This is a genomic window from Paenibacillus sp. FW101-FHT12H11 (assembly GCF_058790355.1).
In genome coordinates this window covers 98676-156346 of record NZ_JBYTCO010000008.1, presented here as the reverse complement: position 1 = coordinate 156346, position 57671 = coordinate 98676, and the positions used below count along the sequence as shown (strand labels likewise).

The following is a 57671-nucleotide window of genomic DNA, read 5'->3' as shown; positions in this document are numbered from 1 at the left end:
ATTCGGTGTATGTGCCGAATGACGATTCTTACGAAGTTAAGGCCCTTACGGACGTGGAGTTGGCGGTATGCGCCGCTCCCGGCTTTGGCACCTACCCGGCCCGATTGATTGAACCGGCGCAGGTTGGCATCGAGGCTCGCGGATATGGCAATATCGAGCGTCGGATTCATAATATCCTCCCTGAACAGGAGTCGGCAGACAGCTTACTCGTGGTGGAGGTTTTTACCCCGGATGGACATTGGTCCAGCTACCCGCCTCATAAACATGACCGGGATTCGCTGCCCGATGAGTCCTTGCTGGAGGAGACTTATTACTTCCATGTTCAGCCTGAGCAGGGTTTCGCCATTCAACGCGTGTATACGGATGACCGCTCCTTGGATGAGACGCTTGTTGTCCGTGACGGTCAAACGGTGTTGGTGCCGAAAGGGTATCATCCCGTGTGTGCGCCGCCTGGGTACGAAGTGTATTACTTGAACGTCATGGCGGGGCCAACGCGGACGTGGAAGTTCCATAATGATCCCGATCATGCTTGGCTCATGACCAAACCTCGCGAATAGCGGCTGTACGAGCGGGTTGCAACTTGGATGCCTTCTGAGCATAATAGAGACTAATGTGGAAGAAACAACGATGGGAGAAGCAAATGAAGGCAACCATATATGATGTAGCCCGTGAAGCCGGTGTATCGATAGCGGCCGTTTCGCAGGTAATCAACGGAAAAGGTAAAATCAGCGAGGAGCGCCGCAACGAAATTTTTCTCGTGATGGAGCGGTTAAATTATCGACCGAGCGTTATTGCCGCAGCTTTGACCGGCAAAAAGACATACACTCTCGGGCTGCTGGTCCCCGATATTTCAAATCCTTTTTTTGCTGAAATCGCGCATGCGGTTGAAGATCAAGGCCATAAGCTTGGCTATAGCATTGTCATTTGCTCAACGCATAACGAAGACGAGCGAATTGAGCGGTATTTAACGCTGCTGCAGCAAAAAAGCGTGGACGGCATGATCATCGGTACCGGAATGGACAATTTGGAACTTTTATCGCCCTTGGTCGATAAGTCGATTCCCATTGTTTCCATAGCCCGGGAGATGGCAAGTCCCTATGTACAAACCGTGCATGTAGGCGACTTCGAAGGAGGCAAATTAGCTGCTCAGCATTTGCTCGAGCTCGGACATACCCGGATTGCTGTATTGGCCGAGCATCTGAAGGTCAGTTCCTCCCGGGAGCGCATTCGCGGGTTCCGTGAAGCGCTGGCGGGCGCGGGGCTCGAACTGCCGGAAGCCTCGGTGAAATCCGGCGGCTACGATCTGCTTCGCGACGGCAAGCGCCAAACGATGGAGCTGCTCCAGCAGGGGGGGCGTCCTTCGGCGCTCTTCTGCTGTAACGATCTGCTCGCCATTGGCGCGCTGCAAGCGGCCAAAGCTTTGGGTCTGCGCGTGCCGGAGGACGTGTCGATCGTCGGCTTCGACGATACGATTCTAGCCTCGGTCACAGACCCGCCTTTGACCACGATCGCCCAGCCGATCGAGGCGATGGGGAAGCTGGCGGTTGATCTTGTGATCGCGCAGCTCGCGAACAAGGAGGACGCCAAGCCGGAACAAGTGCTTAAACCGGAGCTCGTTGTGCGCAAATCTACCGGAGCGGTAAGCAAGTAAACAGGCAGGGACCAGTCGACGATTGTCGAATGGTCCTTTCTTGTTTACTTGGAAGGTGATATTCTTGTCTTATAACGTTGTTTTGGCATTCATTATAAAATGGGGGGGAGATTTTTATGGAAGCTAATAAGTCCTGTTGTTCAGCAAGTCGAGATTCAGCTACACAAGCTCACTCCGATGCTCCGACACCTGTTCAGGCTCAGGATCAGGCTCAAGCTCAAGCTCAAGCGGTTGAACCTAACGATCGTCAAGTTTCGGACAAGTCGGGCATGATCTATTTGGAGGGGGGAACGTTCCTGATGGGGACGGACGACCAAGAGGGTTTCCCAGCCGATGGTGAAGGACCGGTACGAGAGGTGACCATTAAGCCTTTTTACATAGATCCATGTACGGTTACTAATGCGGAATTCAAGCAATTTGTTGATCAAACAGGGTATCGCACCGAAGCGGAATCGTTTGGTTGGTCGTTTGTTTTTCATCTGTTTGTCTCCGAAGCCACAGCTCAAAAGGTGAAATCCGCTGTGCAGCAAACACCATGGTGGTGGGTTGTCGAGGGAGCCGATTGGCAGCATCCGGAAGGGCCGGACTCCAATGTGGAAGACAGATGGGACCATCCAGTCATCCACGTGTCCTATCAAGATGCGCTGGCTTATTGCAAATGGTCGGGCAAACGCCTTCCTACAGAGGCCGAATGGGAGTATGCCGCTCGAGGCGGTTTGGTGCAAAAACGCTATCCCTGGGGCGATGAACTGAAGCCGGGCGGACAGCATAGATGCAACATTTGGCAGGGGAAATTCCCAATTAAGAATAACGCAAGCGACGGTTATGCAGGCACCGCGCCGGTTCGAGCATTCGAGCCTAATGGCTACGGATTGTATAATGTTTCGGGCAACGTTTGGGAATGGTGCTCGGACTGGTTCAGCCCGGATTATCATGTGAAAGCCAAACGAGAGAACCCGGCAGGACCTCCGTCCGGTCAAGCCCGCGTGATGCGTGGAGGCTCCTATTTGTGCCACAAATCGTATTGCAACCGGTACCGCGTAGCTGCGCGAAGCAAGAACACACCGGACAGCTCGACAGGAAATATTGGATTCCGCTGCGCTTCGGATGCTGAATAGAGACGATGCTTCACGATAGGAGGTTCGGCTTACTGTGATCAAGTGTAGACATTGTTTCAAAATGACAGATCTTCAATTGCAGAAATGTACGCATTGCGGAGTGGTGCTCGGTTACTCCGTTGCCGAGAAATTCGATCTCATGGCTGAATCGGTTGAACATGCACTGAAAAAGGAATTGGAAGCGAGAAGAAAGCTGAAGCATTGAAGCGTTTAAAGGAAATAGCCACATGAAAGGTCGCCTACAGGGCGGCCTTTTTGGCTTAGTCGATCATCACGTTGGAAGTGACCGCTATCCAACCGCAAAATAGTCGTATTTTTGCACAAGATGTGTGCACATTTTGCAGGAGAATATTGGTAAGCTTGAACCAATAAGCTGAAGGAGGAAATAAGCATGCTCAAAGTAGCTATTATTGGTGCAGGAGCTATATCGAACGCACATATCGAAGCCTATTTGAAATTTCCGGAGCGCTGCCAAATTGTGGCGATTAGTGATATCTATGTGGACAAGGCGCAGGAACGTATTGACCAACATGGGCTGAATGCCAAGGCTGTCAAGGATTATAAAGAATTGCTCACGGGGGAAATTGACCTCGTTTCCATTTGTACACCACCGTATACCCATGCTTCATTGGCTGTCGAATTTATGGAGGCTAACACACATGTCATGGTGGAAAAGCCGATGGCGTCTTCGCTTGAAGAGTGCGATACGATGAATGAAGTGTCGCAGCGCACAGGCAAGCTGTTGTCCGTTGTGGCTCAAAATCGTTTCAAAACGCCGATGATGAAAATGAAGTCTGTCCTGGAAAGCGGACTTATGGGGAATATTTTGCACGTGCAGGTTGATTCGTTCTGGTGGCGCGGCCATTCGTATTATGATCTCTGGTGGCGTGGCACATGGGAAAAAGAAGGCGGCGGCCCGACACTGAACCATGCCGTGCATCATATTGATGCGCTGCTGTGGATGATGGGCAGCCCGAGTGAAGTGCAGGCATTCATGAGCAATGTTGCACATGATAACGCCGAAGTGGAGGATCTTTCGATCGGTATGCTGCGCTACGCAAATGGATCGCTCGGTCAATTGACCTCCTCTGTTGTTCATCACGGGGAGGAGCAGCAGTTGATTTTCCAAGGCGCTAAAGCACGCGTCTCCACACCTTGGAAGGTGAAAGCATCCAACTCAAAAACGAACGGTTTCCCTGAGCCGAACCCAGCATTGGAGTCACAGCTGCAGGCTTTCTATGATGCCCTGCCGGACGTTGTGCACGAAGGCCATGCGGGCCAAATCGATAATGTGCTTACCGCCATTGAGACAGGAGCTCCTCTCTTAATTGATGGGAGCAGCGGCAGACAAACACTTGAATTAATTACAGCTATTTATAAATCGGCGAGCACTGGACAATTGGTAAAATTCCCGATCGGCCCTGAGGATGCTTTCTATACCCGTGAAGGTGTTCAGGCGAATGCCACCCATTTCTATGAAAAAAATAAGTCGATCGAGAATTTTGCAACGACCGCCATCTCGACAGGAAGCAGCTACAAGTAAGAATGCTGCTTGCCATGGCTGTCAGCGCTGCTTCTGCCATTGCAGACGAAATTGATGGGGCGTGCTGCCCATACGGCTTTTAAACATTTTACAGAAGTAGGAACTGTTCGTAATCCCGATATTTTCGGCGATTTGTGCGATCGATTGCTCGGTTGAAGTTAACAGCATAACAGCTTGCTGCATTCTACGCGCGGTCACATAATCGGAAATGCTGCTGCCTGTACATTCCTTGAATAGATGAGAGAGATGGTAAGGGGACAGGTGGAGCTCGCTGGCCATGTGCTCAAGTCGAAGCGGTTCCGTGTAATGCCCTTCGAGCCAGCCGAGAATGCGCTCAGCCTGATGCTTATGGCGCGTGTGGCCGGAGTCGAACTGCACATCGCTTCGTTCCCATATTTGACGCAAAGCTCGGAAAAAAGCAACGAGGAATAACGAGAATTCCTCCAGCTCATCTTTTTTCGCTAACGTCGGTATTTTCTCTTCCAGACTTGGAAAAAGGGACAGCAGCGGCTCCGGCTCGCCGATATGGTAAATGCATGGCGCAGGCAGCTTGCTAGTGTGCATTTGTTTGAAAAATGTCAGCAGTTTCGGCCATCTCTCAAAATAAGATTCATAGAGATAGGGCTCGAAGTGCACAATCGAGCGGATGAAAGGCGTGTCGGGACTCACTTGGATATGGTGCAGCTGATAGGGTTGGAAAACGCAGAGCATGCCGGCGGTAACCTCATAGCTTTGTTGATCCACAATCAGCGTGCCTTGCCCTTCGTGTACAAACAAAATCTCTACGCCTTGATGAGCATGAAAAGTGCCATGAAACTGTTCGTTGCCGATCGTTTGACGGCGGTACGCAAAATAAAGCGGACTATCGCTGAAGCTAAGATTCTGAATATACGTCATCTGAAGCACGTCCCTCTGCTGCCGCGGCAGCGTTAAAAGAGCTTAATCCCAGCTTGGAGAAGCTGATGGATTAAGCTTTTTTGGTCATCTTATTCCGCCGCCACTTTTTGCATTTTGGCAGGGTTGTTGATTTTGTAAGGCACAGGATGCTTGCTAAGCTTCTTGGCTACGATTTTGCATTCGAAGGTGACGGTATCTCCGACTTCGAGCTCCAGCTTTTTGAGCGTGTTGCTGTGACTGGACCAAGCTGTGCCGATCTCCATGGCGGGATCCGTGATGGAAACAGCCTCATAAATAATCACTTCATCATCATTATCGGAGAAGTTGTTAGGGACGGTCGTAAATTCCTGCACCGTAGCTATCATTTTAACTTTATCTTCCGGCAGCTCCAGCTTCGGGGCTTTCTCTTTTTTTGCTGCTTTTTCTTTCGGCTGTTTGGTTTTCGGAGCTTTCGCTTGTTCAGCTTCCTGCTCGACAGAAGCGGCGTTGTCTTCTACAGCAGCGGGAGCTTGGGCTTCAGACTCTGCCGCGTCAGTTCCAGTCGTCTCGTCTGCAGCAGTCGTCAGTCTTTGGCTGTAATTGGCCGCCTGCATCTCCTTCAGATAGGAGGGGTGAATGCAGTGCAGCTGCTTATTGTCGAATGCAATGACAGCGGTCATTTTATCTACCAAGCCGACGATGTCGCAAGACAAGTTCATGCCGTTGTTTTTGTAGTAAAAGGTTTTCGTTTTGGCCGCTTTCTCAGAAAGCAAGCCCCATTCTTTACACTGCTCCAATTGTTCGCTTTCATCCTCGAAGGTTGTGTAGGTTTCGGGCTGAATGGTGAATGCATGTACCATGTTCGTGCCGCCTTTCTATGTATTTATGGTAGAAGGTTCTTTTATTGTTCTAATCGGAAGTCATCCGTTTTCTCGCCGTCTTCCCAAATTTCCACAAACAGGGCTTCGCTATTATCGAAATCAGCGGGCGTGAACGACAGCGCTTTCTCCTCGTCTGTGCCTACATAAACATTTTCCATTTCTTCGCCGTCGAAAGAGAGGATGACGTAAATTTTCATGTCAAAATGCCTCCAAATAAGTTGATATGGCTTATTATAACACAATCGTTCAAAAGTTCGCATGAGGTGGTTTTTAGGTTGACATAAAAAACAAGCTGCCTCCAGGCAACTTGTTTTTTGGTCGCATTTTATACACTGAGAAGTTGAGTCTAGCAATGTTAGTAGTGGAGGGACAGACCATATTCCCCTGATGCTGAAGAAGAATTGTTAAGTAGCGCTACAAACCCAATATCGCCGTAAGTTCTTGTAAATGTACTGCCTACAGGCACTGTAAAAGTATCGATAGAAGCTCCGATTGAGTTGCGAATCGTCACATCTACGTTTCCTCCACCGGATGCTTTTACACTAACAGAACCGCTAATTGGCAATGGCGGGATGGCTGGAGCTGAAGTATCAATGGCGTACACCGTTAATGACATGCCGGCAGTTATCATAAACGTACCGCAAATATCGTCATTATAAGGATTTCTGTTGTTGCATAGACAAGGCATACAATCATCTCCTACGGATCTGAGTTTTAAAATATCATTACCTTACTATTAATGCGTCCTGATTATAGTTGGTATAGATACTAACATAGCAGCTCGTCTATATTTATAAATATGTTTAAATACCTAGTAAATCTATGTTTTACAAGCGATTTGTTCCGTTTCTTCCTGTACTAGATAAATTTCTTCTTTAGGCGGGGTATCACAAATGAGCTGCGGCCGAGGCTTAACGACGGTTATTTTCTTCTTAGGACGCTTACGTTTTTTTGTCGTATAAAAATAATGTGCGGTGATGGCGTATTGGCCAACGCTTTTAATCTCTGCTGAACTTGAAGCGCTTATTTCCAAGCCTGCGACGGCTCCTAATGTAATGGATTTCGTTTGATTCAGCTCCGTGAGTGTAAACAAAGTGGTGTCGGAAATCCCGTCCCCTGTTGTATCTGCTTTAACCGTCAACGTGCAATGAGGACTCTGATTCCGTATCGTAATCGTTCCAAATGGCAGACGGCGTCCTGTGTTGGCCGTCCGCCAGTATTGCACGCTTTCGCCGTTGCTTTCTTGTGAAATACTGCCGCAAATTTCATCCGTGACAAGTCGTTTTTGAAGCGGAGATGCTTTCCTCTTTCTACAGATGAATTTTTTGGTTCGGCAAATTTTGCATGATTTTCTAACACGTCTTTTATGACATGGCAAAGAAACCACCTCCTATACACCAATCTATGGATAAAGCCCCGGAGATGGTTGGACGACTTGACTAATGAATACATCCATGTTTGTATCCGGTACCTAACGCACTGGCTTAAAATCGCGTCAAAGTTCATATACATCAATACAAGCTCGAACGCCAGAGTAGAGCAGGGAGTTACTTAGCAAACGGCTGCGGGGAATCGGATTGAGGGGGTTACTAGGATGTTGGTTGCGGTTATTTGCGTAGTCGGGTGTCTCTGCGGGTCCATACTGTTCAGGAAAAATGTGCTTCGGCCAGGTTACGTGCCAGGTGCAGATAAAGTGAAGCTGTCCGTCATTATTCCAGCTAGAAACGAAGCGTGCAATTTACCTCATCTGCTCCATGCGCTCAAAATACAAACCCTGGAACCCTTTGAAATTATTGTCGTAGACGATTTTTCGGAGGATGACACGAGGGAGATCGCGGAAAGCTACGGAGTTACCGTTATCTCCAATCCCAGCCTTCCAGAGGGGTGGACCGGCAAAAATTGGGCCGTATGGAACGGCTACTTACAGTCCTCTGGGGATATGATCGCCTTTCTTGACGCCGACATTCGATTAGTGCCACGCGCACTGGAAATATTAATCATGGCTAGGCAGCAAGCCGGAGGCGTCATCTCGGTCGTGCCATTTCACTACACGGTAAGTTTCGGTGAAAGGCTGGCTCTCATTTTTAACTTCTTAGGGGTGTTTGCTTTCACCTCACCCATCGAGAAAGACAGCCCGAATAAGGGGCTGTACGGTTCCTGTATTTTAACAACTAGAGCAGATTACGAAACCATTAGAGGTCACGAGAGTGTCAAAGGGGAAATGCTGGACGACTTGAACCTCGGAGCCGCCTTTCGCAAAGCCGGTATCCAAGTGACGAATTTCATTGGTTATGGTCTCGTTTCTTTCCGTATGTACGCGCAGGGGATGAGAAGTCGCATTCAAGGCTTCGGCAAAGGAGCCGCTCTCGGAACTTCCAAAATGAAAGGCGGAACGATCGCGCTTATTGCCCTGTGGGTGCTCGGGCTCGTTGCTTCGGAAACGTTCTTTTTATTTTTGAACACGTCCTGGTGGCTCCCTTTGTTTATGGGCTATTTGATCTACATGATGCAGCTGTTTTATTTTGTCAGGTATGTGGGGAAGTTTGGTATCATCATGCCTATTTTGCATATCTTTTCAACGGTGTTTATGATTGTTGTCATGCTGTATTCCGTTTATCAAGTGGTGTTTCTGGGCCATGTAGCGTGGAAAGGAAGGAATGTCAAAGTAGGAAGCAGGCGGGAGCTATGACCATCGTATGGACGGCTTGCGCTTTTTTATCAGGCGCTCTGATGTTTTCTTATTGGCTTGGACTCCTGGCCAGACATAATCTCAAACACGTTGGCGATGGCAATCCAGGGGCGTTGAACTTGTGGAGAGCAGCAGGGTATCGGACCGGGCTTGCGGGCATTATTCTCGACTTTTTAAAAGGGTACCTGGTGCTGGTTTGGATCTTAGGATTTAACTTAGACAATACGCGTGTTCAAGGTTACGCATTGATTCCTGTTGCGCTGGCACCGATCGTAGGGCATGCCTTTTCGCCATTTCTGAAAGGGAAAGGCGGCAAAGCGATTGCCGTTACTTTCGGGGTTTGGAGCGCGCTGACGAAGTTTGAGGCTTCCCTTGCATTAGCGATCATTTTGGCAGTTAGCGTAGCCGTAACGAAACTGGCGACACGAGGAAAGTCCGTTTCCTCCTCGGCGGATGGCTTACAAGTGGTAATAGGCATGCTGCTTTTAGGTGTGTATTTGTATATAGGCGGCTATGTGGAAGCCATCATGTGGGTGTGGCTGGGGAATGTTGCGCTGATTGCATATAAGCATCGGAAGGAGATTGCCTTTTATTTGACAAAAAAGCAGCCCAAGTCAGGAGGTGAATAAATGCTGTCAGCAGGCAGCCGGTAAGGAAAAAGGGGTCACGACGATCTGATTACATACTAGTTCCGACTAAGGGCAAAACTAGGAAACAATCAGAAAGGAGTGACCCCTTCGCATGGATGACAGCTTTCGTTTAAAAGAGGAACGCCTAAACGCTTTAAGCCACGGAATCGGCGCGGCGCTAAGCGCCTTCGGTCTTGTGCTGCTCCTTCAGCGAGCCGCCCTGTTCGAGGATTTTGCATATACAATTAGCAATACGATTTACGGCTTATCCTTTTGCTTGGTGTACCTGTCCTCAACACTCCTGCATTGCTCACGTTCGCGCAAGTGGGGGGAGCGTTTCGAAATGCTGGATCATGCGGCTATTTTCATCGCCATAGCGGGTTCTTACACGCCATTTTTGATGATTACTCTTCAGGGCACATTAGGCTACTCTATGCTGCTGCTGGTCTGGGTCCTTGCTTTGGGAGGCGTTCGCTACATCAAGTTCATCATTCGGCGATTTATCCCCTGGGGTCTGCTTCTTTACTTGCTGCTGGCCGGTTTCATGGCCTCGTTGATTGCACCACTACAGGAAAGGCTTCCTCTAATGGCTATTACTTGGATCGTCACCGGCGTAATTCTATACAGTATCGGATTATTATTTTTTCTATGGCGGAAATTGCGCTATCATCATCTGGTTTGGCATGTGTTCGTTGTCGCTGGAAGCAGCTGCCATTTCATTGCCGTGTACGCGTACGTGATGCCCGCTGTACTTTAATTTACTGATGATGTGCCTTGAGAAATCAAGTAGACAACAGTCTCCTCCGAACTTCTGAAGGCGGATAACTCTTATATGTTTTATAAAGCTTTGTAAAATAGTGCGCGTTCCCACAGCCGTGTTTTCGGCAATCTCGGTTACGTTCCATTCCGTTTCACGCAGCAAACGGTCCGCTTCGTTAATGCGCAGCCAATTGACAAAATCCAGAAATGTTCGTCCGGTCAGCTTTTTAAATGTTTTGCAAAAATGGTACGGATTGAGGTTGACCATCTTCGCAGCCTGTTCAACGGAGAGCGGCTCTGCAATTCAAACTCATAGGTTGATTCACGAAGGAGCCGCCGGAAAGGGGCTCCTTGTTCGTCGTTTGCGCCAATCCTGGCAGGCAGTTGCGAGCGTCCGTCCAAGGCTACGAATTCCACATCTTCATCGGAGGCATTATAGCCGACATGCAGCGCTCCGGCAGGGACGAACAGCAGGTCGCCGGCGCTCGCTTCGTAAGGGCGGCTATCGATATGAAACTGTGCTTTGCCTGCCTGCCTGCATATCAATAATTTCGAAGTGCTCATGCCAATGGAGATATAAAATATTGTCGTCCTTTCTGGCTGCCCGAGATCGATTTCGGTAAAACCGAATCGGATAGTTGCTGTCCCAGAGAGGTGTTTTCTCCCTTAAATCTTGGGGATAAGTCATGCGCAGCCTCGCTTTCTAGTTGTCGGAGAAATAAGGTTACTTGAGCAAGATCAGATAGATTAATAGAATAAATTGCTGATTGTGAGGAGATTGTGCCTTCATTTTAGAGCAAGATCGGTGTGGTTTCAATAGTAGAAAGGATTTGGGTCTATCTGAGAGAATAAGTACTCATCAAGGTACTTAGGAGGTAAATATGACCAATTTATTGGATGTTGAAAAACAGCTAGGGCTTTCTTGGCTGAATAAGCCAGAGCAGTGGGGGTTTACAGATGAAGGCTAAACCCGAGAGCAGATTTGGCCTTAAAGCCATTATTTTTGACTTCGACGGTTTAATTATGGATACAGAAACACCGTGGTACTACGCTTTTAAAGACATTTATCAGGAACACGGAGTCGAACTTTCACTTGAACTTTGGTGTAAAAATGTAGGTACTACTTTTGATGAGTTTAATCCTTATGTTTATCTGGAAACCTCGATCCAAAAGCCTTTGGATCATGGATATATCAAACAGTTGTCTCACGAGAAGTATGCCGTTTATTTAGGAGAAGCGAAGCTGCTCCCCGGTGTGCTTCATTTATTGGAAGCAGCCAAGTCGAGAGGTCTGCGAATCGGATTAGCGTCCAGTTCAACACGTGATTGGGTTCACAAATACTTGAAGCAACAAGGTATTTTCTCTTATTTTGATGTGATTCATACAGCTGATGATGTCAAGCGGGTGAAGCCTGATCCTGAGTTGTATACATTAACGCTGGAAAAGCTTGGCGTAGCAGCCGGGGAGGCTCTAGTCTTTGAAGATTCACCTAATGGGTTGAAAGCCGCCAAGGCAGCCGGTATCCGATGCGTGATCGTGCCGAATGATGTTACGCGGAACTTGGAGTTTATCGCACATGATTTGAGAGTTGCTTCCCTGGATGAAATCGATTTGGGTGCATTTTAAGTGGCTATCTTAGTTTTGTGCTAGCTCTGATTAAGAATGTCTATTAAGTATCTCATTTGATTTTTCTATAATAAGGGTAAGGTTACAGCATTCAAAACACGCCAAGGAGGCAGGAACAATGCAGCAGAAACAACCTTTACTATTGACAGATGAGCAAATGAGAGAGTTTATTACGAATGGGTGTCTAATTCTTAAAACGGATTTTTCCCATGCGTTTCATGACAATCTGCTTGAGCAATTAAATACGGTGTATGCGGAAGAGGGGAATCCTGGCAATAACTTGCTGCCGCGTATCCGAGAGCTGCAAAAAGTATTTGACCACCCCGTTGTTACTGGCGCATTAACAAGTGTGTTAGGTCCAAATTATATGATGCATGCGCACAGACATGGACATTTCAATGCGCTGCCTACGGCAGGCGGCTGGCATAAAGACAGCTATTGGGGTTATGACCGCGTACGCAATCATCACCCGAACTGGGCAATGATTATGTATTTCCCGCAGGATACACCGGTAGATTTGGGGCCGACAGGCATTATGCCAGGTACGCAAAATCACCAGAAGCGGGCATTTGAAGCGAATGAGCATCCGGCTGAAGTTTTGGCAAGCGGCGAGGCAGGCACTTTCGCGTTGATCCATTATGATATCTGGCATCGTTCCACTCCGAACATTCTTGGAAAACCGCGTTATATGTTGAAGTTTGAGTTCATGCGTACCGAGCTGCCTAAACAGCCAAGCTGGAATAATCAAGAACGCGAATGGAAGAAGCCGGCGAACTTGCTTGCACCGCTTGCCGCGCACGACTTGATGTGGGAAGAGACTTGGAACTGGTTATCCGGCGAACTCTGCTCCTTGGCGGGAACGGCTTCGTCCGATCCGCAGGAAGTTCAGGAGTTGGCGGGGAAATTGAGCGGTGATGAGACGATCGCCATCAATGCCTCATATGATCTTGCACGTAGAGGGCAGGCTGGCGTGAATGCTCTGCTGGACGGACTACGCAGCGATGATGTTCATGTATCGCGAATCTCCGCGTATGGTTTAGCGGTTGCTGGAAGCGAAGCGGTTGACGGGTTAATCGCTGCCCTGAACAATGAGAATGTAAATACAGTAACACATGCTGTGTTTGCGCTTGGCGAATTGAGCGGGCTAGCAGCCAAAGCGGTTCCGGCACTTACCGAGCTGCTCGACCACCCGGAGGACAAAATCCGCAGCGCCGTTGTTGATGCGCTTGGTTTTATGAACTCGCCTGTAGAGGTCGTGGTTGCCAGCTTAACCCGCGGGCTTCAAGATCAGAACGCACAAGTGCGCTTCATGTCCAGCTTATCCTTGTCCCGTTTGGGCGCATCGGCAGAACCGGCTGTTCCGCAATTGGAAATTGCGCTGGATGACGAGAACCGATACGTTCGGGCACATGCTGCGGAAACGCTCCATTACATCGGCACAGATCGGGCGAAAAATTCGCTGATCCGCTTCCTGCTGAACAACCGCTGGTGCTCCACGACGACAAAGGCGAATGCTTTTTATCCGTAAGTTGCAAGAAATCGCTAAGGCACGTTGATATACGAAAGAGGCCGTCTCTCAACCAGATTTCATGGTTTGGAGACGGCCTCGTCTTTTTTATTGGTTATTCTCAATGGTTTTTGGTCTCAAATCACGGAAAGCCGTAGGTTTAAAACCGGTCTGCTCACGGAACATACGGGAAAAATACGATAATTCCATCCCTAACGCGTCAGCGATTTGCGAAACGTTCAATTCTGTCGTCATTAACAAATCTTTGGCCTTTTCGGAACGCAGATGATTCATGTATTGGATAGGCGAGTAACCCGTGAATTGCTTGAAAGCATTGATAAAATAATTAGGATGGTAATGCGCAATGCGAGATAGTGTATCTACGGACACATTTTCGGCAATATGCTGTTCCATGTACAGCAAAACTTTGTTCATTTTTTCAAACGTAGGCGTGGAGGTAAGGTTCAGCTTGACGGATTGATTTTGCTCAATAAAATCGGCAATAAACGTCATCAGAATCGAGTACGCTCGAAACTCTGAGGTGATGCTATCGCTCTGGCTGTAAGCAATCAATTGCTCGAAAGCTTTCACGAGTTCTTCCGGATTCTGAACTTTCAAGCAAGGCGAGGTTTGCAAAATTTGAAACAAATCCAAATCTCCGATTTTGGCGGAAAAATGGCACCAATACTTGCCGAACGTATTGTCGCTTATCGTGCCATAGGCTTGGTCGCTTCCGGCTGGCAGCAAATACAGCTCCCCGGGTTTCGGATAGTAAGTCTGACCCCCGATCCTGACATAGCCTTCACCTTCGCGGATAAAATAAAGTCGATTAAACGGACAGGCGGGATTCTCATCTGTCCAGGACTTTTGGACTTTGGTATAGGCCGCGTAGGATAGATCCAGCTTCGCCTTGGCGAGATATTTCTTCCAGAACGTGCGTTCGCTATCATTCATTCCGTTCTTCATAGCCTATATTCCTTTCACGAATATTCGGGCATTTTAAGCATGTGCATAACGGCTATCCGGCTTGCCATGACCCGTCCGAGTCGGCAGAGGGAACTATGATCCGCTATTTCACACATTTTGCGGCATTTGGTAAAGTAAAGGGAACTATAGTCCGCTATTTCGTCAGCTTGATGCCAAACGCTCTTTTTTAATCGGAAATAAGACCCCGTAGTTCCCATTCACGGCTCAAAGCGCCTGATCTCACACAAATAGCAGATTCTAGTTCCCTTAAGAAATTACTCGTTCGTTAATTTTAACTTATCCAGCAGTTTGAAAAACAGGCTAAGCACAATAGCAACAATCGTGGCCAACGCCATGCCCTTCAATTCAAAATTCCCGAGCTTCAACGTTGCACCGCTAAGACCGATAACAAGAACCGTCGTTGTCAAAATCAGATTCATCGGTTTGGAATAATCCACTTTCGTCTCCACGAGCATCCGAATACCGGAAGCGGCGATGATACCGAACAGCAGCAAGGAAACGCCTCCCATGACAGCTGTAGGAATCGTTTGAATCAAGGCCGAGATTTTCCCCACGAAAGAGAGCACGATTGCCAGGATCGCAGCTCCGCCAATGACCCAAACCGAGTACACACGGCTAATCGCCATAACGCCGATGTTTTCACCGTACGTTGTATTTGGCGTGGAACCAACCAAGGAAGACAACATCGTCGAGATCCCGTTTCCGAGTAAAGATTTGCTTAGACCCGGGTCTTTGGATAAATCTTTGCCCACCATATTGCTGGTTACGATTAAGTGTCCGATATGCTCTGCAATGACAACAAGTGCCGCAGGGGCAATAATTAATATACTTGCTACATCAAACGTTGGTGAGTAGAAAGTAGGAAGCTGAAGCCAATGAGCGGCATTTAAAGTTTCTTGAATATGCACTAAACCAAGCAATGCGGCAAGCACGTACCCCAGGATGATAGCTACTAGAATAGGGATAACCTTCAATAGTCCTCGAAATACGATGGAACCAACCACGCCTACTAAAAAAGTGAAAATAGAAACCGTGATCACGGTCATATCAGGAACCCAGGCTTCCTTGGCATCGGCAGGAGCGATAATGCCGGCCATTGACGCTGCTGTAGGAACTAACTCCAGCCCGATAACGGACACGATAGCGCCCATCGCCGCAGGTGGGAAAACAACGTCAATCCAGCGTGTTCCAACGAAGCGAATCAATAAAGCTATAATCGTAAAGATCAGTCCCACAACGAGAAAACCGCCGAGTGCTGCACTATAACCCTTTTGACCTAGGACGACGAAAACAGGCGAAAGGAAAGCGAAGCTGGACCCCAGGAAAGCGGGGATTTTGCCTTTTGTGATAAAAATATAGAGCAGGGTGCCGATCCCATTCATCAACAATATCGTTGCCGGATCGACATGGAATAGAATCGGTACAAGCACGGTGGAGCCAAACATCGCAAATAAATGCTGTAAACTAAGGGGAATGCTTTCGCCTATGGAGGGGCGTTCATCAACTTGAATGATACGAGACACGGTAGTAACTCCCTTTCTGTTTCTTCTCGTTCGATATCTTATCACAAAACGTGCTCGTAGGTAAGCCTTACCAATCTTTTCGCAGCGCAAATAAATCATGCAGCTCTTCATTCGAGAGCTCGGTAATCCAGGCTTCGGAGGTGGAAATCACATTTTCGCTCAAACTCATCTTACTTTCGAGCATCTCGTCGATTTTTTCCTCAAGCGTGCCCAGAGAAATAAACTTATGCACTTGTACATTCCGTTTCTGACCCATCCGATACGCACGGTCTGTCGCTTGGTTTTCTACAGCTGGATTCCACCAGCGGTCAAAATGGAACACGTGGTTGGCAGCGGTCAAGTTGAGACCGACGCCGCCTGCTTTGAGCGACAGAATAAAGATGCCAGGCCCATCCGCAGCTTGGAACTTGTCAATCATTTTGTCGCGTTCCTGCTTCGGCGTGCTGCCGTTCAAGTACAACACGGGTTCGTCCCGTTGTGCCTGCAAAATATCGGCCAGCAGCTTGCCCATGCTAACATACTGTGTGAAGATCAGGCAGGAGTCACCTTCATCCCGCAGCTCGCCAACCATCGCAACGAGGCGTTCCAGCTTGGCCGAACGTAAGACGAAGCCTTCCCGGCTCTCTTCGTTAAGCAGGCTTTCCTCGGAGATGGGAGCCTCCTTAGTCAGCAGAACCGGATGATCGCAAAGCTGCTTAAGCTGTGTTAACGCAGAGAGAATCGCGCCCTTGCGCTCCATGCCTTCCAGCTTTTGCATGCGCTCCATGAGGTTTCTGACCGCTTGCTCGTACAGCGCGCCTTGCTCGGCGGTCAAGTTCAAGTAGACCTTCATCTCCTGCTTATCCGGCAAATCGAGCTGGATGGCGGGATCTTTCTTTTTCCGGCGCAGCATAAAAGGTTTCACGAGCTTCTGGAGCTGCATCGTCCGCTCCTCGTCCTGGTGTTTCTCGATCGGATTCGCGAAACGATGCTGAAAGCCGCGCTGATTTCCCAAATAGCCGGGATTCAGGAAGTCATAGATCGACCACAGCTCGGATAACCGATTTTCGATCGGTGTACCGGTCAGGGCGATGCGATGTTTGGCTTGCAGGGAACGCACGGCAGCGGACTGCTTGTTTTGGGCGTTCTTAATATTTTGCGCTTCGTCCAGACATAGGGAGCTCCAAACCGTCTCCTGCAGCGTTTCTTGCTCCATAAGAGCGGTCGTGTAGGAGGTCAGCACAATATCGGTGTCTTTCAAAGCCTCAGCAAGCGCTTCACCGCTTAGACGGCCTTTGCCGTAATAAAGCAGCACCTTGAGATCCGGGGCAAAACGGATGAGTTCCTTCTGCCAATTGCCGAGTACGGAAGTGGGGCAAATCAGCAGAGCAGGCTGCTCGGATTCATTTTGGTGATGCAACAAATAGGTGATGAATTGAATGGTTTTCCCAAGTCCCATATCATCGGCAAGGCAGGCGCCAAGTCCGAATTTCCTTAAGTAGGTTAACCATGTGAAACCTTCATGCTGATAACTTCTCAATTCAGCACGCAAGCCTGCTGGAATAGGAATCTCCTGCAGTTCCGACGGCTGTGCAAGCTGACGCAAAAGACCCATCAAATGTGCGTTTAGCTCAACTTCCAGTTTGATGCGTTCTTCGTTCTCAGCGTCGTCCTCAGGCGATGAACTTCCCTTAGGCGCGTTCTCTTTGTCAGATTCACTCAGCAGGTGAAGTTGGAAAATATCCAGCAAGGATAGACCTTCTTGCGGGTCAACGCTGGCCATCAGCCTGCGAATTTGCTCCAGCAGCGCCGGGTCCAGGTAGACCCACTGGCCGCGGAAGCGGATGAGGCGCTCATTGCGCGAAAGCAGCGCAGCGAATTCCGCTTCGCTTAGATCCGCTTCGCCAATGGCAATCCGCCAGTCGAAGTCGACCAAGGCGTTCAGCCCGAAGAGCGACTGCCCTTTGCCGCCAGCTTCGGAGGAAACCTTCGCACGCAGCCGCGGCTTTCGCTTGGAGGCAGCTTCCCACCAGCCGGGCAGCATCACATTCCAACCGCCGTCCAGCAGATGCCGGCTGTCTGTCGTTAAAAACGTCCAAGCCGATTCGTCGTTTAACGGCTTGGACAAGAGCGCCAAGCCGCTGCTCCCGCTGGGCAGGCTTTCGGCCAGGCTGGCTGCCCAGCCGGGCGACCGTTCCAGCACGTAGGGACTCCAGCTGCTGTCCCAAGTTCCAGCTGCGGTTCCGTCCGCAGCAAGACGAATCGGCGCGAGCACGGATCGATCCTGCTTGTCCTGCAGGACAAGGCGGAGTCGCCACGTGTCGTCCTCTTCGTCCGGTTCCAGCAGCTGCAGCGCAGGTCGGAACGGAGCCGTATCAGGCCGCCACCCTAAGGAAGCGAGCCATTCTTCTTCCGTCAGGGTGACCGGCGAAGCAGAACGCTGGAACAACGCGGGGTAGTCGCGGCGAAGGTCGGAGATCGCCGCTTCGCTTGCATAATGCTCCGAGGTGACAACGGCGGAGAACGCTGCGCGAAGTCCAGCCAGACCTTGACCAAGGGCATCGAGGTTTTGGGCTGCTGCCCAATTAAACGATTTCAGCGCATCGGATTCGGCATCCCAAGTCCAACCCAGCGTCCCTTTGCGGAAATCGTGCAAGCTTGGTACATAACGGCCAGATTGTGCTTCTTGGTATAGGAGCGGCGCTAGCTCGCGCATGGCCTTCATGCCTTCATTTCCATCCTCAAAGTGTAGGATTTCCATAAAACCTGGTTCCGTGAAGTAGGGCAGCACCATATCCGCAGGGAGCACAACAACCGAGATGTCACCAGCCTGCTGCAGGTCCAACACAGTGCCGTAATAGGAGGATTCGTGCCAAGCGAACATGAGATTTCGCAGCTTCTCGCCAGGCACATCGCGGTCGTCCAGAAATCCCCAGAATAAAGCGTCGCCGCTTTCTGTTAAGGTCATGCTCACTTGTAAATTGTGCAATATTGCGTTCATCCGAGCAGCTTTCCTTTCCTAAGTTCCTCTTGCAGTGCCCGCAGTCTGCTGTGCCGTTCAACGAAACCGGCAAAAAATGCTTCCCAACGACCGGGCTGCTTCATTTTCTTGTACACTTTTTCGAGTCTTTTCAAAAGTCTAACAGCAGCTTTATAGTCGTGGCGGTTTTTTAAAGCAACGTAATGGTTCACGGCTTGATGATAATAGGGTAAAAGCAGCTGTGGCGCTTCTTTTTCGATTGGCTGAAGCACGCTGACTCTGTGAAAAAGCGGGTCATGGCCTTGAAGGATCTGCATTTCGAGCCAAGCCTTCCATTTACCTTGCTCGTAGAGGACATTTTCAATGAGAAAGTAGGAACGCGGCAGAAGACTCTCAAATGCTTGCCACATCAGCTCCTCGGCTTCAGGAAAATGAGCGACGGCTTTTTGCCAATAATTCGCATAGGTATCGAGTTCTCGGGTTCGCGGATTGTTGAAGAAGACGGCGGTTTCGGTCAGCCAGTCTACAAGTTCCTTCCAGTTAGCGTTATCCTGCAGATGGTCGAAGAACGTAACAAAAAGGTAGGGAGGTGTGTCTTTGAAGGTTGACCCCTCTGAGAGTGCTGCCCAAGCAACCTTCGGTTCTGACATCAGCAAGAGCAAGTAAGCTTGCGCGGCTGAAACCGATGGCGCGACGGCAGACTCATCTGCTATTGATGACTTTAGAGCTTCAATTTCCTTTGGGACGTAGGATAAAGCAGCTGTGATTCCTGAAGCCATCCATTCGTTCCAAAGCGTGCAGTAGACGCCAAACTCTTGATAACTGTGCCCTTTCTGATCAGCCATCTGCGTTCTGAGATAAGCGAATGTCGTCTCAAGGCGCTCGCTGGACTCGGCAAGAGCTAGCCGGTTAGCTTGCACTTTTAACCAGCTCAGAATTTCATCGTAAATCTTGTAGATGGCAGATGACGTAAAAAAGCTGGTCCCGCCTTGTGTGTTTTGCACTTTTATTTTCCTTAGAAGGAATAACGCTTGATGCAGCTCGAAAAATCCCCGATCCTGGTCAGAAAAAGGAATGGCAACGTTCATTAAGGTGCTTAAATGGCTGCGCAACTGCTGGGCGTAAATGCCTTGATCGTAGGCCGGTTTTATGGAGACGGTGTATTGATCCAGAAACTGCTGCCAGTCACTAACAGACATTGTAGGCAATTTCATCATGGCGGATTCCGATGTAGCTTGCGAAGCCGCGCGTTTGAGCTGCATTTTTGCATTCATAATCTGGGTCGCCGGGTATCCGAGACGGTCCGCCAGTTCCATCATGACAGCAGCTTGGTGCTTGCAAGCGCCATGAACGGGGCATGTGCAGCTGCCTTCTTTCAGCTTATTTAGGTTAAGCGAAACCCGATAGGCTTCAGATCCATCGACTTTGGCCTGCACTTGGCGAGCGTCGGAGATGCTAAGGGAGATAACTTGTCCTTGCTTAAAATAGGTAAACCCTCTGGAAAGGGTTACGTCCGTATAGGTTTCAGCCACATATTCGAGCAGCTTCAACCACTCTTCATCATTTAAAACAGTAGAAGTGCTCATAGGAAGGCTCCTTGCTAATGAATAGAGTATCTAATAACCTTATTAGTATAAATAGTGCAGCTAATATTGTAAATTTTGTTTCTTAATAAAAATGTTTTTTTGAAATTAAGGAAGGTAGGGTGAATAAATGAGAAAAAGAATAGTCATAATTGGAATAGGACTATTTATTGTTTTTGTTCTATTGTTTTGTACATGGAAATGGATGAATGCTAGAAGTTTCCAAGTTTTCGGCGGGTTAACCAGTCATGTGCAGACGAAAGAAAAAGTTGTGGCATTAACGTTTGATGATGGACCATCGGAACAAACAGCTTCAATTGTTGCCCTATTGGGTAAATATCAAGCAAAGGCTACTTTTTTTCTAATAGGAAACGAGCTTGAGAAAAATAGAGAAGCCGGGCGGTTGATTGCGGAGGCGGGGCATCAGATCGGGAATCATACCTTTTCCCATCAACGAATGGTTTTCAAAAAGCCCTCTTTTATCCGGGAAGAAATTGAAAAAACGAATCAACGGATCCGCGAAACGGGTTATGAAGGTGAAATTGATTTTCGGCCGTCAAACGGTAAAAAGTTGATTGGTTTACCTTATTATTTACATAAGCAGAAGATTCAAACGATCATGTGGAGTTTGGAGCCGGACACGAATTTCCGCACTCCTTCCGACAAGGTAAATGAAGTCGTTCAGCATGTGAAGCCAGGCTCTATCATTTTGCTGCATCCTATGTACGATAAGACGGAGCTTCTTGCGATAGAAGGCATTCTGGATGCTTTGTCGAAAGAGGGCTACACCTTTGTGACTGTCAATGACCTACAAAATAGATAATGTTCATTCAGCATGAGCCACATTGACAAAAGATACTGTAACATTTATAATTACAGTATAGCTAGTGAGTGATAAAAATAACGCTAAAGGCGGTGCTGGATGATGAACTATCAAATCAGTGATTGGGTTACAGCCACTACGAATCAAGATGAAATGTTGCATGGGTATGTAGAATCCATGGATGTGCTTGGAGGTTTGACTCGCATTTACGTGATTGCATCCGACCGTGAATCGACGATTGGGAAAGTCATGGAAGTCAGCAACCAAGACGTTAAAAAATTGCCGCCAAGTTCCTTGGATATAGAAGAGCAAGTGAGAAGCTTGATCGATGTTTCCCTCGCGGTGAGAGACGAAATGTGGTTCCTTGAATTGACAGGCAAACTGCTGGCGATTCAACAAAATGAGTCCAAGCGCAGCGAGCGAGATCAGCTTCCGGCCCTAACTTTCAAAAACCGCTTAGGCGTTGATCAGCTATAATGAAAAGCCAATCCATGACATGTGAAACATGTCGAGTGGATTGGCTTTTTTTGGTGCCTTTGCTTGACCGGTTCCTCCTTGGCAATGGGAACTACAGGGCGCTATTTCTGCGAAATGCGCCTTTTATATAAGGAAGGGGGAACTGCGGTCCGCTATTTCAAGGTATTTGGCGGAAAATCCGCCTAAAACTGTGAAATAGAGTCCTGTAGTTCCCCTACAACTGCTCTATCGCCGCTTTTCTACGGAATAGCGGACTGTAGTTCCTCAAGGGATGGGTTAGGAGTGAGTGAGTGCCTTCGCGCATTACTGCACAGGCGCCTTTTTCACAACCTGCGGACCCTTTACCATTTCCGCTTCAAACAGGGCTTGCAATTCGGTAATTTTCCTTGGATCGGTAAGCGCCATTTTATCTTTAAAATATTGTTCCACAACGAGCTCCCACGTAGGCACGATTTTCTGGGCTGTAATGGAACGGATGGCTGTCTTCAAAAGCCGGCGTTCCTTTGCATTGCTGTAGACATCTACATATTGCTGCGTCCGTTCAAAATCAAGCTCCTGAAAGATCGCTTTGAACACAAGCGATGTCATCCGCGCATCATCCAGCGCTCTGTGGGCGGAGCCTTCCGCCTCGATCTGCAAATCAAGCAGGGCGGCCTCGACGCTGACGTCATTCGTTACATTTTTATATCGGATAAACCCTTTCAATAAGTCAAAATAGTTGGCATTCATCCAGTACGCATCATCCAATTTGTGCATTCTCGTATCGAAGACAATGCGTTTCAAATCTTCTCCGCCCCATGTAACAAGGAGAAAAGCATCACTCCGGTTCAGCCAGCTGATGAAATCCGCAATGACACTGCGAAAGCCGGCGGCGCCGTCAATGTCTTCTTGCGGAATGCCTGTTTTCTTTTTAATAAAACTGTTCAATTTAGAGAAATAAACCGGCTTGATCAGAGAGGAGAACTCATCGACCGGCTGAAGGGAGTCATTAAGGCGCACTGCCCCAATCTCGATGACCTCCATAGGTAAATCGCTCGCAAATTTGCGACCGTTAAATTCGATATCCAAAATAATGTAGTCCATGCTGCTTGCCCCCGTTCTTTCTATTCCTATCATTTTAGCAGAAATTGTTTAGGCTGCCATCTTGGCTTTTCCGTAGATTGCGCTTAGTACTAGGCTGAACAATAGTCCGATAAAGGACATACCGGAAATCCATAAGTAAAGCGATTGACCGCCAAAGCTTTCATAGAACCACCCGCCCAGATAAGAAGCAACAATGCCGGATACGCCGAAGAACAGCAAAGCAAGAACGGTTTGACCGGTCGCTCTCCACTCCTCAGGCACAATACGGTATAAATATTGAATCGCCGCGGAATAAAAGATTGGAAAGGTGAAGGTTTGCAGAAGCTGTAAGTAAACAAGTACATGAGGTTCTGTTATCCACGAGGATAATAGAAAGCGAATGAAGTAAAAGAACGCAGAAAATGCGATGATTTGGAGTTCCTTCCCTTTACGCAGCCACCAGAAACTTAGCGCAAAAACAAGAATTTCACTTCCCGCGGCTAAAAACCATGCTTGTCCGACCAGCTCAGGACTGCCGCCTAATTTTCGTATATATACGCCTAAAAAGGTATCATTAATCCGTTGCGGAACGGCAACAATAAAGATTAACACCATAAACCAAATTGTCTCTTTATTTCCTAGGAAATTACGCAAGCTTTTTAATGTGATGGGTTTGCCAGTCACTGGTGCATCTGGAAGTGCTAGACAAATGATGAAACTGATGACGCCGATCCCTCCGAAAAGGTAACCCAAGCTGTTCAAGCCCAAATATTGAATCGCATATCCAACGGCCAAGGACATAACGGCATAACCAATCGCACCGAAAGTCCGGATGGAGCCATAACTGACGCCGTTCGCTTCCGCTGTTTGAAAGTTCAAGCTTTCCGTCAATGGATCAAGCGGCATAAGGAAAAAGTACAAAAACATCGTAAACAGAAGCAGTACAATGAAACTATTGGAGGTATATAAAAAATATCCAACAATACTTGAACACACTAATAGAAGCAGCATAACTTTTTTAATGGTTCTGGTCCTGTCACTAATCATGCCCCAGAGCGGCTGTGAGAAGATCGTAATAATTCCTCCTGTACCGATGATCAGGCCGATTTTGGTCGCTGGAAGCCCTTGGGCATCCAGATAAACAGGGAGAAATGAAACGAACATGGCAAGCAGGGCAAAGTACAAAAAATTAAATGAACGTAAAAGATTTGAAGAGCTCATTATGACCGTAACCTTCCTAGTTGAAATAACTTATGTTTGTTGTAAAACTACATTCTAACACGATGCACGAAAGATTCCAAAAAGAAAAATGTCTCAATTGCAAATGAGGCGCGAATATGTTACGGACTCAGAAGCCGTTAATTTGCTAAATTCAGTGGAATTTGAGGTGCTAACGGACTGAGGGGACGTTATGTATGGAACTTTTCGCTTTTTGAGGTGTTTCTATGACTAATAGCGACTCTCAAGTCCGTTAGATACAAATCTTATCGCAAAAACAGCAAATAGCTTCATCCCAGTCCGTTCGGCGACGAAATAGGCTTTTTTTGCTGAGTCGGCTTTTTTTATTATCATGAATCGGCGTTTTTTATATAACCATTTGCAAGAATTGAAGATTGCTTAGGAAGATCGGTGTCTTTTATGCTAGAAAAGCTGGTATTAAGCATTCTCCAGAACTTCTTTTCTCGCACGAAAAAAATGTCGATGAGGTGATCGTTTGGGAAAAATGACAAAACTGTTATCGGTCAGTATGGTGTCGAGTCTTCTAGTATCTTTTGTGCCCTTTTATGAAAGCGCTTATCCTAAAGCAGAGGCCGCCGCAGTCAACCTGCTCAGCAACGGCGGCTTCGAACAGACAACAACGACGCTGGATGCGAGCTGGAACGGCGTTACAAGTCCTGCACCGGTCGGTTGGGGCTTATGGATTCCGACAGGGAGCGGCAAAGCACCGAATCAAACGGTGAATGTCTCCCTAGACTCAACTACCTTTCATGAAGGGAGCAAATCGATTTTGTTTGACGCCTTTGCAACCAGCAGAGTTTCTGTCAATCAAAGCGTGTTGACGGTTACGCCAGGCAAATCCTATCGGCTGAAAGTATGGGTGAAAACCGATAATGTCACGGGGACTGGCGCTTATTTTAGAACACAGTACTATAATACAAGCAAAGTAGGTGACGGTCCTGCATCCGCGAAATTGCTCGGAACGAAGGATTGGACGATGCAGCAAGTTTTTATGACAATTCCGGCAAATGTGACGAAGCTGGTCATCGAGCCGTTTCTGGAAACAGGCAAAGGGAAGGTATGGTTTGATGATATGAGTTTGGAGGAATATAACGGAGTTACAGGAATTACCTTGGATCAAAGTGCGTTTTCCATGGCTCAGGGGGCGTCAGTGGCGTTAGCGCCAACGTTTGTTCCAGCGAATGCGGCGGACAAAACGGTAATTTGGAGTTCATCGAACCCCAATGCGGCAGTTGTAGATAATAACGGAAAAGTAACCGCTGTAGGGCTAGGCTCCACGACGATAACGGTGTCGACACCAGATGGCACAATCAAGGCAGAATGTCTCGTAAACGTTGAATCTGCAGAGCTTTTTCAATCCTATGGGCAGATGCGGGCCAAATGGTTCAACAAGCTGACAGGCGGTACAAATTATGATCCCGCTGATCCAGATATTTCAGCTAACTTGGCCAAAATTGCCGATAGTGTTACGAATGCCGATGCGACCGGTATCTGGGATACGCTTAATAAATCCGCAGACCGAACGCTGGTCTGGAATGATCTGGCCAGCACGACAGATTCCGCGCAAGTCACGACTTCGTACAGCAGATTGAGGACGATGGCGCTCGCCTATACGCTCAAGGGATCGAGCTTATATCACAATGAGGCGCTTAAAATAGACATTTTGAACACATTGGACTGGCTGAACGCTAACCGTTACAACGAGTCCAAAACCGAGTACGGCAACTGGTGGGACTGGGAAATCGGCGCTCCGCAAATTATGAATGATATTCTCGTGCTGATGTATGAGCATTTGACACCTGTTCAAATTACGAAACATATGAAAGCGATCGATCGATTTGTCCCTGATCCGAAAAAGCGCACGCTGAATAACGTCGTTGAAACCGGCGCCAATCTGCTGGACAAAGCGCTTGTTGTTACAATGCGAGGCATCATCGGCAATAACAGTGCGAAAATTACGCAAGGCCGCGACCCGATTGGTCCCGAATTTATTTATGCCAATCATGGAGACGGAGTATACCTGGATGGTTCGTTAGTACAGCATACGAATATTGCGTATACAGCAGGGTATGGCGCTGTATGGTTAAGCCGAGCTGCTGATATGACTTACGTCCTTAATGGCTCCCCATGGCCTGTAACGGATCCTAATGTAAACAATGTGTACAAATGGGTTACGGACACCTTTGAACCTGTTATTTATAAAGGACTTTACATGGATATGGTGAATGGCCGAGGTATTTCCAGACAAGCAACAGGCAGCGCTAGAAGTACGATCACCACTTTGCTTCGTTTAGCGGAAGGAGCGCCGGCAGACGTTGCGCTTTCGATTAAGCGGATGGCGAAGGAATGGATTTTGAGCGATACGACCTACGCAAATTATGTGGATGGGCTGCCGATTTACGAGTTGACGTTGATCAAAGAGTTAATGAGCGATTCATCAATTCAGCGCAGAGGAGAATTAGAGCGGAATCAAGTATTTGCCGGCATGGATCGTGTGGTTCATTTGCGTGACGGATATGGCTTTGGATTAAGCCTTTTCTCGAACCGGATTTCTGCATTTGAAAAAGGAAATAACGAAAATCTTAAAGGCTGGTACACGGGAATCGGCATGACGTTCCTGTATGATCAGGATCTTAACCAGTATCGTAACGATTTCTGGCCGACTGTGGATTCCTTCCGTTTGCCAGGCACGACGACGGATCAGTCAGGGAAAGACATGACCCCTGGCGAGTGGACCTCGTATATGAACGCCAAAAATTGGGTGGGCGGTTCCTCCATCGACGGCTTATATGGTGCCGCAGGCATGGACTTTTCAATGGATAAAGTGACGGGCAGCACGCTGCAAGGCAAAAAATCGTGGTTCATGTTCGACGATGAAATCGTCGCTTTAGGAGCAGGAATATCGAAAAGCTCAACAGGGAACGCGCCGGTTGAGACGATCATCGATAACCGGAAACTGAATGACGCGGGAGACAATGCGCTAACGATCAACGGCTCTGCACAACCGAATCAATTGGGCTGGTCAGGAACGCTAAATCAAGTGAACTGGGCTCATATAGCCGGTAATGTGGCGAATTCGGATATCGGTTATTATTTCCCAGGGTCAGCAACCGTCTATGGCTTGCGTGAAGCGAGAACGGGGAGCTGGCAAGAAATTAACAGCGGCCAATCGAATACGCCGATTACGCGTAAATATGTAAGCTTGGCTTTCGAACACGGGCAAAATCCAACGAATGCCTCCTATGCTTATGTCATGCTGCCGCATAAGGATGCTGCGGCAACAGCGGCGTACAGCCAATCGCCGAACGTTGAGATTTTAAGTAATACAGCCGATGTGCATGCCGTGAAAGAAAAGCAGTTGGGCATTACAGCGGCAAACTTCTGGAACCCGGGTTCCGTGGCTGGCATTACCTCCAGCAATCCGGCGTCTGTGATGGTGAAGGAATCGGAGACGGAGCTTTCCATAGCGGTATCCGATCCAACACAAGCGCAGAGCATGATTTCACTTGAACTGAATAAAACGGGCTTGGAGCTTGTTAGCAGCGACAGCACGATTTCTGTTCAGCAAACTTCACCTGCCTTAAAGCTTGATATTCAGGTTGCAGGTTCGTATGGTAAAACGCATGTCATTACCTTCAAGAAAGACATAGCAGCTCCTGTAACGACAGATGACGCGAAATCAGGGTGGCAGCGTACGGCGCAAACGGTGACATTAACGGCAAGCGACGCTGGAAGCGGCGTACAAACAACGATGTACAGCCTAGATAACGGTGCTTTCGCAGAAGGAAACACGGTATCCGTTACGGAGGATGGCTTGCATCAAATTCGTTATTACAGTGTCGATCAAGCCGGTAACCAAGAGTCAGCCAAAACGGTTGAAGTCAAAATCGATACCAAGGCGCCGGTCATTTCACCTTCAGTCACGATGGATGTTTATTGGACGGATGGCGGCAGTTTGACCTTCAACGTGAGCGATGAAATAAGCGGAGTCGTTGCCAAGTCAGTCAGCATTGACGGTGCTAACGTTAGCGATCCCTATACGTACAAACCTTTTTCGCTCCGTATTGGTGAGCATCCAATAAAAGTAACGGCAACGGATGCTGCCGGGAATGAAGCGGCCGTGAGCTACGTGCTTAAGGTGCATATGGATGTCATGCATTTGGATGAAGCGGTTCGTTATGCTTACCAACAAGGCTGGATTACGAACCAAGGCATTTATAACAGCCTGTTAATGATGGTTGAGGCGTTGCAAAAGCACTTGGATGATAAAGGTGTCAAGACGGCATTGAACGCTCTCGAACAGCATGTTCGAGCGCAATCAGGCAAAAAAATCGACAGCAATTTTGCAGCATTTTTACTGGATGCCATTTCCTTCCTGAAGGCATAAACAAGATCATCGGGTTTTCCTGAAAGTCATGAAGATGACGGAGGGAAAGCCCTTTCTTTTTTTGTGGAAAGGCATTCCTGCTTCTTCCAATTCGTACGGGGACGGTTTACAATAACGGAAGAGGAGTTGATGTCTAATGGATTCGAAGATCGTGCAGCTGGTTCTGGACGCAAAAGCCACTCTAGGTGAAGGCCCGAGCTGGAATGAGGAAGAGAAAACGCTTTATTGGGTTGATATTGTAGGAGAGAAGTTTTGCAGGTTTGATCCAGAGACCGGTCAAAATGAGTCCTTTCCTATTGGCGAATTTGTAGGCGCAGTTGTTTGCGCTGGGAAAGATGAGGTCGTTTTGGCGACACAATCCGGTTTCCAATCCTATCACATGAAGCAGCGTACTTTAACACCTCTCGTTGATCCAGAAGATCACTTGCCTTTCAATCGGTTTAACGATGGGAAATGTGATAGCCATGGCCGGTTCTGGGCGGGAACGATGGAAATCATTGAAAAAGGGGCGACAGGCTCCCTCTATGTCCTTGAACCAGATGGCAGCTGCCGCAAAGTTCACGAAGACGTCGGTGTATCGAACGGGATCGCCTGGAGTCTAGATGAAAAAGAGATGTATTATATTGATTCGATGAGAAAACATGTGTTAACTTTTGATCTTGACGCGGAAAAAGGAGAAATTAGCCGTCCAAGAACATTGATCGATTTCGCTGGCGAGCAAGGATTTCCAGACGGTATGACGATTGATGCAGAAGGGATGCTTTGGATTGCTCACTGGGATGGCTGGCAGGTGTCGCGCTGGAACCCCCGCACAGGCATGAAAGTGGAGAGCATCGCGGTCCCCGCAGCGAAAGTAACCTCGTGTATTTTTGGCGGAGATGAGCTGGACACTTTATACATAACGAGCGCGCGAAAAGGGCTGGAGGAAGACAAAGCAGGAGATCAGCCTCACGCCGGCGGCATTTTTGCAGTCAAACCTGGTGTAAAAGGAACGAAGACGCATGCATTTGGAACACCATATATCCAACAAAAGGAGTAGTTTTATGTCAGTAGAATCTAATCAGCTAACCATTCAGTATATTGGACAGGTTGGCGTTATTTTGCGAAAAAACGAAATGGCCATAGCCATTGACCCGTATTTGACGGATTCTGTCGATCAACTCGGAGGGTCTCCCGATGGGTTCTGGGTGAGAAGATATGCACCACCGGTGAAGCCCGAAACATTGACGGATCTGGATCTTGTTCTTTGTACGCACGAACATATGGATCATATGGATCCGGCGACGCTGCGGGCCATTGCGAAGGCATCGCCGGATTGCCGCTTCGGCGCTCCCAAGGTTTGCTTGCCGGCACTGGAGGCAATGGGAATTGCGCCCAATCGGCTGCAGGCGCTTGGTGTTCAAGAGGCTTGGCCATTCGCTGATGGGCTGAACATTCAACCGATACCCGCATGGCATGAAGAACGGGTGCAGGATGAAGCAGGCTGGGACCATTATTTGGGATACATGCTCGAATGGGACAACTTATGTCTCTACCATGCAGGTGATACCCTTTTGACAGATGAATTGGTGAAGACGCTGTCGGGTTACACGATTGATGTAGGCTTCCTGCCGATTAATGGCCGGGATATTTTCCGCAACAGACTAGGCGTCGTTGGCAATATGAATGCTTTGGAAGCGGCAGATTTGGCTGCGCATCTTCGTTTTGATATTGTAGTACCTGTTCACTTTGATATGTATCCTAATAATAGTGAAGGCATTGCGCCGTTCGTAGACCGATTGTATCAGAAGCATCTGGGGCAGAAATTTCATATTTTTCAACCAGGTGAGACACTTTTGTATAGGAAAACGAGATAGATTGCGATCAGTAATTAAGGCCTCTCAGTGTTCGAGTTAGCACGAAGGGGCCTTGGTTTCGGATTATTCGACACATCTGTGCGTTGAAAATAGGCCATAAGGCTATTGCAACTAAGCACTTCTTCATCTTCAGGTATCCCATGTGATGTGATATGCTGAAGAGGCTGGTACGCACCTAAACAGCTGCTAACATGACCATTATGAATGGAGTGTTGTTCAGATGAAAATGTACCAATCCGTTGACTACATCCAGCAGACTGAGAAAATCGCGCTTTACAAGCTTCATCAACAGGCGAATGAGCCGGAGCATACGCACAATTTCATCGAGCTGGTTTATATCTGGCAGGGAGCCGGGTACCATCAAGTGAATGGGAAGTCATTTGCCGTGCAGCGCGGGGATTTTTTGTTCATGAATGTTGGCGATCGGCATGCGTTTGAAATTCAAAAGAATATGCAGTACATGAACATTTTGCTGGATCCTGAGTTTCTAAGCAATCGATTGCAGGCTACCGAAAGCGCTTCCGATTTTCTCCCGCTCATGTTGTTTCAGGAGTTCAAGTCGTCACTTGCGAATCCTTCGCCTCACGTCACGTTCAGAGGGAAAAACATGATTGAGGTCGAGCAGCTGCTCGAAACGATGTATGCGGAATATTGCGGTAAAAAGAGCGGTTATTTAGCTATGCTTCACGGCTATGCGACATTGTTATTGACGCGTATGCTCAGATCGATGCAAGAAAATCTACATAACTCCGAATTGCGCACGGCTTATCACATGCTTCCTCAGCTGCTGTCCTATATCGAGGAACATTATGCGGGGCATATTACGCTGAATGATTTGGCGCGCGAGAGTTTTTATTCCCCCTATTATTTGAGCAAAATGTTCAAAGATTGCCTAGGGTTCACCTTCACAGAATACGTCCACGACGTCAGGCTGCGCGAAGCGAAGCGAATGCTGCTGGAAACGAAGGATTCTGTCGAATCCATCGGACGAAGCGTCGGTTATGAGGATAAAACGCAGTTTTTCCGCCTGTTTAAACAGACCTTAGGGATGACGCCTCAGCAGCTTAGGAAGCAGATGTGAAAGTATGCTTGAAGAGCGGCTATGAGGGATAAGTGTGTAAAAGCATTTACAAGCAATTAGAATTGGAAACGCTTAATATGGATGAAAGGCCTGCTCCGCTTGTTGGAGCGGGCTTTTTGTGTTTGGGGTTAGTGGCTGATTACACAGGTATGAGCACACCGGCGAGAGTTAGCGTGTTAAAGCGCTAGAAGCTGTGCAGCCTCATTGGACGAAACCCAATGAAAAGCCATAAAACGCCTCTAAATTACTCATTACATTGGACAAAATCCAATTGAACCGCAATATCCAGCGCTATAGCTGCACGATTACCCGATGTCATTGGATTTCATCCAATAGAATCGGTGATCGAGCCCTCAAATCATTAGGTTCATTGGATTTCGTCCAACGCACCCGTTCAAAAGCTCCGTTGGCATCGCGCACTGTCCATGCACTCGGCCACAGGGTTGAATCTCGTGGCTTCACGGCCAGCCTGCCGTCAAATCCCAAGTCCTGTTGTGACTTTGTGGGACTTTCTTTGCGTTTGCCTGACTTGACCTTCGAGTCAAGCATGAATGCCTCTAGGCCGGCTTCATGATTAAGCCGCATTTATTCATTTTCATAGCCGTAAATGATGTCGAGAAGGTGTTGGCAGCGGTTACATTTTATGAGTAAAAAGCCGAATCGGTCTAATCTTGTCGAATCTTAACGATGAGTAGTGTGTTTAGTGAAGATAGTGAATTTTCAGAAAATAAGGTTGATTATTAGGGGTAATCTCCATAACAATGAGGATGAGTCCACAAACTCAAAAACATTTTAGGAAATCGGAGGGTTGCAAATGAAGTCAAGGAGGAAGTCGATTATTTTACTCCTGGTTTCAGCACTCATGTTGACGCTTGTACTTGGGGGGTGTCAAGACAGTCCAGCTTCGACGACTCCAGCGCCAACGACAGCTGCGGTACAAGCAACGAAAGCGCCGGATCCAACAAAGGCACCTGACGGTGGAGGCGCACAACCTGCGCAATTGACAGCATTTAAAGATTCGCCGGTTTTGGCGTCAAAAGGACTGCCACCCGTGAAAGATCGCTTGCCGAGCGATTATAAATTCACGAATGAATTACCGGAGAGCCAAATGAAATACGAAATCGGTACGTATGGCGGTGTTTTGAGAACGGTTACATCTGCTCCGGACTGGGATGCTGACGTTTTCGTTATGAACAACGAACCGCTGCTGAACACGCCGGGTATTCTCGGTGATCAAATCACAGGTAACGTGCTCAAAGATTACAAGGTCAGCGATGATCAAAAAACATTCACTTTCTCCATGCGCAAAGGGCTGAAATGGTCCGATGGACAGCCGGTTACAACGGAAGACGTCAGATTTACGGTCGAGGATATTTTGAACGATCCCGAGTTGACGCCGATCTTCCCTGTATGGCTGCGTGGCGGCGGTGAAGCCGATGCCGCTCCGATGAAACTGGAAGTGATCGACGATCTGAACTTTAAGTTGGTCTTTGACCGTCCGTACGGAGGTATCTTGATCCGCTTCGCCATTCAAGGCTGGCGCGGATATACAGAGCTGATCCGTCCAGCGCACTATCTCAAACAGTTCCACAAAAAGTACACGCCACTGGATAAACTGGAACCGCTGATTAAACAAGCAGGTTTCCAACCTGGCGAATGGTTCAATCTTTTTAACGATAAAGATATTACGAACTGGGAACTTGCAAATAAGAAAGCTGTTGGTTTCCCTGTGCTTTACCCATGGATGATGACCAAATCGACGGAATCTGTAACGACGTATGAACGCAACCCGTACTATTTCAAAGTAGATACGGCAGGCAATCAATTGCCTTATATCGACAGCATTCAGAGTACGCTCGTACAGGACATTGAGATGGTTGGTTTGAAAACGATTGCTGGTGAAGTCGATTTCTCCAGGGAATCAGCAGCTCTGATCAAAATGCCGCTTTATCGTGAAAATGAGAAAAACGGCTACAAAGCATTGCTGGCCAACATGCACGTGACGCCAACGGATATTTTCTTGAACGAAACGTTCAACGATCCGAACTGGCAAAAAGTTGTTCAGGATGTTCGCTTCCGCAAAGCGCTCAGCTTGGCGCTGAACCGCAAAGAGATCATCGACACGATCTACTATGGCTTTGCGAAGCCGGGCAGCATTGAGGATCCGACGTTTGATCTAGCTGCTGCGAACAAATTGCTCGATGAAATGGGCCTCACCAAAGGGGCTGACGGCAAACGTCTTGGACCGGATGGCAAGGTGTTCACAATTCCGTTCGAAGTCGGAGCACAAGCGCCGGATATCGTCCCGCTAACCCAATTAATCGTGGAGATGTGGAAGCAGCTTGGTCTGAACGTCACCATGAAAACAATCGACCAAACGCTTTGGACAACGCGGAATACGAACAATGAGCTGCAAGCGACCATGATCTGGACGCATACACCGCTCTGGTACATGGGCGATTGGGGCACGCAGCTTTGGGGAGCGCAATGGGATCTCTGGCGTACTTCAGGCGGTAAGAACGGTCAAGAGCCGCCTGCCGACATCAAGAACTTATACAAAATGATCAATGACGCTGCAGCTGCGAACCCAGAGGATGCGAAGAAAAAAGTAGCTGAAATTAAACAAGTCATGAAAGACAAGGTCTACTATTTCATTCCGATTTCGGAAGTGAAGCAGCCTCTAATCGTCAATGCGAAGCTGCACAACATTCCGAATGACACCAGCTTTGCGATTGGCGCGAACTTCAGCGGCGAGCAGTTCTTTTATAGCAAATAATTGAACGAGAGCTAGTGCGAGCCCGGGCGACGGCAGGTCGTTTGATCCGGGCTCCACGGTTCGTTCAGAGACAGGGTACATTTTTGGAAGGAGGAATTACATGCTGAATTATATCTCCTATCGGCTTTTGCAGCTTATCCCGCTGCTGATTGCCATCAGTATTATTGTTTTTGTGATCATTCAGCTTCCACCTGGGGATTTCCTAACCCAATATATTGCCACATTAAAGCAGTCCGGATCTGCGGTTTCAGAAAGTACGGTCATAAATCTTCAACAGCTTTACGGGTTGGATAAATCATTAATCGTTCAATACATCATTTGGATCAAAAATATTATTCTTCACGGTGACCTTGGTCGTTCCTTTCAATGGAATCAGCCTGTGACAGAAGTTATTGGTCCAAGACTGGCGTTGACAGTTATCATATCGCTCATTTGCTTAGTTTTTGTGTGGCTGATCGCGATTCCAATCGGCATTTATTCAGCGACGCATCAATATTCGGCACTTGACTATGTGTTTACGTTTATAGGCTTCATTGGTCTGGCCATGCCCGGATTCCTCATTGCTTTGATTATCGTGTATGTCATTTTCGCGCAAACAGGCGTTTCGATTACTGGCTTATTCTCAGCCCAATATGTGGATGCCCCTTGGACGATGGACAAAATCTTGAATATGCTGCCAAGGCTCATTATTCCTGTCGTGGTTATCGGCATGTCGGGAACAGCGTCGTTGATTCGGATTACACGTGGAATGCTGCTGGATGAGTTGTCGAAGCAGTATGTCATTACCGCTAGAGCCAAAGGTGTTCCTGAGGGCAAGCTGCTGTTCAAATATCCGGTTCGATTAGCCATTAATCCGTTGATTTCGACCATCGGTTGGACACTTCCGGCGCTTATTTCAGGGGAGGCTATCGTCTCGATCGTGCTAAATTTGCAGACAACGGGGCCGATGCTGCTCAAAGCTTTGATGTTCCAGGATGTGTACTTAACGGGAAGCTTCCTGTTGATTCTAAGCGTGATGACGGTTATCGGGACGCTGTTATCCGATATTTTGCTAGCGTTCGTTGACCCGAGAATACGCTTCGGGGGTGTTGCGGAATGAGTGCGATAACGACGATTGCGAATCGATTTCGGAGGACCAAGGTGAATAGCCGAAACCGAGTCGGTGCCGATAATCAATACGAAGTCGCTTCCCAGTGGCAGCTGATGTGGTGGAAATTCATCAAGCATAAAATGGCTGTATTTTCTGCGGTTGTATTGATTTTATTTTATCTGGTGGCGGTTTTCTGTGAATTTCTGGCGCCCACGCTGCAGGATGCGAGGTACTCCGATTATAAGAACGCAGCACCGCAACAAATTCATTTTGTCGATCCGAATAATGGATTTCAGCTTCGGCCTTTTGTTTACGGGATGAGCGAGAAAGTCGATCCACAAACGTTCAAACGCACGTTCTCCGAAGATCCGGCGAAGAAGTTTGAAATTTACTTTTTCACAAAAGGCGAGCCGTATAAGCTTTGGGGGCTCATCCCCATGGAACGCCACTTGTTTGGTTTGAAAAATCCAAAGGATGCGCTCATTTTGATGGGGACGGATAAGCTGGGGCATGACCTGTTGTCCAGAATCATTTACGGAGCCAGAATTTCGCTCTCCTTCGGTCTGCTGGGCATCGTTGTAACCCTCATTTTGGGATTGGTGCTGGGCGGAATATCCGGTTATCTGGGCGGTGTTTCGGACACCATCATTCAACGGACCATTGATTTGCTCATCTGTATTCCAACGATTCCGCTTTGGATGGCGCTCACAGCTGCGTTGCCAAGAGATTGGACGGCGCTGCAAACGTACTTCGGGCTGATTCTCATCTTTTCCATCATTGGCTGGACGGGGCTTGCTCGCGTTGTACGGGGGAAAATATTGTCTCTTCGTGAAGAGGATTTCACGATGGCGGCCAGACTTGCGGGGGCAAGTGATTTCCGCATCATTCGCAAACATTTGCTGCCGTCTTTCGCAAGCTACATCATCGTAAACGTGACGCTTTCAATTCCCGGCACGATTCTGGGAGAGACGGCATTAAGCTTCCTTGGGATCGGGCTTCAGGCGCCGGTTGTCAGCTGGGGAGTGCTGCTGCAGGATGCGCAAAACCTGGAAACATTGGCTCATCACCCTTGGCTGCTGTGGCCGGCGGCATTCATTATCTTGACGGTCTTAATGTTTAATTTCCTCGGGGACGGACTGCGCGATGCGGCAGATCCTTACAAATAGGAGGTGAAGTGAATGTCAAACAGGGATAACGTCATATTGGAAATGAAGGACGTGAAAGTTCACTTCCATCTGGATGAAGGCGTGTTGAAAGCGGTAGACGGCGTTGATCTGCAAATCAAACGGGGCATGACGCTGGGCATCGTCGGCGAAAGCGGCTGCGGCAAAAGCGTCACCTCGCAAGCGCTCTTGCGCATTGTGCCCAAGCCGGGCCAAGTGGAAGGCGAGATCAAGCTGCAGCGAAACGGAGCAGGGAGTAAGGAATCGGTGGATCTGGTGAAGCTGGACCCGAGAGGCAAGGAAATTAGGGATATCCGGGGCGATGAAATCGCGATGATTTTCCAGGAGCCCATGAAGGCATTTTCTCCGATTCATACCGTAGGCAATCAGATTATGGAAGCCATCTTATTGCATGTGACACAGGATAAAAAAGAAGCTTACCGCTTGGCGGTGGACATCCTGCGCAAGGTCGGCATGTCCAATCCCGAGCAGCGGCTTGCCGAATACCCGCATCAGCTGTCGGGCGGGATGAGGCAGCGGGCCATGATTGCCATGGCGTTGTCCTGCAACCCCTCGATTCTCATCGCAGATGAGCCGACCACGGCTTTGGATGTTACGGTCCAAGCGCAAGTGCTGCAGTTGATTAATGAGTTGAAGGCGAATCATGATACTTCCGTCATTTTCATCACGCACGACCTTGGCGTGATTGCCGAAATGTCGGACGAAGTAGCGGTCATGTATCTGGGCAAAGTCGTCGAATACACAGATGTGGACTCCTTATTTCATAATCCGAAACATCCCTATACGAAGGCGCTGTTGAATTCGATACCTGCGATCGGCAGGGAGAACAAGAGGCTGGAATCCATTGAGGGGACCGTGCCTTTCCCGATGAATTTGCCGAAGGGCTGCGGCTTTTATACGCGCTGCAAAATGGCAATCGACGGCGTGTGCAACGTAGCGGACGTGCCGCTTGTCGAAGTGAAAAAAGATCATAAAGTTCGCTGCTTATTGGTTGAAACGGAGCTTAAAGAAGCCGAGGTGGTCTCATGACGGTACAAACAGACGAACTCATTCTTGATGTGAGCTATATGCGGAAATATTTCCCGATTAAAAAGGGATTCTTGCAAAAAAATGTCGGGTATGTCAAAGCGGTCGACGATGTCCAGTTTCATATTCGTCCCGGTGAAACGTTCGGTCTTGTCGGCGAATCCGGCTGCGGCAAAACAACACTTGGACGCTGTATTCTGCGCGCTATCGAACCGACCTCGGGCTCCGTGCGCTTTCGCGACCGCCAAGGTCAGATGCAGGAGGTGCTGCAGCTCGACGCCAAGGAACTGCGATCGATTCGGCGTGACATGCAGCTCATCTTTCAAGATCCGTACTCCTCACTCAATCCTCGGATGACGGTGCTCAATATTATTGCCGAGCCGCTTGTCTGCAATGGCATGGCGCACGGCGCCGAGCTCAAAGAACGCGTAGCTGAGCTCATGGAGATGGTGGGGCTGAACAGCCGCCATCTGGAGCGGTACCCGCATGCATTCAGCGGGGGGCAACGCCAACGGATCGGTATTGCGCGAGCTTTGGCGACGAATCCCAAGTTCATCGTTTGCGATGAAGCCGTGTCGGCACTAGACGTGTCCGTGCAAGCGCAAATTATTAACCTGCTGCAGGATTTACAGGAAAAACTGAACTTGTCCTATCTGTTTATCTCTCATGATCTCGGGGTTATCCAGCATATATCTAACCGAGTCGGCGTTATGTATGTTGGCAAAATGGTAGAGACAGCGGCAACGAAGGATTTGTTTGCAGCACCCAAACACCCTTACACCGAAGCGCTGCTCTCTGCGAAGCCGGTTCCTGATCCTCGGAAGAAGTCGAACCGCATTATTTTGCAAGGGGAAGTCGCCAACCCGGCGAATCCGCCTTCCGGCTGCTATTTTCATCCGAGATGTGCCTACGCCCAAGACATTTGCAAAAAGCAGGCTCCAGAAATGAAGCAGGTTGGCGATGGGCATTACGCAGCCTGTCATTTTGCCGGAGAGCTTGACCTTAGGGGGGCCACGTCGATATGACGTATATTCTGCTTACGCTGCTTGTTTTCTTCGTCTGCCTCAGTCTCATTATGGTGGGCTCGTTATGGTATATGAGGGTGCTCCTCGAAAAGATGGTCGGAGGCAAGCTGCGCGACTTGGAGACACTGACAGCGACGGGCACAATCCCTGAAACATGGTCGGTCAAATTTAACGAGCGCATGATTCAACATCAAAAGCAGGGCAATACCAAACAAGTGGACCGTATTGAACGATTGGCACGGAAGTCCTATTTAAATAAAATCGGTAAACTGATTGCCTTTGTAAAAAAATCGACACTGGTAGAAAGCGAAGAAGCGCGAAAAGCTACGCTGCGTATCCTGCAAAGAGTGGAGCGGGAATGGAGGGACGCTAACTCGTATGGATCCTTTTCTTGAATTAAAACAGCGTGACCCGTCGGCGGGGTATAAATCGGTAGGGATTACCGTCATTACTGCGGCGCTAGGCATTATTAATTGGTTCGAATTAAGGAGCCTACTGCTGGTTTTGCTGACCTTTTTTGGCGTTAAACGTTCCTCGTGGCAGGGCATTGATAATCTCTCATTTCTGTTCATGGGTGTTGTTTGGCTCGCTTATGTATTCTACTGCCAACATTATTTGAAAAAGAAGGCGGAAGCGAAGCAGGTGCTGCAAGCTTCAGCGATGCTGCTGGCCATACAGCTGGGGATCTTGTTTGTATGTAATTTTCTGTCGCACGTCTTGCTGAGCGTACCGTTTGAAACGTACATGTTGCTCTTTTTAATAATTGAAGGCGTTTTGACTGTCATACTGGGCTGGTTTGCTAGTCATGCCGCTCGCAAAAGAGTCTTATAATAATTTGTAGATAAAGGTGGGTATGCTCTTATGGATGTAGGTGTGGTTTCGCGCAGTTTTCCGCAATTGTCGAACGAAGAGGTGGCGGCGCTGCTGGCTGAGCGCGGGTTCAGATGGACAGAGCTTTGCTTCTCCCAAACGGATTCTAACTATTGGCGTTATAACGGGCGGACCGATCTTAGCGATTTAACGGATAAAAGAAGTCAAGAAATCGTAGAGACCTATCGCAAACATGGCATTGAAGTTGCCTCGATTGGCGTATTTACGAATTTGTTGGAAACGGATGAGCAGGAAATGGAGGCGAATTTGCAATATTTTGAACGGCATATGCAAATTGCTGCCGGGACCGGTGTGCCGATTGTTGCAACGGAGTGCGGATTCATTCCGGGAAAAAGAGGCATTCAAGCGGATTCGTATGAGAAGGACTTCGAACGTCTCAAACAGCAGATAAGCTGGCTTGGCGAGCGTGCAGGACATTACGGCATTAAGCTTGCGCTTGAACCTTGTGTCTTGGATGTTGTTCCTAGTGCCAAACGCACAGCTGATTTCCTGGCGCAGGTCGGCTCGCCGCACGTTCAAGTGCTCCTGGATCCGGCGAATTTAATCGCAAACAGCTCGGAAGAGGAGATGTTCCAGTATTTAGCGCCGCATTTGGCTTACTTTCACGGGAAAGACCGCAAAGTCAATGATACCTACGGGCGCTGCGTTGGAGACGGGGATATTGACTGGAGAAAGCTGCTGAATTTGTATCATGAGCATGCGGAAGGTGTTCCTTTTATTTTGGAATATGTCAATATCCATAATTTCTGTGAAATTCGTGATCGGGTGATCGCGTTTGACCAAGCCCGCTAATAGTCCTCTACAACGAATCGGAAATCTGAAGCTCAGGGAGGTGTTTGATGATGCTAGTCGCGGAAAGGGTTCAGCACATTCTACGGCTGGTTAACGAGCGGGGAAGCATGCGCGTCACTGAACTTAGCCAGATATGCCGGGTTACGGAAGAAACGATCCGCCGGGACTTGGACCGTTTGGAGAACGAAGGCCGGCTGCTGCGCAGCTACGGCGGCGCGATTCGTCTGCAGCCGCAAACGTCGGAAACGTCGTATGAGCTGCGGGAAACGGTGCATGTGACGGAAAAGCAGCGTATTTCGGCTCAAGCTGCCAAATTTGTGGAACCGCATGATCGCATTGTCCTCGATGCAAGCTCCACGACATGGCATTTGGCAGAGCTGCTGCCCGACATTCCACTCACCGTCATCACCAACTCCTTGAAGGTGGCTTTGGTTCTAAGCGAGAAAAAGAATATCAGCGTCATCAGCACAGGAGGCATCCTTGTGCCAAATTCACTTTCTTTCGTTGGACCGCTGACGGAGCAGGCCTTGGAAGAGTATCATGTAAATAAAGCGTTCGTTTCTTGCAAAGGCGTACATATGGAGCGGGGCATCAGCGAGTCGAATGAAATGCAAGCCAGGGTGAAACGGAAAATGATCGGCATGGCCGAACAGGTGTTTGTCCTCGCGGATTACAGCAAATTTGATATGCAGGCTTTTACGATGATCGGGGTTTGGAACCAGATTCATCATCTCATTACGGATGAACAAACGCCTCTCGATCACGTTCAGCTGCTCCAGCGGAAGTTCATTAATGTCATTCAAGTCTAAGACAAATCGAAATGGCGCAATCCCCTTGTAAGATGGCTGAAACCGCAATGAAAGCGTGAGTTGGATGCCTTATGATGAAGACAGAAGCAAAGAAAGGAATTGTACATATGGTTAATCTCCTGCGACAAAGTCAATTCATGAAAGACAAGCAAATTCCGTTCTACATTAACCGCTGCTTCCATCATCAAGATAATACGCCGTTGGTTCATTCACATGACTTTATTGAACTTGTGTATGTGGTTAGCGGTCAAGCGGATCATGTATTTGAAGGAGAGTCTTACCAGATCCAAACGGGCGATGTTTTTATTATTAATCCCGGGGAAGTTCATACGTATCGTACGAAGCCGGGAGAAAGCATCGAGATCATTAATTGTCTCTTCACGCCAGAATTAATTCATGAGTCTCTGCTGAAGGAATTGGGCGTGTCACAGTCCATGGATTACTATTATGTGCATCCTTTCTTAAATCCAAGAGAACGCTTTCATCATAGATTGAATTTGATGGGGCAAGCATCAAACCATGTTCTTATATTGCTTGAAACGATGATTTCCGAATGGGAGCATCACCGGCCGGGCTATCTAACGCTCATTAAACTGCAAATGCTCCAGCTGCTCATCCTGTTATCTCGCTGCTATGCGGATTCCGCAAGCAAGGAGAAAAAGAGCTCAAGATCAGCGAATCATACCATACTTGTGCGTCGGATCACCGGGTTTCTGGAGCGTCATTTTGATAAAAAAATGACCATTCCCGATTTGTGCGAGTTGTTTAATGTGAGCAGCAGGCAGCTTAACAGGGTGTTCAAGCAGGAAACGAATCAAACCGTAACGGAGCGTATTCATGACATTCGAATTGAACGAGCGAAGCAGTATTTGATAGAAGGCGATGACAAAGTAATTCATGTCGCCCAGCGTGTTGGCTATGAAGACCCGGCCTTTTTCACACAATTGTTTAGACGGAGGGTTGGATGCTCGCCAGGACAGTATCGTGATTTGCATGGGGAAGTGCTAGAGAACGTGCAGGAAATTCAGTAGAAGAAACGGGAGGAATAGGCGATGACATTAAAGGTTGGGGTTGTAGGAGTTGGCAATATCGGTTCCATCCATGCGGGTGTGTACCATGAACATGCGAAAACAGAGCTTGTTGCTGTATGTGACATCAATAAGGAGAAAGCAGATGCGGCTGCGGCCAAATTCGGTTGCAGAGCTTTCTATAGCGTGCAGGAAATGCTGACTAGCGGCATTCATTTGGATGCTTGCTCGATGGCGACCAAAGGGGAAGAGAATGGCGGCGAGCATTACCAACCCACGATGGAACTGCTCGAGGCGGGCATTCCTGTTCTCGGGGAAAAGCCGATTTCCAACCGGATTGACGAAGGGGAGCGGATGGTGGCGCTTGCCAAAGAGAAGCAGATTCCTTATGCCGTCAACTTGAATCATCGTTTTACACCTGCAGCGCTTCGTGCCAAAGAATGGGTAGAGGAAGGCCGTCTTGGCCAATTACATATGATTAATATGAAAATGTGGATCAACAACCCGGTCGAAACTTCGCCTTGGTTCCATTTGCGCGCGCTTCATCCGCACTCCTTCGATGTGATTCGTTATTTCTGCGGGGATGTGAAACGGGTAGCCGCCTTCATGATGAAAGGTGAAAACAGGAAAATTTGGTCCAATACGCAGGTGATGCTTGAGTTTGAAAATGGCGCTATCGGGAACCTCGTCGGCAGCTATGATGCTGGAGCCAGCTACGGTTTGGAGCGCTGTGAGGTTGTCGGTTCCAAAGGCCGATTCGTACTGGACGACGCTTGTGAGCACTTAACCTTCTATCCCCGCCATAGCATTGCAACGGAAAGCTACAGCTATTTAGGGGGCATGCGCCATTTCAACGAAACGTTTAAAAGCCGCATCAGCGACTGGATTGAGCAGCTGGATGCGAAAGTGCCTTACGATCAGATCAATGGCTCGGGCCAAGAGGCGCTGAAGGCGCAGACGATTATTGAAGCGGCTATTCGTTCATTTGAAACGTCAAGCATTGTTGAACTTTAACCTAGGGAGGCAGTAAACCATGATGCAATTAGGGATAAATTCCGTGTTGTTCAAAGATTTCGATTTCGCTACGGCAGCGCAGCACATTAAGCTGTGCGGTTATGACGGTGTGGAGCTCTCGGCAATCAAAGGCATGTGCGAGCACCTTGAGCTTGACAACTGGCGGGAGCAAGCGCCGGAGATCCGTAGAATCGCCGAGGAGGTTGGGCTGAAGCTTCTGTCGATGGAAGTGGCTGAGCTGAATGAGACGAGGCTTCCGCTTGCTTTTGAAGCGGCGGCAGAACTCGGGATTCCGGTTGTCAATGTGGGACCGGGCGGAAAGTCGGACGTCGAAGAGGATTTGCAATTCACGATTGAAAAGCTGACGAGAATGTCAAAGCTCGCTAGTGAATACGGGGTTACGCTTTGCGTGAAAGCGCATGTCGGCGGTTCGATTTATAATACGCCAACCTCATTAAGAGCGATCGAGGCAATTGAGAATCCATCTTTTGGCATCGATATGGATCCTAGCCATATTTATCGGGCAGGAGAGAATCCGGAAGCGGCTTTGCCGGCTGTGATCTCGCGCGTGAAGCATATTCATATTCGCGATTGCAGCGGCAGACAAGCGGGACCAGGCACGATCGACAAGCAGGCTTGCGGGCGTGGAGACATTGATTTGATCGGCTACTGCAAGGTGCTTGCGGATAATGGCTATGAAGGTCCTGTTTGTCTTGAAGTCATTGGCGCCAAAGATCACTCTCTTGCACAAGTTTCTATTGTAGCGGCTGAAAGCTATGGCTATTTGAACGCGGTACTGCGCTCTTTTGGAGCCAGATAAGTCGATTATAAACGGAGAAGGAGTAATTCCCATGACATCTAAAATGCCGAATTTACTGCTGCTGGGTATAGATAGCTTACGTCGAGATCATATGAGCGGTTATGGCTATCACCGGCTGACGACCCCGCATATTGACCAATATAGCCAAGGGGGCGTGCTGTTTGAACAGCATTTCTCCCCGAGTATTCCAACGACGCCGGGGTATGCCTCCATGCTCACGGGTATGGATTGCTTCGGAACGGACGTTGTCGCGCTGCGGCACGGCGGACCTGTTGGCGACCACGTCAAGATGCTTTCCGAGCTGTTGGAAGAGAACGGTTACAATACAACGTGTATCGGCTTCACAGGCAACCCCTCGGCACGCGGCTTTCAAAAATATATCGATTTCGAAGGCTGGGGACCTGACGAAACGGGAAGAAGCCCGAAAGCGGACAACTTGAACCGCGTCGCCATTCCGGAAATGAAGCGCCTTAAGGAAGAGGGGAAGCCATTTTTCCTCTTCTTGCGCCATATGGATCCGCATTCGCCTTATTTGCCGCCTAAGCCGTTTGAACGGATGTTTTATGACGGCAATGAGTGCGATCCCGACAATCGCTCTTTGGATGAGCTTTACGATTTTAAACCATTCGCTGACTACTTCAGCTCCTGGTTCCCTGAGGGATGTACGGACAGCAAATATATTGACGCGCAGTATGATGGCGCGATTGCCTATATGGATGCGGGCATCCAGTCAATTTTTACGGCGCTTGAGTCTCTCGGCATTGAAGATGAAACGCTCGTGGTCATCACCTCCGATCACGGTGAAACTTTAAATGAGCATGACTGTTATTATGACCATCATGGACTGTATGAAACGAATTTGCGTATCCCGCTTATTCTGCGTTTCCCGGGCAAGCTCCCGGCAGGTAAGCGAGTATCCAGTTCCTCACAAATTAAAGATGTGATGCCGACTATTGTGGAGCTTTTGGGCGTACCCTGTGAGATTCCATTCGATGGCCGCAGCTTAATTCCGCTTGTGAAAGGCGAGGAGCGGGTGCCGGAAAGCGAAATGTACATTACGGAATGTACATGGATGCGCAAACATGGTTGGCGGACGCCGGAATGGAAGCTGATTGTAGCGCTTGAGCCGGATCTGCATTTCAAGCCTCCAGTGGAGCTGTACAATTTGGTTCGCGATCCTGAGGAGCTGCATAACCTGATTGATGAAGAGCCGGAAGTCGCGGCCCATCTCATGAGCCGGTTAAATGCACATATTGCGAGGCGGGAACAAGAAACAGGGCGCGAGAATCCGATCTATACGAACTTGAATTGGCATGGATTAGGCTGCGGTCCGTTCAAGACTTCGCAGCAGGCCTTTGACTCCATGCACATCGGTTCGCCGAGGACGGCACGATCCTTGCAAACGAAAGAGAAGGAAGCCGAGCCAGTGGCAGAAGCGGAAGGGGAACCCGCAGAAGTGGAAGCTGACACGACATGCTGAGAATAGCCGTTGTAGGAGTTAATCACATTGGACGCATCCATTGCCGTTGTTACAAGGAACACGCAGATAGCGAACTTATCGCTATCTGCGATTTGAACAAAGAACTGGCGGATTCTGTCGCTGCACAGTTTGGCGTGAAAGCCTATTATGATTTGGATACGATGCTTGAAGCTGAACAGCTGGATATCATCAGCGTGGCTACCGGAGGAATCGATAACGGCTCTCATCACCGGGAGCCAGTTATGAAAGCCATTGCGGCCGGCAAGGATGTACTGGTCGAAAAGCCCATTTCCAATTCGCTGGAAGAAGCCCGGGAAATGGTTCAATTTGCGAAAGAAAAAGGCGTTCGTTTTGCTTGTAATCTCAATCATCGTTTCACGCCGGCTGCCAAGAAGGCGAAGCAGTGGATGATGAATGGCGATATCGGCCACCCGCTTTTTGTCAATATGAAGCTGACAATCGGCAATCCGAATGAATCCAGTCCCTGGATCCATTTGCGCGCACTGCATCCGCATTCGCTCGATGTGATGCGTTATTTTGCAGGCGAGGTTCGCCGTGTTCAAGCTTTTTTGACGAAGGCTCCTGGTCGTACAGTGTGGTCAACGGCTTCCATTAATTTGGAATTTGCCTCTGGCGCGGTAGGCCATCTGCTGGGCAGCTACGATATGTTCGGCATTCATCCCATTGAGGCTTGTGAGGTCGCAGGGGATCAAGGCAGATTTGTGTTGGATAATGTTTATGAATCGCTTACGTACTATCCGCATCGTCAGGAAGACCTGCGGGTTTACCGGAATTCCATCATGAGCGGCATACGCGGTTTCGAGGATACGTTTCGTCTTCGGCTGGATGCCTTCATACAGGAAGTGAAGGAGGGAGTTCCTCCTGAGCAAATCACAGCTTCCGGTGCGGACGCCTTGGCTGTTCAAGAAATCATTGAAGCGGCGATCCGTTCCCATCTGGCGAATGGTGCTGTTATCCCGATTTCCTAAAGACCGATCCGAAGGAGGAAGGTTATGAGTAAAGATGGAGAGGTACTGTGGTTCACCGGTCTCTCAGGCTCAGGCAAATCAACGACGGCTCGTGCCTTGGTTGAGCCACTTCGCGTCAGCGGCAGGAAAGTAGAGCTGCTCGATGGAGACGAGCTTAGGCAGACGATTTCCCAGGGGCTCGGCTTTAGCAGGAAGGACCGCATCACGAACGTTGAGCGTATCGTTTTCCTTTGCAAGCTGTTATCGCGTAACGGTGTTACGGTCATCGTATCCGCCATTACGCCCTATGAAGAAATGAGAGCGCATGCCCGTGCCGAGCTGCCCGGTTATGTTGAAATTTTCGTGGATTGCCCCCTTGAAGAATGTGAGCGACGAGATGTGAAAGGGCTGTATGCCAAGGCCAGAAACGATGAGATTAAGCAATTTACAGGCATTGGCGATCCGTATGAAATGCCGGAGCAGCCGGACATCGTAATTCAAACGCATGTGGACGAAGTAGAGAGCAATGTCGCTTTAATCATGGACTATCTGATGACAAAAACAGGACGGAGTGAGGCCGTATGAACATTGTTTTCATCTCAATGGACACGATGCGCGCCTCCAGGCTGGGCTGTTATGGCTATCAGAAGCCGACTTCGCCCTACATGGATCAAATCGCAGAGCAAGGGGTTCTGTTCGAAAGAGCGTATGCTGCCGATATCCCAACGGAAGTGGCACATACCGGTATATTTACGGGAAAAGTAGGGCTGCGAACAGGTGTCGTTTCACATGGTTCACCGCTCACCCAGCTGCCCAAGAAAGAGTCGTGGCTGCCTTCTCTCTTGCAAAATCAAGGCTTTACAACGGCTGCTGTCGATAATTTGTACCAGTTAAAGGAATGGTTCGCGAGAGGCTACCGGTATTACATCAACTCGGTTCAAAAGACGCGCAGCATTGACGGGAAGTCGGTGAATGAGCTTGCTTTCAAGTGGATTCGCGAGCATAAAGAGGATGATTTCTTCCTGTTCCTGCATTATTGGGATCCGCACACGCCATATCAACCTCCGTCAAGTTATGTGCCGGCTTTCTATGATCAGGGCCGGGACCCTTACGATCCGGTCAATCGCAGTATGGATGCCGCATATAATCATGCGGCTTATCCGTTTTTTAAGCATCATCATTATGACTTGCTTGGCCCTATAACGGATGCTGCGTACGTCAATGCGCTTTATGATGCGGAAGTGCGTTATCTCGATGATCGTCTGCGTGAGCTTGATGAGCTACTTATTGCGGAAGGGGTCTATGAGGACACTTTGTTGATTTTGTTCGGCGATCATGGAGAAAGCTTGACGGAGCACGATATTTACTGGGATCACTGCGGTTTGTATGAAACCTCGGTTCAAGTGCCGATGATCATGAGATGGCCTGGACGAATTCCGGAAGGACGCCGAGTTACAGGCTTAGTTCAGCAGGTCGATATGCTGCCGACCATCTTGGAAGCAGCCGGTATCATGACACCGGCGAACATTGACGGGCGCAGCTTGTGGCCGAGTATACGCGGGGAAGCGGATGGAACGCATGATGCCATCTATTTAAGCGAATGCGCTTGGCAAGCGAGCAGAGGGATTGTGACGAAGGATTATAAATTTATTCGCACACTGGATGCAGGACCTTTTGTCCGTCCGCCAAGGGAACTGTTCGATTTGCGTGTTGATCCGGATGAAACGGTGAATATCGCCGAAAGTTCTTCGGCCATTGCCGATGAGCTGGCTTATCAGTTAGACGATTGGACGGAAAAAATGCTGAATGGGCGGGCGGATCCCATGCTGAAACAAATCGAAGTAGGCCTTCCGTTTCGCAATCGTATCCATGAGATTTTGCTGCAGTATGGCTTGACCTGGGATGAGTGGATACAGGATCCTCGGCGAGACAGGTTCGACGAAGCTTCCGCAGCCAGGCATGCGGGGAGGTAATCACTTTGACGGAGACGGTTCAAAAGCCTAATTTGCTTATTATCATGGTCGATCAACTGCGTTATGATTGCCTCGGCTATAGTCATCAGGCGCCTGTTTTGACACCTCATCTCGATAAGCTCGCCTCCGAGGGCATGTGGTTCGACCGTGCCTATAATCACATTCCCATCTGTGGTCCCGCGAGGCAGTCTTTCGTCTGTGGCAGGAGGGCTGAAGCCTTCGGCGGACTTTGGAACTTCTCTTTGGGAATGCGGATCGGCGCACTCGAGCCCACGAGCTACTCGTGGGCCCGTTCTTTGCAGGGGGCGGGCTACAGAAACGGCTATATTGGCAAATGGGATGTCCATCCGACCTATGATCCGACACATTATGGCTACGATGTGTTCGTTTCCAGCGATGAGAAGTACCGGGAACGGACAAAGGCCCGGTACCCGGAGCTGGCGTATACGGACGGGTTCTTTGGCGAAATCGACCCTTTGCCGCTGGAGGATACGCGCACACACCAGACGGCCGCAATGGCCACGGCTTTGATGAAGCAGTTGTCGGAGGAGAGCGCGGGTTCACCGTGGCAGCTGCGGGTTAATTTCCAGGAGCCCCATCTGCCCTGCCGCCCGGTTGCCGAATTCGCCGCTATGTATCTGCCGGAGAGCATTCCCGAATGGGGAAGCTTCCGTGAAACGTTCGCGAATAAGCCGTATATCCAAAGGCAACAGCTTAGAAATTGGGAAATAGAGCATTTCGACTGGGCGGATTGGGCGCCGATCGTCGCTCGTTATTATGCGGTCATCTCGCAGTTAGACGATGCGGTTGGGAAGCTGCTCGCGGAGTTAGACGCGCTCGGACAAAGTGAGAACACGGTTGTCATTTTCACAACCGACCATGGCGACATGTGCGGCGGGCACCGCATGCTGGATAAACATTACGTCCTGTACGAGGACGTCGTAAAGGTTCCGCTCATTGTTAAATGGCCTGGAGTTATTGCGCCAGGCAGCCGCTGCGAGCAATTTGTCCAGACCTTGCTGGATTTGCCGCCGACACTCTTGGCCATCGGCGAAGCAGAGCCGTCAGTGGATCACCGGCTTCATGGGGAATCCTTGCTGCCGCTGCTTCTGGGCGCTGAACCGGCGGGGTGGCGCGAAGAAGTTGTCGCCTCTTACAATGGCGGACAATTCGGCCTTTACACGCAACGAATGATTCGCACCCGGGAGTGGAAATACATCTGGAATTGTACGGATATCGATGAACTTTACGATATGCGTCATGACCCGCATGAGCTTCATAACGTGATTCATCATCCGGCTAACAAGACGGTTCTGGCGGATCTGCGGAAGCGACTCTATCATATTTTGTACGAGGATGGCGATGGCATCGTGCAAAATGATTGGATGCGGGACCAACTGCTGGAGGGGCGGAAGGGGTAGCGGGGAGGATATGCCCAGCTTACTTACCTTTCATGGGTCTTATGGAGTTTTCATTGGACGAAGTCCAATGACATACGAAGAACTCGCTTTATTTAACTCGAATGCTAGCCTCTCATTGGATTTGCTCCAACGAAAAGTACATTTGCACGTCCAATTTTGACATCTCGTTGGATTTCATCCAATGAATTGCCTAGGTTCATCTCTAAGATGAACCTATTTCATCATATTTACAGAGCTTAATCCCCTTTTGCGACAAAAAAAGCGAAGTTTCGGTTCCCGAGCTGATTTCGGCAAAATAGCTGCCCTTTTTATCCTTTTGCAAAAGGATTAGAGCGTTGCAGCCAGATTGTATGCTAGCGTCAATAAAGAAGGACTATCCACAAAGTCATTAATGATGACCTTGTAGATGGTCCTTTTTGTTTTACCGCTGTCTGGCCAGCTTCGTTACCCGGCCATCGGAAATCCACTCGGCCAAATAGACGTTGCCCTCGGAATCTACACAGATGCCGTGCGGGGAGCTGAAGCGATCCGGTCGGTAATAGCTCTTGGGAAGATTCGGCCAACCTTGCTGTTTGTAGGCTTGTTGATCTTCGCCCAAGTGCGTAATCAAACGATCGTTTGCGTCCAGAATGGTCACCCGGCTATGCAGATCGGGCAGATAGACCTCATCGCCGAAGAAGTAGAAAGAGCAAGGAAGATCCAGATTATGCTCAACGAAACGCAGATGCTCCCCCTCTAGTGTGAAGACTTGAATACGGTTGTTACTGCGGTCAGCTATGTAGATTTCCGGATGTTCTCCGCGCAGATTGATGGAGATGCCATGAGGCGAATTAAGCTTGCCTGGCTCAGATCCTTTTCCGCCCCATGAACGGATGTATGTGCCTTCTGCATTGTAATGATGGACGTAGGATTGGCCATAACCATCGGAAACATAAATGTCACCGTTAGGAGCGACACAGACATCCGTTGGCACATATTTGCGCTCAGCATCATACAAATCAGGCCGATCAGGCGGTGTAATCCGCAGGAGTACTTCACCGGATAACGTCGTTTTGACAATCATGGAGCGTTTGGTGTCTGCAAAATAAAGGTACTGCTGTCCATCCGGGTCGCGATGCAAGTAAAAGCCATGGGCCCCGCCTTCAAATTCACTTCCCCAGGAGGTGAGAAAGGTGCCATTTTTGTCAAATACAACAACGGATTCTTTGCCGGTGTGATGAACATATACACGATCTTCATCGTCTACAACTATCCCATGGGTGTAACCATATTGGATATCTGCCGGCAGTTGGCCCCAGCCCTCTTGTACGGCATAAAGATGTGAAGCGTTTCCAATAATAAGCTGTTCAGACATATGAAACCTCCTTAGTGGTTGACAAGCTTCTTTACCATCATACACCATGCCCTTACAAAATAGGTCGGTTAATTTCTGAACGTTGAATTTTCTGTGAAAAGTGCAATTTCAGGTTGGAAATATCTAACGACTCGGAGGCTTGCTGACCTTACAATAAAGATATATCAAGCGAGGAGGAATCAATCATGCTAACACAAGAGCAGATCAAACAATTCGATGAATTGGGATTTCTGAAAGGCGATGTCGTTTTATCCGATGAAGAAGTGGAGCAACTGCGTGAAGAACTGGAAAACGTGATGGAAGGGAAATCTGTCAAAAAGCCAATCCTCAACCGAAATATGCTCGATAACTCCCATTACGGGATGACGATAACGAAGAAGGAAACGGTTGTCCAAATCGTGAATATATGGATGGCAAGCGACGTGTATTTACAGCATGCTTCCAACCGTAGAATATGCGAAGATGTGGCGCAGCTATGCCGTACGGATACGCTTCGGATCTGGCACGATCAAATTCAGTACAAACCGCCCGTCATGGGAGGACCGACACACTGGCATCAAGATCATCCGCTATGGCCTGTTATTCAACCTGCGGATCTCATCAGTGCCTGGGTGGCGCTGGATGATGCCGTCATAGAAAACGGCTGTATGTGGATGGTGCCGGGCAGCCATAAATGGGGCAATCATCAAAAATATTTAGGCTCGAACGATGAGTTCATGCCTGTTCACAAACAACCGGATTTGCTTCCTGAAGGGGCAAAGGTGGAAGCGGTCCCTTTTGAAATTAAAAAAGGCCAAGTCGGCTATCACCACTCTCTGACATGGCATGGCAGTCCGAATAACCGTTCAGAAATGAAACGCAGGGCGATTGCAGTTCACTACATGCCAGGTCATACGTATTACGCCCCGACAGGCGGCCATCCGATGGAACCCCATATTCATGTGGCGCCAGGCGAGATCGTGTCCGGAGAAAGTTTCCCGGCGGTGTACCAAAGATAGTCCTTGGTTAAGAAAGGGGGATGGCTTATCCCTAACCTGAAACCTACGCCTTTTCCGGATATCAACGACATGCTGGCGCAACTTGTTCTTGGTATCCTGCGTGTACTCGATCAGGAAGTTGTTGGTGTCTATGTTCACGGTTCCTTGGCGCTGGGGGACTTCAATCGTGAAACGAGCGACGTTGATTTTCTCGTGGCAACTCGAACCGAACTGTCTGCGGAAAAGCTTCCAGCATTGGAACAGATGCATGCCGAACTGCGGGACCAGGGGTTCAAATGGGCTTACAACATGGAAGGCTCTTACATTTCGCAGGATTTGCTTAAGCGCTATGATCCTCATCGGTGTTGGCATCCTGCATTACGCTGTGACGGCAGCTTCGGTGTAGACGGACATGGGAGCGATTGGATCATTCAGCGAGCCATCCTTCGTGAATATGGCATTACGCTGCATGGCCCAGCGTCAGATCGTCTAATTGATCCTGTAGCGCCAGCTGAACTTAAAAAAGCAGCGCAGGCAATTTTAATCGAATGGTGGAGCCCGTTATTCGAGGATGCGTTACGACTTCATTCGAGTGAATATCAGGCGTATGCAATTCTTACGATGTGCAGATGCTTGTACACGATAGAAGAGGGGCTTGTCGCTTCCAAACCTGCCGCAGCCCAGTGGGTGCTAGACACAACACATGGAAGCAAGTGGGGGCCGCTGATTCGGCAAGCCCTGGCATGGCGCAAGGGAGATGAGCTGAACGCAATCGATGAAACGTTGGCTTTTGTCAGGTATACCCTTGAGCAAGCTGGTAAGTAAAAAAATCCCTTTTCCATCTGGCTATGGAAGGGGATTTTTACTTTTTTTCACTCCATATGAAACTCTTTCATTTTGTTATAAAGGGTGCCTCGGGAAATGCCGAGCAGCTTGGCGGCTGCGCTTTTATTTCCTGCTGTCTTGGCTAGCGCTTCCTCAATGAGCGTGATTTCTTCCTCGTCCGATACCTTCGTTTTCAACAAGACGGCTGCGGAATCTCCTTCAAAAGAGGCGAGACTAGGCTGACCTTCTTGCAGGGCTGTAGGCAGGTGCTCAAGCTGGATGATATCCTCATCACTTAAAATGACGCAGCGCTCAATGACATTTTTTAATTCCTGGATATTTCCAGGCCAAGCATAGTTCGTGAGCGCCAAAATAACTTCCGGCGAAAGCACGGGAACCGGCTTTTGATAGTTCAAAGAAAACTGCTTCAGATACATATGGACCATGGCGGGAATGTCTTCCGTTCGATCGCGTAAAGGCGGAATCCGGATGGAAATCACATTAAGCGCATAGTACAGATCGGAGCGGAATTCCTGGGTAGCCAGTTTAGCTGCCAAATCCTGCGTAGTTGCAATAATAATCCGCGTCCGAATCCGGATAGGCTGGCTTCCGCCCAAACGGACGATGGTGTGCTGCGTGATAGATTGGTAGAGCTTGGCTTGCAGATCCAGTGGAAGTTTTTCGATTTCATTAATGAATAATGTGCCGTCTTTGGCTTGTTCCAGCTTCCCGGCTTCCCCTGTTTCACTTCCTGTAAAAGCTCCGCCTTGATAGCCGAATAATTCAGCCTCAAGCAGTCCCGCGGGCACGATGCCGCAATTGAGCGTCAAGAAAGGATGCTCGGACCGCGCGCTGGACTGATGAATAATATGAGCAAGCTGCTCTTTGCCAACGCCCGATTCTCCGATGAGGAGGACGGGTGTTTCTGTTGCAGCCACTTTCTTGGCCCACTGAATCACTTTGCCGATAGCAGGGCCTTTGCCTTTGATTAACGTAAATAAATCTTCCGTTTGTTCTTTATTAGGAAGTCCGAAGGAGTCCGCTGCCGTTAACTGTTCATTTAACCTCACCAACTGTGTAATATCCTGTTCAGTCGCAATACCGCCAATGATCAGCCCCTGGGCGTCCCGAATCGGCGAGGCGTTGATAAGGACATGTGTGTCTGGGCGCGGTCGGTGATACGTATTACGAATCATGCGGCCTTCGTCCAAAATTTTGAGCACCATCAGCGTTTCCACGTCAAAATGCTCACCAATCCGCTTTCCTAAAATGTCTGCGCTCGGAAGTTGATAAAGCTCTTCGGCAACCGTATTCCAGTAGATTACAGAACCGTCTCTATCAACAACCGTGACTGCATCGGTAACGGTGTCAGCAAGGGCAGCGAAATAAGATGCTGATTTTTGCTGTTCTAACGTTGCAGCACGCAGCAGGTCTGATAAGGTGGAGTATCCCCGAACGTTCCCTTCTTTATCCTTGATCAGCAGAGGGCGGTTCGATGACAACGTCAGTGGAATGAGGCTTGCCAGGTTTTCGTTGTCGTCCCATTGCACAGATTCAGCAAGGAAAAAAGAACTCTTTTCCAATAAAGCCTGGACGTTCATAGCCGACAATACAGGTAGAAGCGCGGCGTCCTCCGGCGTAAATAAACAGGTGTGGCTGCCGGAATGTGCAATAACACCCGTGCCTTTATTTAAATAGAAGGAAACTTCCTCAAGCGTTGTATCTATTGAAACAGTAACGATCGCGGTGTTTAACAGAAAGTGTTCATTTTTGAACATAGTCGACCTCATTTATGGAGCGTTGATTTGCTATAAATTTACCACGAAGCTAATGGCGATTCAACACGTTCTGGAAGGGCGGCGAGTATGATAGGAGTATAGTTGATAATGTGTTCAAAAATATGAAAAATATACACATAAACAAATAGTGTTCAAAATATAATTTATATTGTACAATAAAAACATAAATTAAACACTATTGTACAAATTCCTTTGGAGGAATAACACAGATGGAACTCATGATGAGAAACATGTTTCAATCTTTAGGGAAGAGCCGCACCGCGAATCGCTTAGCGAAGCGATATGGTTTACGCTTTGGCGCCGCACGTTTCGTTGCCGGTGAAACCATTCAGCAATCAATCGAAGCTGTGCGCGGACTCAATCAAGATGGCAGAATTGCCACATTGGATCATTTAGGGGAGTTTGTTTTCAGTGAAGCGGAAGCCGTGGAATCGGCGGATATGTGTATCCAAACGTTAGATGCTATCGCTCAAGCAGGCGTCACCTCCAATCTATCTCTCAAAATGACCTCACTTGGTCTGGACATAAGCAGAGATTTGTGTGTAAGCAATATGAGACGGATTCTTGACCGCGCTCGCATGCACGGCAATTTTGTCCGAATTGATATGGAAGATTATGCGCACTGCCAAGTATCGCTCGACATCTACCGCGAACTTCGAAAAGACTACGACAATGTAGGCATCGTAATTCAAGCTTATTTGTTTCGTACGATGAAGGATATGGATGATTTGCATGAGCTTGGTGCCAACTTGCGTCTTGTGAAAGGGGCTTACAAGGAATCCCCGCAGGTCGCTTTTCCAGAGAAAAGCGCTGTTGATGATAACTACAAAAAGATTATTCAAAAACATTTGTTAAACGGCCATTATACGGCGATCGCCAGTCATGATGAAGCGATTATCAATTTTACGAAGCATTTTGTTAAGGCAAACGGGATCTCGGGCGATCAGTTTGAGTTCCAGATGCTGTATGGGATCTGTGAAGACTTACAGAAGCAGTTAGTGAAAGAAGGATACCGGGTCCGCATCTATGTTCCTTACGGTGTGGATTGGTTCGGTTATTTCATGAGAAGGCTAGCAGAACGTCCAGCCAATGTCTGGTTTGTTCTTAAAAATATGTTCAAATAAACTTCCCATTCGGAGAGGAGAAATAACATGACAACATTTACAAAGGTGATCCCTTACGCGAACGAGCCGTTTACGGATTTTAGCTTAGAGGAAAATAAAAAGGCCATGCAAGCAGCTATTTCGAAAGTAAAAGAGGAATTGGGCCGCGAGTATCCGCTTTACATTGGGACGGAGAAAGTAACGACAGAAGCGAAAATTACGTCCATTAACCCAGGGAATGTGGATGATATTATCGGGTACGTCAGCAAAGCGGACCAAGCACTTGCTGAGAAAGCAATGAATGTTGCGCTTGAAACTTTTGAATCTTGGAAAAAAGTTCCGGCAAGAGAGCGTGCCGAATACTTGTTCAAAGCTGCGGCACTGATGCGCGCTCGCAAGCATGAATTCTCAGCGCTGATGCTGCTGGAATCCGGCAAAAACTACGTGGAAGCCGATGTCGATACGGCAGAAGCGATCGATTTCATCGAGTTCTATGCGCGTGAAATGATTCGCCTGAGTGAAATCAACGAGACGCAGCCACTGGTCAAAATTCCTGTCGAAAACAATAAGCTTACGTATATCCCGCTAGGCGTTGGCGTTATTATTCCTCCATGGAATTTCCCGCTTGCAATCTGTGTTGGGATGACGATGGCGGCCGTTGTTTCCGGTAACACTGTTTTGCTTAAACCTGCTTCCACGACGCCGGTCATCGCGCATAAATTCGTTGCCCTCATGGAAGAAGTGGGTTTGCCAGCAGGCGTCATCAATTTCATTCCAGGCAGCGGCGCAGAGGTTGGGGACTATTTAACGACGCATCCGAAAACACGGTTTATCTCTTTCACAGGCTCCAAAGAAGTAGGATTACGCATCAACAAACTTGCTGCTGACACTGTGCCGGGGCAAATTTGGATCAAGCGTGTCGTGGCTGAAATGGGTGGAAAAGACGGTATCGTCGTGGACGAAACAGCTGATCTTAACGCGGCTGCAGCGGCAATCGTGGCTTCGGCTTTCGGCTTCCAAGGGCAAAAGTGCTCCGCGGGTTCCCGGGCCATCATTGTAGAGTCCGTATATGACGAAGTGGTTGAAAAAGTGGTTGCCCTGACCAACGAGCTGCAAAGCGGTTTGCCGGAGCTTAATTATGCGGCAGGTCCGGTGATCGATAAAACTTCCTACGAACGGATTCTTGATTACATCGAAGTTGGCAAAAGCGAAGGCACACTTCTTGCTGGCGGCGGCAAAGCGGAAGGCAACGGTTATTACATTCAGCCTACCGTATTCGGCGATGTGAGCGGTAAAGCTCGCATTATGCAAGAAGAAATCTTCGGGCCAGTGCTCGCGATTGCCAAAGCGAAGGACTGGAAAGAAGCTATCGCGATGTACAACGATACGGAGTTTGGCTTGACGGGTTCGTACTTCTCCACAAACGAAGAGCGTATCTCCGAAGCTCTTGACACCGTTCATTGCGGCAACTTGTACATCAACCGCAAGTGTACGGGTGCACTGGTCGGCGTTCATCCTTTCGGCGGCTTTAATATGTCGGGAACGGACTCCAAAGCAGGCGGCTATGATTACCTGCTGCTCTTCACGCAAGCGAAGCTGACATCTCGCAAGGTTTAATAATGGGAAAGACGGACGATGTGTCCGTCTTTTTTTGTTGGGGCGGTGTGCTTTTCCGCCCAGCGAAGGGAACTCCGGGGCGCTATTTCCTTGAAATGCGCCCTTTTACGCGCGGAGGGGAACTGGGGGCTCTTATTTCTTCACATTTGGATAGAAACCGGTCAAATGTGAAGAAATAAGGCCCCTGTAGTTCCCCAACTCTGTTTGCCCCCCACTATTCAGCGAAATAGTGGACTGTAGTTCCGCTCTGTGGGTTGAGCAGCCAACTTGGTGCAAGTGGTGAGGTTGGACACGTCACGACCAAACCCTTCAGTAACGCTGAATTCGAAGCCCGTTGCGCATTCTCATTCAGCGAAGGGAACTCCAGGGCGCTATTTCCTTGAAATGCGCCCTTTTACGCGCGGAGGGGAACTGGGGGCTCTTATTTCTTCACATTTGGATAG

At 48.7% G+C, this 57671-nt stretch carries 53 protein-coding genes (1 of these 53 only partly in view); 37 read left to right on the top strand and 16 right to left on the bottom strand.

What is annotated here, in order from left to right; translation table 11 throughout:
* The 5 genes from iolB to AC3WTJ_RS25115 all read left to right on the top strand — a co-directional run.
* Window positions 1-557: the 3' portion of a 5-deoxy-glucuronate isomerase gene (iolB, locus tag AC3WTJ_RS25135; protein ID WP_492524146.1), read on the top strand. The gene continues 262 nt to the left of window position 1, outside the view; only the last 557 of its 819 coding nucleotides appear in the window; its start codon lies off the left edge, out of view; its stop codon occupies window positions 555-557.
* An 83-nt stretch (window positions 558-640) separates the two neighbouring features.
* Window positions 641-1651, top strand: a complete 1011-nt coding sequence (locus AC3WTJ_RS25130; protein WP_492524145.1) for a LacI family DNA-binding transcriptional regulator — start codon at window positions 641-643, stop codon at window positions 1649-1651.
* 116 nt (window positions 1652-1767) lie between these two features.
* Window positions 1768-2769, top strand: a complete 1002-nt coding sequence (locus AC3WTJ_RS25125) for a formylglycine-generating enzyme family protein (RefSeq protein ID WP_492524144.1) — start codon at window positions 1768-1770, stop codon at window positions 2767-2769.
* A 34-nt stretch (window positions 2770-2803) separates the two neighbouring features.
* Entirely contained in the window at window positions 2804-2974 is a 171-nt protein-coding gene (locus AC3WTJ_RS25120) for a hypothetical protein (protein ID WP_157322049.1), read from the top strand.
* A 186-nt stretch (window positions 2975-3160) separates the two neighbouring features.
* The gene (locus AC3WTJ_RS25115) at window positions 3161-4312 is read left to right on the top strand and encodes a Gfo/Idh/MocA family protein (protein WP_492524143.1); all 1152 of its coding nucleotides are present in this window, start codon (window positions 3161-3163) and stop codon (window positions 4310-4312) included.
* 21 nt (window positions 4313-4333) lie between these two features.
* On the opposite strand, the gene AC3WTJ_RS25110 is transcribed toward AC3WTJ_RS25115, so the two are convergent.
* The 5 genes from AC3WTJ_RS25110 to AC3WTJ_RS25090 form a co-directional block, all read right to left on the bottom strand.
* Window positions 4334-5209 carry a helix-turn-helix transcriptional regulator gene (locus tag AC3WTJ_RS25110; RefSeq protein ID WP_492524142.1) on the bottom strand — a complete coding sequence of 292 codons (876 nt, stop codon included), beginning with the start codon at window positions 5207-5209 and terminating at the stop codon, window positions 4334-4336.
* An 89-nt stretch (window positions 5210-5298) separates the two neighbouring features.
* Window positions 5299-6048: a hypothetical protein gene (locus tag AC3WTJ_RS25105; protein WP_492524141.1), complete on the bottom strand. Its 750-nt coding sequence runs from the start codon at window positions 6046-6048 to the stop codon at window positions 5299-5301.
* Window positions 6049-6089: 41 nt separating this feature from the next.
* On the bottom strand, window positions 6090-6266 hold the full coding sequence (locus tag AC3WTJ_RS25100) for a hypothetical protein (RefSeq protein WP_164819425.1): 177 nt from the start codon (window positions 6264-6266) through the stop codon (window positions 6090-6092).
* A 158-nt stretch (window positions 6267-6424) separates the two neighbouring features.
* Complete coding sequence (locus tag AC3WTJ_RS25095) at window positions 6425-6757, bottom strand: S-Ena type endospore appendage (protein WP_326060891.1); 333 nt, start codon at window positions 6755-6757, stop codon at window positions 6425-6427.
* A gap of 132 nt (window positions 6758-6889) precedes the next feature.
* Complete coding sequence (locus AC3WTJ_RS25090; RefSeq protein WP_492524140.1) at window positions 6890-7447, bottom strand: S-Ena type endospore appendage; 558 nt, start codon at window positions 7445-7447, stop codon at window positions 6890-6892.
* 216 nt (window positions 7448-7663) lie between these two features.
* Here AC3WTJ_RS25090 and AC3WTJ_RS25085 point away from each other — a divergent pair, with 216 nt between their 5' ends.
* The 3 genes from AC3WTJ_RS25085 to trhA all read left to right on the top strand — a co-directional run bounded on the left by AC3WTJ_RS25085 (window position 7664) and on the right by trhA (window position 10144).
* Complete coding sequence (locus tag AC3WTJ_RS25085) at window positions 7664-8758, top strand: glycosyltransferase family 2 protein (protein WP_492524139.1); 1095 nt, start codon at window positions 7664-7666, stop codon at window positions 8756-8758.
* On the top strand, window positions 8755-9387 hold the full coding sequence (locus tag AC3WTJ_RS25080) for a glycerol-3-phosphate acyltransferase (protein WP_492524138.1): 633 nt from the start codon (window positions 8755-8757) through the stop codon (window positions 9385-9387). Before AC3WTJ_RS25085 ends, AC3WTJ_RS25080 begins: the two co-directional genes overlap by 4 nt.
* A 112-nt stretch (window positions 9388-9499) precedes the next feature.
* Complete coding sequence (gene trhA, locus AC3WTJ_RS25075; protein ID WP_407868103.1) at window positions 9500-10144, top strand: PAQR family membrane homeostasis protein TrhA; 645 nt, start codon at window positions 9500-9502, stop codon at window positions 10142-10144.
* Here trhA and AC3WTJ_RS25070 read toward each other — a convergent pair.
* Window positions 10034-10414: a helix-turn-helix domain-containing protein gene (locus tag AC3WTJ_RS25070; protein ID WP_492524137.1), complete on the bottom strand. Its 381-nt coding sequence runs from the start codon at window positions 10412-10414 to the stop codon at window positions 10034-10036. The two genes, trhA and AC3WTJ_RS25070, sit on opposite strands and share 111 nt — an antisense overlap.
* Window positions 10366-10692 (bottom strand): cupin domain-containing protein, encoded by a 327-nt coding sequence (locus AC3WTJ_RS25065; protein WP_492524136.1) that lies wholly within the window; start codon window positions 10690-10692, stop codon window positions 10366-10368. The genes AC3WTJ_RS25070 and AC3WTJ_RS25065 overlap by 49 nt, the downstream gene beginning before the upstream one ends.
* 411 nt (window positions 10693-11103) lie before the next feature.
* Here AC3WTJ_RS25065 and AC3WTJ_RS25060 point away from each other — a divergent pair, with 411 nt between their 5' ends.
* A complete protein-coding gene (locus AC3WTJ_RS25060) occupies window positions 11104-11772 on the top strand; it encodes an HAD family hydrolase (protein ID WP_492524135.1) in 669 nt (222 codons plus the stop codon).
* A gap of 118 nt (window positions 11773-11890) precedes the next feature.
* Window positions 11891-13300: a HEAT repeat domain-containing protein gene (locus tag AC3WTJ_RS25055; protein ID WP_492524134.1), complete on the top strand. Its 1410-nt coding sequence runs from the start codon at window positions 11891-11893 to the stop codon at window positions 13298-13300.
* Window positions 13301-13387: 87 nt separating this feature from the next.
* Here AC3WTJ_RS25055 and AC3WTJ_RS25050 read toward each other — a convergent pair whose 3' ends face one another.
* The 4 genes from AC3WTJ_RS25050 to AC3WTJ_RS25035 form a co-directional block, all read right to left on the bottom strand.
* Window positions 13388-14245 (bottom strand): AraC family transcriptional regulator, encoded by an 858-nt coding sequence (locus tag AC3WTJ_RS25050; RefSeq protein WP_492524133.1) that lies wholly within the window; start codon window positions 14243-14245, stop codon window positions 13388-13390.
* Window positions 14246-14520: 275 nt separating this feature from the next.
* Window positions 14521-15789, bottom strand: a complete 1269-nt coding sequence (uraA, locus tag AC3WTJ_RS25045; RefSeq protein WP_492524132.1) for a uracil permease — start codon at window positions 15787-15789, stop codon at window positions 14521-14523.
* 67 nt (window positions 15790-15856) lie between these two features.
* Complete coding sequence (locus AC3WTJ_RS25040; protein WP_492524131.1) at window positions 15857-18769, bottom strand: DEAD/DEAH box helicase; 2913 nt, start codon at window positions 18767-18769, stop codon at window positions 15857-15859.
* Window positions 18766-20334, bottom strand: a complete 1569-nt coding sequence (locus tag AC3WTJ_RS25035; protein WP_492524130.1) for an SWIM zinc finger family protein — start codon at window positions 20332-20334, stop codon at window positions 18766-18768. Before AC3WTJ_RS25035 ends, AC3WTJ_RS25040 begins: the two co-directional genes overlap by 4 nt.
* A 127-nt stretch (window positions 20335-20461) precedes the next feature.
* Here AC3WTJ_RS25035 and AC3WTJ_RS25030 point away from each other — a divergent pair, with 127 nt between their 5' ends.
* Both AC3WTJ_RS25030 and AC3WTJ_RS25025 read left to right on the top strand, forming a co-directional pair.
* Entirely contained in the window at window positions 20462-21154 is a 693-nt protein-coding gene (locus tag AC3WTJ_RS25030) for a polysaccharide deacetylase family protein (protein ID WP_492524129.1), read from the top strand.
* Between the two features lie 99 nt (window positions 21155-21253).
* Complete coding sequence (locus tag AC3WTJ_RS25025) at window positions 21254-21631, top strand: hypothetical protein (protein ID WP_492524128.1); 378 nt, start codon at window positions 21254-21256, stop codon at window positions 21629-21631.
* 303 nt (window positions 21632-21934) lie between these two features.
* On the opposite strand, the gene AC3WTJ_RS25020 is transcribed toward AC3WTJ_RS25025, so the two are convergent.
* The gene (locus tag AC3WTJ_RS25020; RefSeq protein WP_492524127.1) at window positions 21935-22714 is read right to left on the bottom strand and encodes a 3'-5' exonuclease; all 780 of its coding nucleotides are present in this window, start codon (window positions 22712-22714) and stop codon (window positions 21935-21937) included.
* A gap of 48 nt (window positions 22715-22762) precedes the next feature.
* Window positions 22763-23914, bottom strand: a complete 1152-nt coding sequence (locus AC3WTJ_RS25015) for an MFS transporter (protein WP_492524126.1) — start codon at window positions 23912-23914, stop codon at window positions 22763-22765.
* 502 nt (window positions 23915-24416) lie between these two features.
* On the opposite strand from AC3WTJ_RS25015, the gene AC3WTJ_RS25010 reads away from it, so the two are divergent.
* The 4 genes from AC3WTJ_RS25010 to AC3WTJ_RS24995 all read left to right on the top strand — a co-directional run bounded on the left by AC3WTJ_RS25010 (window position 24417) and on the right by AC3WTJ_RS24995 (window position 31256).
* A complete protein-coding gene (locus tag AC3WTJ_RS25010) occupies window positions 24417-28319 on the top strand; it encodes a polysaccharide lyase family 8 super-sandwich domain-containing protein (protein WP_492524304.1) in 3903 nt (1300 codons plus the stop codon).
* 136 nt (window positions 28320-28455) lie between these two features.
* Complete coding sequence (locus AC3WTJ_RS25005; RefSeq protein ID WP_492524125.1) at window positions 28456-29358, top strand: SMP-30/gluconolactonase/LRE family protein; 903 nt, start codon at window positions 28456-28458, stop codon at window positions 29356-29358.
* A 4-nt stretch (window positions 29359-29362) separates the two neighbouring features.
* Complete coding sequence (locus AC3WTJ_RS25000; protein WP_492524124.1) at window positions 29363-30175, top strand: MBL fold metallo-hydrolase; 813 nt, start codon at window positions 29363-29365, stop codon at window positions 30173-30175.
* 220 nt (window positions 30176-30395) lie between these two features.
* The gene (locus AC3WTJ_RS24995; RefSeq protein WP_492524123.1) at window positions 30396-31256 is read left to right on the top strand and encodes an AraC family transcriptional regulator; all 861 of its coding nucleotides are present in this window, start codon (window positions 30396-30398) and stop codon (window positions 31254-31256) included.
* Between the two features lie 315 nt (window positions 31257-31571).
* On the opposite strand, the gene AC3WTJ_RS24990 is transcribed toward AC3WTJ_RS24995, so the two are convergent.
* The gene (locus AC3WTJ_RS24990; protein ID WP_492524122.1) at window positions 31572-31805 is read right to left on the bottom strand and encodes a hypothetical protein; all 234 of its coding nucleotides are present in this window, start codon (window positions 31803-31805) and stop codon (window positions 31572-31574) included.
* A gap of 265 nt (window positions 31806-32070) precedes the next feature.
* On the opposite strand from AC3WTJ_RS24990, the gene AC3WTJ_RS24985 reads away from it, so the two are divergent.
* The 17 genes from AC3WTJ_RS24985 to AC3WTJ_RS24905 all read left to right on the top strand — a co-directional run bounded on the left by AC3WTJ_RS24985 (window position 32071) and on the right by AC3WTJ_RS24905 (window position 49553).
* Window positions 32071-34032 (top strand): ABC transporter substrate-binding protein, encoded by a 1962-nt coding sequence (locus AC3WTJ_RS24985; protein ID WP_492524121.1) that lies wholly within the window; start codon window positions 32071-32073, stop codon window positions 34030-34032.
* 100 nt (window positions 34033-34132) lie between these two features.
* The gene (locus AC3WTJ_RS24980; protein ID WP_127450180.1) at window positions 34133-35131 is read left to right on the top strand and encodes an ABC transporter permease; all 999 of its coding nucleotides are present in this window, start codon (window positions 34133-34135) and stop codon (window positions 35129-35131) included.
* Entirely contained in the window at window positions 35128-36288 is a 1161-nt protein-coding gene (locus AC3WTJ_RS24975; RefSeq protein WP_492524120.1) for an ABC transporter permease, read from the top strand. Before AC3WTJ_RS24980 ends, AC3WTJ_RS24975 begins: the two co-directional genes overlap by 4 nt.
* A gap of 12 nt (window positions 36289-36300) precedes the next feature.
* Entirely contained in the window at window positions 36301-37335 is a 1035-nt protein-coding gene (locus AC3WTJ_RS24970) for an ABC transporter ATP-binding protein (protein ID WP_127450177.1), read from the top strand.
* A complete protein-coding gene (locus AC3WTJ_RS24965) occupies window positions 37332-38357 on the top strand; it encodes an ABC transporter ATP-binding protein (RefSeq protein ID WP_157322004.1) in 1026 nt (341 codons plus the stop codon). Before AC3WTJ_RS24970 ends, AC3WTJ_RS24965 begins: the two co-directional genes overlap by 4 nt.
* Complete coding sequence (locus AC3WTJ_RS24960; protein ID WP_492524119.1) at window positions 38354-38752, top strand: hypothetical protein; 399 nt, start codon at window positions 38354-38356, stop codon at window positions 38750-38752. Before AC3WTJ_RS24965 ends, AC3WTJ_RS24960 begins: the two co-directional genes overlap by 4 nt.
* Complete coding sequence (locus AC3WTJ_RS24955) at window positions 38736-39188, top strand: hypothetical protein (protein ID WP_492524118.1); 453 nt, start codon at window positions 38736-38738, stop codon at window positions 39186-39188. Before AC3WTJ_RS24960 ends, AC3WTJ_RS24955 begins: the two co-directional genes overlap by 17 nt.
* A gap of 30 nt (window positions 39189-39218) precedes the next feature.
* Entirely contained in the window at window positions 39219-40040 is an 822-nt protein-coding gene (locus AC3WTJ_RS24950) for a sugar phosphate isomerase/epimerase family protein (RefSeq protein WP_492524117.1), read from the top strand.
* Between the two features lie 50 nt (window positions 40041-40090).
* A complete protein-coding gene (locus AC3WTJ_RS24945; RefSeq protein WP_157322331.1) occupies window positions 40091-40849 on the top strand; it encodes a DeoR/GlpR family DNA-binding transcription regulator in 759 nt (252 codons plus the stop codon).
* 71 nt (window positions 40850-40920) lie between these two features.
* On the top strand, window positions 40921-41880 hold the full coding sequence (locus tag AC3WTJ_RS24940; RefSeq protein WP_492524116.1) for an AraC family transcriptional regulator: 960 nt from the start codon (window positions 40921-40923) through the stop codon (window positions 41878-41880).
* 21 nt (window positions 41881-41901) lie between these two features.
* On the top strand, window positions 41902-42891 hold the full coding sequence (locus tag AC3WTJ_RS24935; protein ID WP_492524115.1) for a Gfo/Idh/MocA family protein: 990 nt from the start codon (window positions 41902-41904) through the stop codon (window positions 42889-42891).
* Window positions 42892-42910: 19 nt separating this feature from the next.
* The gene (locus AC3WTJ_RS24930) at window positions 42911-43711 is read left to right on the top strand and encodes a sugar phosphate isomerase/epimerase family protein (protein WP_492524114.1); all 801 of its coding nucleotides are present in this window, start codon (window positions 42911-42913) and stop codon (window positions 43709-43711) included.
* A gap of 31 nt (window positions 43712-43742) precedes the next feature.
* The gene (locus tag AC3WTJ_RS24925) at window positions 43743-45191 is read left to right on the top strand and encodes a sulfatase family protein (RefSeq protein ID WP_492524113.1); all 1449 of its coding nucleotides are present in this window, start codon (window positions 43743-43745) and stop codon (window positions 45189-45191) included.
* Window positions 45185-46180 (top strand): Gfo/Idh/MocA family protein, encoded by a 996-nt coding sequence (locus AC3WTJ_RS24920; RefSeq protein ID WP_492524112.1) that lies wholly within the window; start codon window positions 45185-45187, stop codon window positions 46178-46180. The genes AC3WTJ_RS24925 and AC3WTJ_RS24920 overlap by 7 nt, the downstream gene beginning before the upstream one ends.
* Before the next feature lie 24 nt (window positions 46181-46204).
* Window positions 46205-46744, top strand: coding sequence for an adenylyl-sulfate kinase (gene cysC / locus AC3WTJ_RS24915; protein ID WP_127450158.1), 540 nt, complete (start codon window positions 46205-46207; stop codon window positions 46742-46744).
* Window positions 46741-48132, top strand: a complete 1392-nt coding sequence (locus AC3WTJ_RS24910; RefSeq protein ID WP_492524111.1) for a sulfatase family protein — start codon at window positions 46741-46743, stop codon at window positions 48130-48132. The genes cysC and AC3WTJ_RS24910 overlap by 4 nt, the downstream gene beginning before the upstream one ends.
* Before the next feature lie 5 nt (window positions 48133-48137).
* Window positions 48138-49553, top strand: coding sequence for a sulfatase family protein (locus AC3WTJ_RS24905; protein ID WP_492524110.1), 1416 nt, complete (start codon window positions 48138-48140; stop codon window positions 49551-49553).
* Window positions 49554-49974: 421 nt separating this feature from the next.
* On the opposite strand, the gene AC3WTJ_RS24900 is transcribed toward AC3WTJ_RS24905, so the two are convergent.
* Window positions 49975-50907, bottom strand: a complete 933-nt coding sequence (locus AC3WTJ_RS24900; RefSeq protein WP_492524109.1) for an NHL repeat-containing protein — start codon at window positions 50905-50907, stop codon at window positions 49975-49977.
* Window positions 50908-51092: 185 nt separating this feature from the next.
* On the opposite strand from AC3WTJ_RS24900, the gene AC3WTJ_RS24895 reads away from it, so the two are divergent.
* Both AC3WTJ_RS24895 and AC3WTJ_RS24890 read left to right on the top strand, forming a co-directional pair.
* Window positions 51093-51905 carry a phytanoyl-CoA dioxygenase family protein gene (locus AC3WTJ_RS24895; RefSeq protein WP_315952476.1) on the top strand — a complete coding sequence of 271 codons (813 nt, stop codon included), beginning with the start codon at window positions 51093-51095 and terminating at the stop codon, window positions 51903-51905.
* 69 nt (window positions 51906-51974) lie between these two features.
* Complete coding sequence (locus tag AC3WTJ_RS24890; protein ID WP_492524108.1) at window positions 51975-52709, top strand: nucleotidyltransferase domain-containing protein; 735 nt, start codon at window positions 51975-51977, stop codon at window positions 52707-52709.
* A 47-nt stretch (window positions 52710-52756) separates the two neighbouring features.
* Here AC3WTJ_RS24890 and AC3WTJ_RS24885 read toward each other — a convergent pair whose 3' ends face one another.
* Window positions 52757-54487, bottom strand: coding sequence for a sigma-54 interaction domain-containing protein (locus AC3WTJ_RS24885; protein WP_492524107.1), 1731 nt, complete (start codon window positions 54485-54487; stop codon window positions 52757-52759).
* 230 nt (window positions 54488-54717) lie between these two features.
* Between AC3WTJ_RS24885 and AC3WTJ_RS24880 the strand changes: the two genes are divergently transcribed.
* Together AC3WTJ_RS24880 and pruA are read left to right on the top strand one after the other, a co-directional pair.
* Entirely contained in the window at window positions 54718-55632 is a 915-nt protein-coding gene (locus AC3WTJ_RS24880; RefSeq protein ID WP_492524106.1) for a proline dehydrogenase family protein, read from the top strand.
* 27 nt (window positions 55633-55659) lie between these two features.
* On the top strand, window positions 55660-57228 hold the full coding sequence (gene pruA / locus AC3WTJ_RS24875; RefSeq protein WP_492524105.1) for an L-glutamate gamma-semialdehyde dehydrogenase: 1569 nt from the start codon (window positions 55660-55662) through the stop codon (window positions 57226-57228).
* The last annotated feature ends 443 nt before the right edge of the window (window positions 57229-57671 follow it).

Bases quoted from the DNA above. Each gene is read 5' to 3' on its own strand.
- AC3WTJ_RS25130 (WP_492524145.1), top strand. From the start codon at position 641: ATGAAGGCAACCATATATGATGTAGCCCGTGAAGCCGGTGTATCGATA.
- AC3WTJ_RS25125 (WP_492524144.1), top strand. From the start codon at position 1,768: ATGGAAGCTAATAAGTCCTGTTGTTCAGCAAGTCGAGATTCAGCTACA.
- AC3WTJ_RS25115 (WP_492524143.1), top strand. From the start codon at position 3,161: ATGCTCAAAGTAGCTATTATTGGTGCAGGAGCTATATCGAACGCACAT.
- AC3WTJ_RS25110 (WP_492524142.1), bottom strand. From the start codon at position 5,209: ATGACGTATATTCAGAATCTTAGCTTCAGCGATAGTCCGCTTTATTTT.
- AC3WTJ_RS25105 (WP_492524141.1), bottom strand. From the start codon at position 6,048: ATGGTACATGCATTCACCATTCAGCCCGAAACCTACACAACCTTCGAG.
- AC3WTJ_RS25100 (WP_164819425.1), bottom strand. From the start codon at position 6,266: ATGAAAATTTACGTCATCCTCTCTTTCGACGGCGAAGAAATGGAAAAT.
- AC3WTJ_RS25095 (WP_326060891.1), bottom strand. From the start codon at position 6,757: ATGCCTTGTCTATGCAACAACAGAAATCCTTATAATGACGATATTTGC.
- AC3WTJ_RS25085 (WP_492524139.1), top strand. From the start codon at position 7,664: ATGTTGGTTGCGGTTATTTGCGTAGTCGGGTGTCTCTGCGGGTCCATA.
- AC3WTJ_RS25080 (WP_492524138.1), top strand. From the start codon at position 8,755: ATGACCATCGTATGGACGGCTTGCGCTTTTTTATCAGGCGCTCTGATG.
- trhA (WP_407868103.1), top strand. From the start codon at position 9,500: ATGGATGACAGCTTTCGTTTAAAAGAGGAACGCCTAAACGCTTTAAGC.
- AC3WTJ_RS25070 (WP_492524137.1), bottom strand. From the start codon at position 10,414: ATGGTCAACCTCAATCCGTACCATTTTTGCAAAACATTTAAAAAGCTG.
- AC3WTJ_RS25060 (WP_492524135.1), top strand. From the start codon at position 11,104: ATGAAGGCTAAACCCGAGAGCAGATTTGGCCTTAAAGCCATTATTTTT.
- AC3WTJ_RS25055 (WP_492524134.1), top strand. From the start codon at position 11,891: ATGCAGCAGAAACAACCTTTACTATTGACAGATGAGCAAATGAGAGAG.
- AC3WTJ_RS25050 (WP_492524133.1), bottom strand. From the start codon at position 14,245: ATGAAGAACGGAATGAATGATAGCGAACGCACGTTCTGGAAGAAATAT.
- AC3WTJ_RS25040 (WP_492524131.1), bottom strand. From the start codon at position 18,769: ATGAACGCAATATTGCACAATTTACAAGTGAGCATGACCTTAACAGAA.
- AC3WTJ_RS25035 (WP_492524130.1), bottom strand. From the start codon at position 20,334: ATGAGCACTTCTACTGTTTTAAATGATGAAGAGTGGTTGAAGCTGCTC.
- AC3WTJ_RS25030 (WP_492524129.1), top strand. From the start codon at position 20,462: ATGAGAAAAAGAATAGTCATAATTGGAATAGGACTATTTATTGTTTTT.
- AC3WTJ_RS25025 (WP_492524128.1), top strand. From the start codon at position 21,254: ATGATGAACTATCAAATCAGTGATTGGGTTACAGCCACTACGAATCAA.
- AC3WTJ_RS25020 (WP_492524127.1), bottom strand. From the start codon at position 22,714: ATGGACTACATTATTTTGGATATCGAATTTAACGGTCGCAAATTTGCG.
- AC3WTJ_RS25015 (WP_492524126.1), bottom strand. From the start codon at position 23,914: ATGAGCTCTTCAAATCTTTTACGTTCATTTAATTTTTTGTACTTTGCC.
- AC3WTJ_RS25010 (WP_492524304.1), top strand. From the start codon at position 24,417: ATGACAAAACTGTTATCGGTCAGTATGGTGTCGAGTCTTCTAGTATCT.
- AC3WTJ_RS25005 (WP_492524125.1), top strand. From the start codon at position 28,456: ATGGATTCGAAGATCGTGCAGCTGGTTCTGGACGCAAAAGCCACTCTA.
- AC3WTJ_RS25000 (WP_492524124.1), top strand. From the start codon at position 29,363: ATGTCAGTAGAATCTAATCAGCTAACCATTCAGTATATTGGACAGGTT.
- AC3WTJ_RS24995 (WP_492524123.1), top strand. From the start codon at position 30,396: ATGAAAATGTACCAATCCGTTGACTACATCCAGCAGACTGAGAAAATC.
- AC3WTJ_RS24990 (WP_492524122.1), bottom strand. From the start codon at position 31,805: ATGCTTGACTCGAAGGTCAAGTCAGGCAAACGCAAAGAAAGTCCCACA.
- AC3WTJ_RS24985 (WP_492524121.1), top strand. From the start codon at position 32,071: ATGAAGTCAAGGAGGAAGTCGATTATTTTACTCCTGGTTTCAGCACTC.
- AC3WTJ_RS24980 (WP_127450180.1), top strand. From the start codon at position 34,133: ATGCTGAATTATATCTCCTATCGGCTTTTGCAGCTTATCCCGCTGCTG.
- AC3WTJ_RS24975 (WP_492524120.1), top strand. From the start codon at position 35,128: ATGAGTGCGATAACGACGATTGCGAATCGATTTCGGAGGACCAAGGTG.
- AC3WTJ_RS24970 (WP_127450177.1), top strand. From the start codon at position 36,301: ATGTCAAACAGGGATAACGTCATATTGGAAATGAAGGACGTGAAAGTT.
- AC3WTJ_RS24965 (WP_157322004.1), top strand. From the start codon at position 37,332: ATGACGGTACAAACAGACGAACTCATTCTTGATGTGAGCTATATGCGG.
- AC3WTJ_RS24960 (WP_492524119.1), top strand. From the start codon at position 38,354: ATGACGTATATTCTGCTTACGCTGCTTGTTTTCTTCGTCTGCCTCAGT.
- AC3WTJ_RS24955 (WP_492524118.1), top strand. From the start codon at position 38,736: ATGGATCCTTTTCTTGAATTAAAACAGCGTGACCCGTCGGCGGGGTAT.
- AC3WTJ_RS24950 (WP_492524117.1), top strand. From the start codon at position 39,219: ATGGATGTAGGTGTGGTTTCGCGCAGTTTTCCGCAATTGTCGAACGAA.
- AC3WTJ_RS24945 (WP_157322331.1), top strand. From the start codon at position 40,091: ATGCTAGTCGCGGAAAGGGTTCAGCACATTCTACGGCTGGTTAACGAG.
- AC3WTJ_RS24940 (WP_492524116.1), top strand. From the start codon at position 40,921: ATGATGAAGACAGAAGCAAAGAAAGGAATTGTACATATGGTTAATCTC.
- AC3WTJ_RS24935 (WP_492524115.1), top strand. From the start codon at position 41,902: ATGACATTAAAGGTTGGGGTTGTAGGAGTTGGCAATATCGGTTCCATC.
- AC3WTJ_RS24930 (WP_492524114.1), top strand. From the start codon at position 42,911: ATGATGCAATTAGGGATAAATTCCGTGTTGTTCAAAGATTTCGATTTC.
- AC3WTJ_RS24925 (WP_492524113.1), top strand. From the start codon at position 43,743: ATGACATCTAAAATGCCGAATTTACTGCTGCTGGGTATAGATAGCTTA.
- AC3WTJ_RS24920 (WP_492524112.1), top strand. From the start codon at position 45,185: ATGCTGAGAATAGCCGTTGTAGGAGTTAATCACATTGGACGCATCCAT.
- cysC (WP_127450158.1), top strand. From the start codon at position 46,205: ATGAGTAAAGATGGAGAGGTACTGTGGTTCACCGGTCTCTCAGGCTCA.
- AC3WTJ_RS24910 (WP_492524111.1), top strand. From the start codon at position 46,741: ATGAACATTGTTTTCATCTCAATGGACACGATGCGCGCCTCCAGGCTG.
- AC3WTJ_RS24900 (WP_492524109.1), bottom strand. From the start codon at position 50,907: ATGTCTGAACAGCTTATTATTGGAAACGCTTCACATCTTTATGCCGTA.
- AC3WTJ_RS24895 (WP_315952476.1), top strand. From the start codon at position 51,093: ATGCTAACACAAGAGCAGATCAAACAATTCGATGAATTGGGATTTCTG.
- AC3WTJ_RS24890 (WP_492524108.1), top strand. From the start codon at position 51,975: ATGCTGGCGCAACTTGTTCTTGGTATCCTGCGTGTACTCGATCAGGAA.
- AC3WTJ_RS24885 (WP_492524107.1), bottom strand. From the start codon at position 54,487: ATGTTCAAAAATGAACACTTTCTGTTAAACACCGCGATCGTTACTGTT.
- AC3WTJ_RS24880 (WP_492524106.1), top strand. From the start codon at position 54,718: ATGGAACTCATGATGAGAAACATGTTTCAATCTTTAGGGAAGAGCCGC.
- pruA (WP_492524105.1), top strand. From the start codon at position 55,660: ATGACAACATTTACAAAGGTGATCCCTTACGCGAACGAGCCGTTTACG.